The 54,253-nt window shown below is 28.7% G+C and carries 46 protein-coding genes; 39 read left to right on the top strand and 7 right to left on the bottom strand.

The features are described 5' to 3' along the window. Positions 1–414 precede the first annotated feature (414 nt). Both L1S46_RS22040 and L1S46_RS22035 read left to right on the top strand, forming a co-directional pair. On the top strand, positions 415–1,827 hold the full coding sequence (locus tag L1S46_RS22040) for a glycoside hydrolase family 1 protein (protein ID WP_238900965.1): 1,413 nt from the start codon (positions 415–417) through the stop codon (positions 1,825–1,827). Positions 1,828–2,164: 337 nt separating this feature from the next. Continuing rightward, positions 2,165–2,914, top strand: a complete 750-nt coding sequence (locus tag L1S46_RS22035; RefSeq protein ID WP_238900964.1) for a MurR/RpiR family transcriptional regulator — start codon at positions 2,165–2,167, stop codon at positions 2,912–2,914. A 56-nt stretch (positions 2,915–2,970) separates the two neighbouring features. Here L1S46_RS22035 and L1S46_RS22030 read toward each other — a convergent pair whose 3' ends face one another. Beyond that, positions 2,971–5,658 carry a sigma-54-dependent transcriptional regulator gene (locus L1S46_RS22030; protein ID WP_238900963.1) on the bottom strand — a complete coding sequence of 896 codons (2,688 nt, stop codon included), beginning with the start codon at positions 5,656–5,658 and terminating at the stop codon, positions 2,971–2,973. Between the two features lie 565 nt (positions 5,659–6,223). Between L1S46_RS22030 and L1S46_RS22025 the strand changes: the two genes are divergently transcribed. From L1S46_RS22025 to L1S46_RS21995, 7 genes are all read left to right on the top strand, one after another. Continuing rightward, positions 6,224–6,544: a PTS lactose/cellobiose transporter subunit IIA gene (locus L1S46_RS22025; RefSeq protein ID WP_238900962.1), complete on the top strand. Its 321-nt coding sequence runs from the start codon at positions 6,224–6,226 to the stop codon at positions 6,542–6,544. A 153-nt stretch (positions 6,545–6,697) separates the two neighbouring features. Further along, the gene (locus L1S46_RS22020; RefSeq protein ID WP_012060794.1) at positions 6,698–7,009 is read left to right on the top strand and encodes a PTS sugar transporter subunit IIB; all 312 of its coding nucleotides are present in this window, start codon (positions 6,698–6,700) and stop codon (positions 7,007–7,009) included. Between the two features lie 281 nt (positions 7,010–7,290). Then, positions 7,291–8,631 carry a PTS sugar transporter subunit IIC gene (locus tag L1S46_RS22015; RefSeq protein WP_238900961.1) on the top strand — a complete coding sequence of 447 codons (1,341 nt, stop codon included), beginning with the start codon at positions 7,291–7,293 and terminating at the stop codon, positions 8,629–8,631. 257 nt (positions 8,632–8,888) lie between these two features. Continuing rightward, positions 8,889–9,113, top strand: a complete 225-nt coding sequence (locus L1S46_RS22010) for a hypothetical protein (protein WP_012060792.1) — start codon at positions 8,889–8,891, stop codon at positions 9,111–9,113. Positions 9,114–9,588: 475 nt separating this feature from the next. Continuing rightward, positions 9,589–9,909, top strand: coding sequence for a PTS lactose/cellobiose transporter subunit IIA (locus L1S46_RS22005; RefSeq protein ID WP_017211270.1), 321 nt, complete (start codon positions 9,589–9,591; stop codon positions 9,907–9,909). 80 nt (positions 9,910–9,989) lie between these two features. After that, positions 9,990–10,298: a PTS sugar transporter subunit IIB gene (locus L1S46_RS22000; protein ID WP_012060790.1), complete on the top strand. Its 309-nt coding sequence runs from the start codon at positions 9,990–9,992 to the stop codon at positions 10,296–10,298. A gap of 87 nt (positions 10,299–10,385) precedes the next feature. Beyond that, positions 10,386–11,714, top strand: a complete 1,329-nt coding sequence (locus L1S46_RS21995; RefSeq protein ID WP_238900960.1) for a PTS sugar transporter subunit IIC — start codon at positions 10,386–10,388, stop codon at positions 11,712–11,714. Positions 11,715–11,831: 117 nt separating this feature from the next. Here the strand turns inward: L1S46_RS21995 and L1S46_RS21990 are convergent, their stop codons facing one another. Together L1S46_RS21990 and L1S46_RS21985 are read right to left on the bottom strand one after the other, a co-directional pair. Continuing rightward, entirely contained in the window at positions 11,832–13,694 is a 1,863-nt protein-coding gene (locus L1S46_RS21990; protein ID WP_238900959.1) for an MBL fold metallo-hydrolase, read from the bottom strand. Positions 13,695–14,009: 315 nt separating this feature from the next. Next, on the bottom strand, positions 14,010–14,978 hold the full coding sequence (locus tag L1S46_RS21985; RefSeq protein ID WP_238900958.1) for a glycosyltransferase: 969 nt from the start codon (positions 14,976–14,978) through the stop codon (positions 14,010–14,012). Positions 14,979–15,189: 211 nt separating this feature from the next. On the opposite strand from L1S46_RS21985, the gene L1S46_RS21980 reads away from it, so the two are divergent. From L1S46_RS21980 to L1S46_RS21965, 4 genes are all read left to right on the top strand, one after another. Beyond that, positions 15,190–16,038 carry a LicD family protein gene (locus L1S46_RS21980; protein WP_077309535.1) on the top strand — a complete coding sequence of 283 codons (849 nt, stop codon included), beginning with the start codon at positions 15,190–15,192 and terminating at the stop codon, positions 16,036–16,038. 450 nt (positions 16,039–16,488) lie between these two features. Further along, entirely contained in the window at positions 16,489–17,472 is a 984-nt protein-coding gene (locus tag L1S46_RS21975) for a glycosyltransferase (RefSeq protein WP_017211264.1), read from the top strand. A gap of 54 nt (positions 17,473–17,526) precedes the next feature. Next, positions 17,527–19,389, top strand: coding sequence for a nucleoside-diphosphate sugar epimerase/dehydratase (locus tag L1S46_RS21970; RefSeq protein ID WP_238900957.1), 1,863 nt, complete (start codon positions 17,527–17,529; stop codon positions 19,387–19,389). 2 nt (positions 19,390–19,391) lie between these two features. Continuing rightward, positions 19,392–20,897, top strand: a complete 1,506-nt coding sequence (locus L1S46_RS21965; protein WP_238900956.1) for an O-antigen ligase family protein — start codon at positions 19,392–19,394, stop codon at positions 20,895–20,897. A gap of 157 nt (positions 20,898–21,054) precedes the next feature. Here L1S46_RS21965 and wecB read toward each other — a convergent pair whose 3' ends face one another. Further along, a complete protein-coding gene (gene wecB / locus L1S46_RS21960; RefSeq protein WP_077855247.1) occupies positions 21,055–22,119 on the bottom strand; it encodes a UDP-N-acetylglucosamine 2-epimerase (non-hydrolyzing) in 1,065 nt (354 codons plus the stop codon). A gap of 538 nt (positions 22,120–22,657) precedes the next feature. Between wecB and L1S46_RS21955 the strand changes: the two genes are divergently transcribed. From L1S46_RS21955 to L1S46_RS21890, 14 genes are all read left to right on the top strand, one after another. Beyond that, on the top strand, positions 22,658–23,914 hold the full coding sequence (locus L1S46_RS21955) for a glycosyltransferase (protein ID WP_238900955.1): 1,257 nt from the start codon (positions 22,658–22,660) through the stop codon (positions 23,912–23,914). 370 nt (positions 23,915–24,284) lie between these two features. Then, positions 24,285–25,502, top strand: coding sequence for a glycosyltransferase family 4 protein (locus L1S46_RS21950; protein WP_238900954.1), 1,218 nt, complete (start codon positions 24,285–24,287; stop codon positions 25,500–25,502). A gap of 110 nt (positions 25,503–25,612) precedes the next feature. After that, a complete protein-coding gene (locus L1S46_RS21945) occupies positions 25,613–26,218 on the top strand; it encodes a sugar transferase (RefSeq protein ID WP_012060775.1) in 606 nt (201 codons plus the stop codon). A 241-nt stretch (positions 26,219–26,459) separates the two neighbouring features. Beyond that, positions 26,460–27,548 (top strand): Gfo/Idh/MocA family oxidoreductase, encoded by a 1,089-nt coding sequence (locus L1S46_RS21940; RefSeq protein WP_238900953.1) that lies wholly within the window; start codon positions 26,460–26,462, stop codon positions 27,546–27,548. A 183-nt stretch (positions 27,549–27,731) separates the two neighbouring features. Continuing rightward, positions 27,732–28,607 carry a UTP--glucose-1-phosphate uridylyltransferase GalU gene (galU, locus tag L1S46_RS21935; protein ID WP_012060773.1) on the top strand — a complete coding sequence of 292 codons (876 nt, stop codon included), beginning with the start codon at positions 27,732–27,734 and terminating at the stop codon, positions 28,605–28,607. A 632-nt stretch (positions 28,608–29,239) separates the two neighbouring features. After that, the gene (locus L1S46_RS21930; RefSeq protein WP_012060772.1) at positions 29,240–30,322 is read left to right on the top strand and encodes a diguanylate cyclase; all 1,083 of its coding nucleotides are present in this window, start codon (positions 29,240–29,242) and stop codon (positions 30,320–30,322) included. 206 nt (positions 30,323–30,528) lie between these two features. Continuing rightward, complete coding sequence (locus L1S46_RS21925; RefSeq protein WP_238900952.1) at positions 30,529–31,677, top strand: RNA-binding domain-containing protein; 1,149 nt, start codon at positions 30,529–30,531, stop codon at positions 31,675–31,677. A gap of 298 nt (positions 31,678–31,975) precedes the next feature. Beyond that, on the top strand, positions 31,976–33,196 hold the full coding sequence (gene tyrS, locus L1S46_RS21920; protein ID WP_012060770.1) for a tyrosine--tRNA ligase: 1,221 nt from the start codon (positions 31,976–31,978) through the stop codon (positions 33,194–33,196). Positions 33,197–33,517: 321 nt separating this feature from the next. Continuing rightward, positions 33,518–33,745: a small acid-soluble spore protein Tlp gene (tlp, locus tag L1S46_RS21915; RefSeq protein WP_023973947.1), complete on the top strand. Its 228-nt coding sequence runs from the start codon at positions 33,518–33,520 to the stop codon at positions 33,743–33,745. A 434-nt stretch (positions 33,746–34,179) separates the two neighbouring features. Further along, on the top strand, positions 34,180–35,250 hold the full coding sequence (buk, locus tag L1S46_RS21910; RefSeq protein WP_238900951.1) for a butyrate kinase: 1,071 nt from the start codon (positions 34,180–34,182) through the stop codon (positions 35,248–35,250). Positions 35,251–35,531: 281 nt separating this feature from the next. Further along, positions 35,532–37,415 (top strand): flagellar hook-length control protein FliK, encoded by a 1,884-nt coding sequence (locus L1S46_RS21905; RefSeq protein WP_238900950.1) that lies wholly within the window; start codon positions 35,532–35,534, stop codon positions 37,413–37,415. A gap of 141 nt (positions 37,416–37,556) precedes the next feature. Then, the gene (locus L1S46_RS21900; protein ID WP_238900949.1) at positions 37,557–37,817 is read left to right on the top strand and encodes an EscU/YscU/HrcU family type III secretion system export apparatus switch protein; all 261 of its coding nucleotides are present in this window, start codon (positions 37,557–37,559) and stop codon (positions 37,815–37,817) included. Positions 37,818–37,843: 26 nt separating this feature from the next. Beyond that, complete coding sequence (locus L1S46_RS21895) at positions 37,844–38,533, top strand: metallophosphoesterase (RefSeq protein ID WP_238900948.1); 690 nt, start codon at positions 37,844–37,846, stop codon at positions 38,531–38,533. 190 nt (positions 38,534–38,723) lie between these two features. Further along, complete coding sequence (locus L1S46_RS21890; protein WP_238900947.1) at positions 38,724–39,602, top strand: aldose 1-epimerase family protein; 879 nt, start codon at positions 38,724–38,726, stop codon at positions 39,600–39,602. A gap of 89 nt (positions 39,603–39,691) precedes the next feature. Here L1S46_RS21890 and L1S46_RS21885 read toward each other — a convergent pair whose 3' ends face one another. Together L1S46_RS21885 and L1S46_RS21880 are read right to left on the bottom strand one after the other, a co-directional pair. Further along, positions 39,692–40,645 (bottom strand): methyl-accepting chemotaxis protein, encoded by a 954-nt coding sequence (locus L1S46_RS21885; RefSeq protein WP_238900946.1) that lies wholly within the window; start codon positions 40,643–40,645, stop codon positions 39,692–39,694. 39 nt (positions 40,646–40,684) lie between these two features. Then, positions 40,685–41,365, bottom strand: coding sequence for a DUF2225 domain-containing protein (locus tag L1S46_RS21880; RefSeq protein ID WP_238900945.1), 681 nt, complete (start codon positions 41,363–41,365; stop codon positions 40,685–40,687). Between the two features lie 203 nt (positions 41,366–41,568). Here L1S46_RS21880 and L1S46_RS21875 point away from each other — a divergent pair, with 203 nt between their 5' ends. The 5 genes from L1S46_RS21875 (at position 41,569) to L1S46_RS21855 (ending at position 47,048) form a co-directional block, all read left to right on the top strand. Then, positions 41,569–42,360: a GTP pyrophosphokinase family protein gene (locus L1S46_RS21875; RefSeq protein WP_023973943.1), complete on the top strand. Its 792-nt coding sequence runs from the start codon at positions 41,569–41,571 to the stop codon at positions 42,358–42,360. A 570-nt stretch (positions 42,361–42,930) separates the two neighbouring features. Continuing rightward, positions 42,931–43,710 carry a hypothetical protein gene (locus tag L1S46_RS21870; protein WP_238900944.1) on the top strand — a complete coding sequence of 260 codons (780 nt, stop codon included), beginning with the start codon at positions 42,931–42,933 and terminating at the stop codon, positions 43,708–43,710. Positions 43,711–43,727: 17 nt separating this feature from the next. Then, positions 43,728–44,816 carry an ATP-binding protein gene (locus tag L1S46_RS21865; protein ID WP_238900943.1) on the top strand — a complete coding sequence of 363 codons (1,089 nt, stop codon included), beginning with the start codon at positions 43,728–43,730 and terminating at the stop codon, positions 44,814–44,816. Positions 44,817–44,962: 146 nt separating this feature from the next. Beyond that, complete coding sequence (locus L1S46_RS21860; RefSeq protein ID WP_238900942.1) at positions 44,963–46,297, top strand: VWA-like domain-containing protein; 1,335 nt, start codon at positions 44,963–44,965, stop codon at positions 46,295–46,297. A gap of 91 nt (positions 46,298–46,388) precedes the next feature. Then, positions 46,389–47,048, top strand: a complete 660-nt coding sequence (locus L1S46_RS21855; protein ID WP_238900941.1) for a hypothetical protein — start codon at positions 46,389–46,391, stop codon at positions 47,046–47,048. A gap of 127 nt (positions 47,049–47,175) precedes the next feature. Here the strand turns inward: L1S46_RS21855 and L1S46_RS21850 are convergent, their stop codons facing one another. Beyond that, entirely contained in the window at positions 47,176–47,505 is a 330-nt protein-coding gene (locus tag L1S46_RS21850) for a HesB-like protein (protein ID WP_238900940.1), read from the bottom strand. Between the two features lie 252 nt (positions 47,506–47,757). Between L1S46_RS21850 and L1S46_RS21845 the strand changes: the two genes are divergently transcribed. The 7 genes from L1S46_RS21845 to L1S46_RS21815 all read left to right on the top strand — a co-directional run bounded on the left by L1S46_RS21845 (position 47,758) and on the right by L1S46_RS21815 (position 54,017). Continuing rightward, the gene (locus tag L1S46_RS21845; RefSeq protein ID WP_238900939.1) at positions 47,758–48,501 is read left to right on the top strand and encodes a hypothetical protein; all 744 of its coding nucleotides are present in this window, start codon (positions 47,758–47,760) and stop codon (positions 48,499–48,501) included. Positions 48,502–48,616: 115 nt separating this feature from the next. Further along, the gene (gene dcd, locus L1S46_RS21840; RefSeq protein WP_012060750.1) at positions 48,617–49,138 is read left to right on the top strand and encodes a dCTP deaminase; all 522 of its coding nucleotides are present in this window, start codon (positions 48,617–48,619) and stop codon (positions 49,136–49,138) included. Between the two features lie 523 nt (positions 49,139–49,661). Further along, positions 49,662–50,606, top strand: coding sequence for a 2-hydroxyacid dehydrogenase (locus L1S46_RS21835; protein WP_238900938.1), 945 nt, complete (start codon positions 49,662–49,664; stop codon positions 50,604–50,606). A gap of 213 nt (positions 50,607–50,819) precedes the next feature. Next, on the top strand, positions 50,820–51,497 hold the full coding sequence (locus L1S46_RS21830) for a hypothetical protein (protein ID WP_238900937.1): 678 nt from the start codon (positions 50,820–50,822) through the stop codon (positions 51,495–51,497). Positions 51,498–51,524: 27 nt separating this feature from the next. Beyond that, positions 51,525–51,728, top strand: a complete 204-nt coding sequence (locus L1S46_RS21825; RefSeq protein ID WP_238900936.1) for a hypothetical protein — start codon at positions 51,525–51,527, stop codon at positions 51,726–51,728. A 210-nt stretch (positions 51,729–51,938) separates the two neighbouring features. After that, complete coding sequence (locus tag L1S46_RS21820) at positions 51,939–53,174, top strand: HAMP domain-containing sensor histidine kinase (protein ID WP_238900935.1); 1,236 nt, start codon at positions 51,939–51,941, stop codon at positions 53,172–53,174. A gap of 156 nt (positions 53,175–53,330) precedes the next feature. Further along, entirely contained in the window at positions 53,331–54,017 is a 687-nt protein-coding gene (locus tag L1S46_RS21815) for a response regulator transcription factor (RefSeq protein ID WP_238900934.1), read from the top strand. Positions 54,018–54,253 lie beyond the last annotated feature (236 nt).

The following is a 54,253-nucleotide window of genomic DNA, read 5'->3' as shown; positions in this document are numbered from 1 at the left end:
AAGCAGAAATCCTATTCGAGAAATTTGGATTCACTGTAGAAAATGTTGTTGAAAAGGCTATTAATGTAGCAAAGAAATAGAAGTTACAGTAATTAAATCTACGATACAGTGTAAGCTAAGCGTTCAAATAAGACTATAATGTAAAAAATATTATTAGAAATATATAAGAAAATTTAAGGATATTATTAATGAAGCTGCTACTGGTAAAAAAAGAATTTTTGCCTGTAGCAGTTTTTTTAAAACAACTTGTTTTCTAAAAAAACAAATACCTAAAAAGTAGCATGTGTTCCTAAATTATAAAAAATATATAAAGTGGTTACAGTATATGATATATTGAATTCATAGGAATCAACTTATTATGATTAAAAAATTTATGTTAATAATAAAAAGATAATGTGCAATGGAGGGTTTTATATGTTTCATAAGAAATTAAAAGATTTCCCAAAGAATTTTTTATGGGGAGCTTCAACATCAGCTTATCAAGTAGAAGGTGCTTATAATGAAGATGGAAAGGGATTATCCGTTCAAGATACAAAGGAACCATTCCCAGGAACACCAGATTTTAAGGTATCTAGTGACCACTATCACCATTACAAAGAAGATGTAGCATTATTTGCAGAAATGGGATTTAAGACTTATCGTTTTTCAATTGCATGGACTAGAATAATACCAAATGGAGTAGGAGATGTAAATCTTAAAGGAATTGAATTTTATAACAATTTAATAAATGAACTATTATCATACGGAATAGAACCGCTAGTTACTATGTATCATTTTGATTTACCAGATGCGCTTCAAAGAGAAGGTGGTTGGTCAAATAGAGAGACTGCTAATGCATTTGTAAATTATGCAAAAGTATTGTTTGAAAACTTCGGTGATAGGGTTAAATATTGGCTTACAATAAATGAACAGAATATGATGATACTTCATGGAGGGGCAATTGGAACTGTAAATGATGGAGTAGAAAATGTTGAAAAAGAATTATATAAACAAAATCATCATATGATGCTTGCACAAGCGCAAACAATGAAGTTATGTCATAGTATGTGTCCAAAAGCGAAAATAGGGCCTGCACCTAATATAAGCTCAATATATCCAGCAAGTTCAAGACCAGAAGATATATTAGCTGCTAGTAACCAATCATCTATAAGGAATTGGTTATACTTAGATATGGCTGTACACGGTAGGTATAATCCAATAGCTTGGAGCTATATGGTTGAAAAAGGAATCGAGCCAATTATTGAAGATGGAGATATGGAAATATTAAAAGGTGGAAATCCAGATTTCATAGCATTTAATTATTATTGCACAGGAACATCTGCGGAAAGTAAGATTGATGATAAAGAAGTTTCAACTCAAGGTGGAGATCAACAGATTGCTGTAGGAGATTTAGGTGTTTACAAAGGAGCTTCTAATCCGAACTTGGAGAAAACTCAATTTGGATGGGAGATTGATCCTATAGGATTTAGAAACACTTTAAGAGAAGTTTATGAAAGATATAATTTACCTATAATAATTACTGAAAATGGATTAGGTGCTTATGATAATGTTGAAGAAAATGATACTATAAATGATGATTATAGAATTGATTATTTAAGAAAACATATTGAACAGGCTAGACTTGCTATAACTGATGGAGTAGATTTGATTGGATATTGTCCATGGTCAGCTATAGATCTTATAAGTACTCACCAAGGTTTCAAGAAAAGATATGGCTTTATATATGTAAATAGAGATGAATTTGATCTCAAGGATTTAAGAAGAATAAGAAAGAAGAGTTTCTTCTGGTATAAAAAAGTCATCGAAACTAATGGCGAAGAAATTTAGTCAAAGATAATTAATATAATATTAGAATAATAGTATTTAAAAATAGATACTAATATAAATGAAATATACCAAGGTGTAAGAAATTTCGCTTTGGTATATTTTACTTTTATAATATAGCTAAAAAGAATTTTTACAAACATAGCCTTAAAAGTTTTTTTCAAATAATGTATACTTAAATTAAAAGAACTTTGGTAGATCGTATAATGAAGATAAATCATAGTATCTACAAAGTCGTAAAAGGCTAACTAGTATAGTGTTTTAAATTTTAAGACAACAATATATTCAAGTATGTGTGAATGTAAAAAAGCTAGTTATAAAGGAAGAGGTTGATTAAATTATGTTTAATTATGAAATTATCCAGAGTTTAAACGATTTAGAGTTGTCTCTATACAGATATATAATGAAGAATATTCAAAAAGTTGTTTATATGAGAATTAGAGAATTATCTGATGAAGCACACGTCTCAACAACTACTATATTAAGATTCTGTAAAAAGTTGAACTGTGAAGGATATTCGGAATTTAAAGTGAAATTAAAATTGTATCTTGAAGAAAATGAAAGTGATAAAGTAAATAATGATACATCGATAATAGTTGATTTTTTCAAAAAATTAGATAATAGTGAACTTGATAGAAAATTAAATGTACTTTGCGATTTAATAAAGAAAGCAGGTAATGTAGTATTTATAGGAACAGGAACATCTGGAATACTGTGTAAATATGCAGCTAGATATTTTTCATCAATTGGTAAGTTTTCCATGTATATAGATGATCCGTATTTTCCAAGAAATTATAAGCTATATGAAGATTCTATAATAATAGCAATGTCAGTTTCAGGTGAAACGCGCACTGTTATTGACTATATAAGTAATATAAAAAGAGAAAATACTACGCTTGTAAGCATAACAAATAGTGAAAACTGTACAATATCTAAAATATCAGATCTTAATATATCGTATTATGTCCAACAAGAAAGACTAGGAATTAGTGATATAACAACACAAATACCTGTATTATATATTATTGAAAGTATGGGAAAAAGGCTACATAATAAGTTTGCAGTAGATTCTTCTGATTATTCTAAGTAAAACTTTAACATCCCTATAAAAGAATGTGTTTATTCTTTTATAGGGATGTATTTGTATTAAAATTTACTTTGTAATTCAGGAGCTGAATTTGATAAAAGATTCATCAAATAGCATATTTCATCATCTGATATTTCTACTTTATATTTGCTAGTTATGAAGTTTAGATTTTCTTTTATCATATTATATAGATTGACATTTTCTTCTATATATTTCTCTTTTTCAGGATAAACAGCTGGATTATCTTCATTTCTTAATCGTCCTATTACAAATGACAAGTGGAGAATAACACCAACCATATTTTCATCAGATAATTTAATTAAGAGTTTCTCTTGTAATATATTTAAAAATAGGGTTACATCTTTATAAAGTTCAACACCATCTATATTATATATATTTTCCTTTATAATTTTAGGTAGATTAATCATAGTTAATTTTGAATCAATTATACTTTGTAATTCTTTTAATACATTCATATTAAATACTTCGTACATTGTATATTGTTTTATAGGTGAATCTACAGGAAAAGATGAAACAATAAAAAGTACCTCATTTTTTTCTTGAAGATTAATTATTTTTTGCTTGAAGTATTTTTTGTCTAAGCAGTTTAGACAAACGACTTCAAAATAATCTTTATCTAATCTAAGATTACTTAGTAAGAAGTTTTTAATTGCAATGGCAGCGCCCTCACCAGTTAAGCAGGCAGTTACTATTAAAACTTTATCTGAATCGCTAGAAGGATTACTTATATTTTTATGTATTTCTACATAAGAATTTACCATAAGAACGTCATTATATATTTCATCTAGTGATGATCCAATTAGTGCTTTTCGTGCTGCTTCTAAAACATGTAAAGTTGAAACAAGAGATATCACTTTAATATCTACTTGAAATTCCTTTTTTATAACATCTGCAAAAGTTGTTAAAGACCCCATATCTACTAATAAGAGATAGCCAGCAGAAGTTGGATTGTCCTGAATACCAATCTTAAGGCTTTCTAATACTTTTGATGGAGCAACATCTATTGGAGCGTTTATTGGAATTATATAGTTTTCTCCAAGTAGTCTGTTAGAAACATCAGCCATTGAAGTTGCAGTTGATTCTCCATGGGCAATTAGGATAACTTTTACTTTATCTTGAGATTTATCGTTAAAAGTATTATCTGGTATCAAGAATAATGTTAAGTATCCAGCTTCATCTATTGGAATTGATTTATTAATAGTGTTTTCTATGATTTCCTTAATCTCTAGTGCAACAGCAAATTCAGAAGGATAAAGATCTTTTATTCTATTTAAATTAGTGTTTATTATTATTTTGTCACTATTTATTCTATTAATTAATGTGTTGATATGCAGAGCAAAAGCCGTATATAAATTACTATCAAAAATTACAGGAAGCTTTCGAGTTATATGACTTACTATACTATCAATACATTTTAATGTATCTTCATCAATAATGGTTAATAAGTTTTGTTTACTTGTTTCTTCGGAAACTTCAGAGTTATTTTTATTGAAATGTTTGGCTATATCTTTCTCAAGAATGTTTTCAATATCAATATCTGAGATTTCTAGAGACTTAAGCTTTTCAAGTTTACTTTCTATAAAATCGTAAATAGTATTATCTCCATTATTAAATATAGTGTTTGTATCTTCATTAGAACCATTAAATCTAAAATATTCAATTTCTTCACTCATAAGTTTATTCCATAAAACTCTATGTTCTTTTTCTTTATAAAGACCTTCTTTAATATAAGGAGGCAATATTTTACTATGGATTCTTACGTCACGTCGTATATTAGTTAAGTATTCAGAGTATGCTTTTGCACAAAGTAGCTGAACGTCACTTTTCAACTGACCTATATTATTAGGACAATCATAAGAAAGTAATGCTCTAAGAGAGTTTAAAGATACATAAATCTCTTTATTTAAACGGATACTTTCATATTTGAAGAAACTTTTAATTAAAAATAATCTTTCATCTAAAGTTCTTTCTTTAAGAGAGGGAATATTAATAACAAGAGGAATTCTTCTTGTAAATGTGTTTAATAAAGCAGAATTTGGGTCCTCTGTTGTAGCTGAAATTATTAATACATCTGATTTTCTGGTTTCTGAATCCCCAATACGTCTAAAAGTACCTGTATCTAAAAATATGAATAGAGCTTCCTGCCCTTCAGGTGGCAATCTGTGAATCTCATCTAAAAATAAAATACCACCATCAGCCTGTTCTATTAATCCGACTTTGTCAGATTCAGCTCCAGTATACGCACCTTTTTTTACACCAAAAAGTTGAGAAGTTAATAGTTGTGGGTTATTAGTATAATCTGCACAGTTAAACACTATAAAAGGAGAATCTTCTGTTTTCACCTTCATTTCCAATGCATAATTGTGCATAAGAGATGCGAACATAGACTTTCCTACACCAGTAGCACCTAATATTAAACAATTCATACCTTTAGGTGGATATAGTATAGCCGCTTTAGCCTGTTCCACAGAATCTTTAAGAGAAATATTATTTTTAGCTAACAAATCTAACTGAGATTCATTGCTTTGAATCTTATTTTCAGCAAGAAAAAATAATACTGGTCTGCCAGAGGATTTATACAATTTACCTTCTTTACAAAGTTCATTTAGTTCATGGCTTAAGTTAGCTCTAGTCATATTAACTAGAGGGGCTAGTGTTTTTGTGTCTATCCCATCTGGAGAATTAAGCTGGAGAAGTTTTTGGTAAATCAAATCTTTTTTAGCCATTATATGTCCTCCTATATAAATAAAAATATTATAGCTACTATAAATAGATTAAGTATTCTCATACGCTATGCTGAAAATCCCACGGTAAATGGACTATTATAGTAAAACTATTTATTATTAAACATTGTTTATTTAGTGTTTATATACAGTTTTGAAATTAATTAAACACTATATATAATTATAAAACACTAAGTGTATTAAGTAAACACATATCATAAAATAAATAAAATATATAACTTTTATTATAAAAATGATATAACTTTTAAATGAAATTATATTATCTATTTTGCTTATAAGTATTGATATATAGGAGTGATCCGATAGTATGTAAAATTTAAACAGCAAAAAAATTAGAAAAAAATTTAAATATTTAATAGTGTTTGGCACAGGTATTGCTATATATATTGGCATGAAGCAATAAAGCATCAAGTAAAACTTTATTCAGTTGGAGTTTAATATATCTTCTGAATTTTAGTTTGACTTATCCAGGAGCATGTAGTCGTTATTTATATTATGGAAGGTATTACGGATGCCAGCTACCGGATGAATTGGAGGAGGAGTACAAATGGATCAATTAGAAATGGCAATAATGAATATTATAATCAATGCAGGAGATTGTAAAAATCATGCTTATATGGCTCTTAATTTGGTAAACGAAGGTAAGTATGAAGAAGCTGAAAATGAAATGCAACTAGCAAATGATGCGTTAGGAAAAGCGCATGATGCACAAACAGAAATGCTTCAAAAAGAAGCTTCTGGAGAAAAAATAGAACTATCAGTTTTGTTTGTTCATGCACAAGATCATTTAATGACATCTATATCAGAAAAGAATCTTATTGAACAAATTATAGAGTTAAGAAAAATTGTAAACACTTTAGTAAAATAACAAATTGAAACTTGGAAAAGCAAATAAGACAAGCATTATTTTGTAAATACTATGAAAATAAAATTCGTAAGTAACTTTAAAATTAACACAAAACCGTATAAAAAATATGAAACATATTAAAATTTATAAAAGTTAAATCAAGGAGGAAGAAATATGGTTACAATCAAATTATTCTGTGCATCAGGAATGTCAACAAGTGTTTTAGTTAATAAGATGAAGGAGGCAGCTAAAGCTAAAGGTGTTGATGCAGAAATTATAGCATTTCCAGAATCTCAAATGGATAGACATTTAGATAGTATGGATGTTGCATTACTTGGACCACAAGTAGGATATACTTTAGGAAAAGCAAAGAAACTTTGTGAACCACATGGCATTCCAGTAGAAGTAATACCAATGGTTGATTATGGAATGATGAATGGAGCTAAAGTTTTAGATCTAGCATTAAATCTTGCAAAAAATAAATAATTGAAAAATTAATTATTTTTATAAACTTAACCAATAAGAAATAATTTGCAAAAATAAATAGCATTTGTAGTTTTACATGATTAAGTAAAAATACAAATGCACATATAAAGATATATCTAATCGGTTAACTTATATTCATATTTTATATGAGAAAAGAAAACCTTTAACAACAATTATAAGAAAACAAAATAAATATGTAGGTTTATAAGTAATAATAGCAAATTTTTATTTGTAATTATTCATATTATAATCACAATTTAGTTATAAGGGGGAAATTTATTATGTCACTCAATCAAACACTGAACGAAAAAGTAGTGCCAGCGGTAATGAAATTCGTTAATCTTAAAGGTGTTCAAGCATTAAAAGATGGTATGTTATTTACTTTACCATTAAATATCGTTGGATCTATATTCTTATTAATTGCTTGCTTTCCAGTAAAAGCATTTACAGATGGTATGACTAGCGCTTTTGGACCAGGTTGGAATGATCCATTATTTAAATTACAGCATTCAACAATGGGTATTATGGCAGTGGTAGCTGTTATAGGGATGACTTATGTATACTGTAAAAATGAAGGTCTTGAACCTTTTTCACCAGCAGTAATTGCTTTAAGTGTATTCTTAACTGTAACAAATGATTTTGTTATGTTCAAAGCTACACCTGATGCAACTCCAATTCAAGTTGGTGGAGTTATTCCACAAGACTGGACTGGTGGATCAGGCATGATTACTGCAATTATTGTAAGTTTAGTTGTTTCATTTGTTTATTGTGCAATGGTAAAGAAAAACATTACAATCAAGATGCCAGAAGGTGTACCTCAAGGTGTTGTTAATGCATTCTCAGCATTAATTCCAGCTACAGTTATATTTATAGGTGCAACTGTTGTATATGCGGTATGTAAGTTTGGATTCAATACTTCTTTTGTAGAAATTATATATAAAGTTGTTCAAACACCATTACAAGCTGCATCAGATTCACTTCCAGGAGCTATACTTATTGCTTTTGCTGTTCCATTCTTATGGTTCTTCGGAATTCATGGAGGTATGACAGTATCAGGTATGGTAGGTGCTTTATTAACTGCTAATACTGCAGCTAATGCTAAATTACAAGAAGCAGGGACTTTAGATCTTGCTCACGGAGCTCATATAGTAACTCAACAATTCTATGATAACTTTATTAACTTGGCAGGTAGTGGTCAAACACTTGGATTTACTATATTATTATTAGTACTTGCAAAATCTGCTCAATATAAACAATTAGGTAGATTAGCACTTCCAGCTAACTTGTTTAATATTAATGAACCAGTATTATTTGGTACTCCAGTAGTAATGAACCCAATAATGGGTGTACCATTTATACTTACTCCAGTAGTAAATGCAATATTACTTTATTTAGCAATTGCAACAGGTATACTTGCACCAATGGGTGGAGCATTACCACCTTGGACAGTTCCAGCTGTATTCTCAGGATTAATAATTGGTGGTCCTAGTTATGCTATAGCTCAATTAGTATTCCTACTTATTGGAATGGCAATATACTTCCCATTCTTTAAGAAAGTTGATGCTATGTCATATGCTGATGAATTAGCAGCACAAAAACACGAAAATAGCGCTCAAGCGTAAATACGATTAATTAGCCCTATTATTAACAATTTAAAATAAATTTAAAAACTCTAACATTTCTAATTATTGAAATTATGATTTCTGCAATAGCAGAAGCTCAATGAGAAAATAATTGAAATGTTAGAGTTTACTCAGTATAATTCTGAAAAATAAATGATATAATATGTTAATAATCAAAGTATAATAAAGAATTATTAAAAATCAAATTAAGATAAAGTTGTTTTTTTCAAAAGATTAAATAGGAGTGAGGTAGAAAGATGATATTAATAAACTGTGCATTAAGACAAGACGATATAATAAATATAGTAGAAAATATTGAAGTTGAGAATGAGAAAGTATTTAAATTTGTTAGAAAAGAAGGAATTAAGATACTTTTTGAGTGTAGCCTTAGTGATCAACAAAATGCGGCTGCAATTGCAAAACAATCAATAAAAGATACTGAACTTGGAAAAGTATTATATTTTGGAGTTAGTGTACAATAAAAATTAGATATAATTTAATTATTTATATTGTGAATAAAAAGCATTTTCTTATAGTTAAGAAGATGCTTTTTATTATTCCTATGTAATTTGCTTTATTTCTAGTTGTAGAAATTATTTTTTAATGATTAAAATAAATTTAGTGATTAAACAGTTCTTGGAAGTGTTCAAACACTAATCACAATTATATACTTTCATCTAAACACTGGGCAATATTACCAAAACGCTAATAAGAATAATCAAACTCTTATATTAGATATTGATTATATTAAGTAAACATATAAAAGATTAATGACAATTTGGATACATAAAAATTTTGTAAACGTTTTATAAATCCGGGATTAGGATTAATATAGATAATATCAATATATTTAAAATAATGTCTACTAAAAAGCAGAATAGTGTTTGGCACAATTTATGCTATGCAATAGGATAAAAGGAAAAATATTCTAAAAGACGTTGAATGGGGGAGTGTAGAGTGGAAGAGTTAGAAATGGCAATCATGAACATTATAATAAACGCTGGAGATTGTAAAAATCATGCGTATATGGCACTTAACAATGTAAATGAAGGAAAATACGAAGAAGCTGATAAGGAAATGCAATTAGCAAATGATGCATTAGCAAAAGCACATGATGGGCAAACAATGTTCCTTCATAAAGAAGCAAATGGTGAAAAGATTGATATGTCAGTTTTGTTTGTGCATGCACAAGATCATCTAATGACAGCAATAACAGAGAAAAACTTAATTGAACAAATAATCGAACTAAGAAAAGTTGTAAATACGTTGGTTAAATAATTAACAAATAGATTAAAATTTTATGAGGATACTTATTAAAAGTTTATATAAATAAATTTATATTTCAGGAGGAATGAACCATGGTAATAATTAGATTATTTTGCGCAGCAGGAATGTCAACAAGTCTTTTAGTAAACAAAATGAAGGAGGCAGCTAAGAATAAGGGGATAGATGTAGATATTGAAGCTTTTCCAGAAAGCCAGATGGATAAAAATATAGAGGGAGTTGATGTTGCATTATTGGGTCCACAAGTTGGATATACATTGAACAAAGCAAAAAAGATATGTGAACCTAAAGGAATACCTGTGGATGTTATACCAATGGTTGACTATGGAATGATGAATGGGCAAAAAGTTTTAGACTTTGCCTTGAAGTTAGCAGGAAAATAGTTAAAAAGTTTTTACAATATCATTTTTTATAAATTATCTAATAAACCTTGTTAATTTATATTTACTAATTTTTAAGGAGGAATTATTATGTCATCATCTGGGACAACTTTAAACGAAAAAGTATTGCCAATAGTTATGAAGTTTGTTGGTTTAAAGGGAGTTGTTGCATTAAAAGACGGTATTTTATTCACTTTACCATTAACTTTGGTAGGATCGGTATTTTTATTGCTAGCTCAATTGCCATACCAACCGTTAAATGATTGGCTAAATGTTACATTAGGTGCAGGATGGACTGATCCACTGTTTAAAGCAAATGGAGCAACATTTAACATGATAGCACTTGTTGCAACAATAGGAATAGCATACACTTATGCTAAAAATGAAGGTCATGAACCTTTATCAGCAGGAATAATATCATTTGTAGTATTTATATTAACAACTAGCTCTTCAGTAACTACTAAGAGCGGAGAAACAGTAGGTGATGTCATACCAACAGCATGGTGTGGTGGAAAGGGAATGGTTACCGCAATTATAATAGGATTAATAGTTGGAGCAGTTTACTCATGGTTTATGGCAAATAAGATTACAATAAAGATGCCTGATGGCGTACCACAGGGAGTTGTGAATTCGTTTGCAGCATTAATACCAGCAGCAGTTATAGTGCTTGGAGCAACAATAGTTTATATGATATTTAAATGGGGATTACAAACAACATTTATTGAATGGATATATAAAGTACTTCAAACACCATTACAAGGTATGACAGACTCATTAGGTGGAGTTTTAGTCATGGGATTTTTAATTCCATTCTTATGGTGGTTTGGTGTTCATGGAGCAACAATAGTAAGCGGTGTAATGTCAGGAATATTACAATCAAATACTTTAGACAATGCAGCTATAGTTACAAGCGGAAAAGAATTATCAATAGCAAATGGAGCTCATATAGTAACACAGCAATTTCTTGATCAATTTATGACAGTAACAGGATCTGGTATGACAATAGGTTTAGTAATATGTATGTTATTTTTTGCAAAATCGGCACAATGCAAACAATTAGGAAAACTCGCAATAGTACCAGGGATATTTAATATAAATGAGCCAATTACATTTGGAACACCAATAGTAATGAATCCATTTATGGCAATTCCATTTATAATTACTCCAATGCTATCAGGAACAATACTTTATTTTGCAATAGCAACAGGAATAGTTCCACCATTTGGAGGGGTAATGGTTCCATGGACAACTCCGGCACCAATATCAGGACTTTTGACAGGTGGAGTTAGAACAGCAATATTACAGTTATTAGTATTAGCGATGTCATTCTTCGTTTACCTTCCATTCTTTAAGAGACAAGATAGTATAAACTTAAAAAATGAATTGGCAGCTCAACATGGTGATAATATTCAGGCATAAGAATTACTAAATAATATTATTATGACAAGGAAAGATTAAAACTTTAGGTAATTAAATTTAAGCTTATCATTTGTAAAAAAGTACAAATGATAAGCTTTTTTAAAATTTGAGTTAATATTAAGATTTACTATTTGCTGGTTCCACATTCCAATTATCTTTAGTGGAGTATACTGAAATTCCATCAGGATCACTGCTTGTCTCAAATATGTTAACACCACATGTAGTTAGAACATTGTAAGATTCATTAGTAGTGCTAATAGATTCTTTAGCTCTAGAAATTATTCCCACAATTGGGTTAACATATCCGATAAATGGATACGATGAAGATGTTGGATTTCCATGATGAGGAATCTTTAATACATCAACTTCTTTCCCATCTAAGGCTTTTCTACTAACAAAGTCGTTTTCTGCGCCCCATTCAATATCTGCAGCAAATAATTCTTGAAGATCATGATAATTCAAATAAACAAGTGCAGAGTTATTGTTTAGCAATGTGTATTCTTGGTAAGGGTTAGATGCTTCAAAGCTTGGATAATCCTTATCAGCATGAACAAATTGTAAAATATTTTCGCTATCAATATATGATTTTGGTTCAGCTGTAACTAAAGGTACTCCGCTTTTCTTTATAGCATTCATTGTTGCTGTATATACTTCGTAATCATGTTTCATAATTTCTTTTTCACTGGCACTAGAAGTAGTATCATTCATACTTGCAAAATCTTTCATTTCAAAGTATTTTGGAACTAATATTTTTCCGACATCAAAGTTTTTAAGCAAATCAATCACTCCACCAATGTGATCTGAGTGAGGATGTGTAAGCACTACGTAATCTACAACTCCTTTTCCATTAGAAGTCTTGCTAGTGTTAGATTCAACAGCTTGTACACTACTACTAGTAGTAGATTGGAAGAAATCTTTCTTTAAGTTCTGGCTATTTAAGAAATCTATTAATGTACTACTAGTTGTTGTATCACCAGTATCTATTAAAACGGTCTCTCCACTAGGTAATCTTATAAATGCACAGTCAGCATTACCTACATTTAAATGACGTACAAATAGATAATCTTTATCGTTTTTATCTGAACCTTGGTAGTAACCATTTGAATTAAAATCTTCCATAGTTCCGTTTAAATAAAGCTTTCCAGTCGCAACAGAACCATCGGATTTTATGTAATATTTGTGATTTCTAGAATCAACCCAAGTATTTACAACCATTATTCCTTTGTCATCAGAATAATATTCTTTATTTTTATAATAGTAAAGGCCTTTTTGAAGTTGCCCATCATCGCTAAAGAAATACCAATTATCATCTATTAATGTTTTATGAGTAGCCATGTGACCGTATTGATCAAAATAATAAGTATCCCCATTGATTTTTTGCCATCCAGTTTCCATAGCACCGTTCTTGTCTGTATAGTAGATATTATTATCATAAACCCATCCAGTTTGCAGTATTCCATCTTTATTGAAGTAATACCAGGTTCCTTCTATTTCTTTCCAGCCAATTACTACTGAAAAATCACTATCTAGATAATATTTATCATCATAGCCTTTATCTTTAGAAGTTATATCAGGATTAACATCTTTCTCCATGAACCATCCAGTTTTTTCGAGGACTTTATCACTAACTATATAGTATTTTTTAGAATCAATAGTTTTCCATCCATATGGAATAGATACTTCTTCTTGCTTATTCGGTACAGCAGTTGCGTTGTTATTATTATTATTATTATTATTATTATTATCTGTGTCTTTTTTTGAATCTTTTTCTGATTCGTTACTTGAAACGCTTGTACTGATATCTTTGTTAGTATTTTTTGAAGAATCTTCGTTTGTTGAATTATGTAAAGTCGATTCATTTGTTTTTTGTGAAATTTCATTTGTTTGCTGTTCAGCATATACTATTGTTTCTGTAAAAAGATGAAAAGATAAACAGATTAGAAAGAATAGTATAAAACTTTTAAAATATTTTGTCATCATTATCTTTTAACACTCCTTAAATTCAATACAAAATATTATAGCACATAATCAAGCAAATTTTAAGCCAAGTCTCGGGATTTATTCCGCATTATGTAAAATTAAGAAAAAATTTTTAGAGGTAATAGAAAAATAACAAGTCAATATGTTAGTGGATTTTGCATTATGTTTAGTACGGAAACTAAGCTAATAGTTCTCTATGAGATAGATATCTTTCCGTGTATGACGCAAAATACACAAGGCATTTTAGACTTGTTATTTTCTCTAATAATCATTGAACAAAAAAAAATATGAATAACATAATTATCTTGTTATCTTCTAACTTCTCAATAGCTTTTTATATAATTTAGGATTCATTTTAAATATAGAAAATAAAATTATCCAGTGAAGCTGTTTTTTATTGCTTTGAATATAAGATTTATATGTTTCTGATACCTTATGGTTAATCAAGGTTAAATATTCAGTATTATTTTCAATATTATTAGAACATTCAAAATAACAATTTATAAGCTTAAATAAATACCATTTTAATGTTTTTGAATAGATTTCTTCATTATTTATATTTTTAATGAACTTAACTTTTTCATCGTAAACATATATTATATCTAACCTTTTTTTATTAAACTTACTTGTAGTTATACTGTTAGGAGTGATCCTATAGTAGTATAAAGGCCTATTAGTATAAGTGATCTTATTAGCTTTATAATATAATTTATATGTAGTACCTTCATCTTCATGAATTTTGCCTACAGGATAAAAAATATCTTTAAAGAGTTCTCGTTTGTAGAGCTTATTCCAAGCTACTACTGTTTGAGTATATAAGCCATTATAGAAGTTATTTAGGCTTTCCATATTATTGTAAGAATTAATAATCTCATCATCTATATGAGGTATTGAGTCATCGCTATTAGCTGTTTTAAAAAAATCGCAACATGAAATATCAGAATTATTTTCTTTCAATAATTTTAACAAAATTTCATACATACTTTTATCTAACCAGTCATCGCTATCTACGAAACCAATATAATTTCCTCTAGCTATCTCAAGACCAGCATTTCTAGCAGAACTTAGACCATTATTTTTCTTATGTATAACAACTATTCTATCATCCTTTTTAGAGAATTCATCACATATCTTTCCGGAATTATCCAATGAACCATCATCAACTAAAATAATTTCAAGATTCTTTTCAGTTTGATTTAAAATGCTATCTATACATTGAGGTAAATATTTCTCAACATTATAAACAGGCACAATAACACTAATTAAATCTTTAGTATTTTCCATAATATATTCTCCAATCTTTTACTAAGGTTAAAATTTGCTCTATAGATGGTTAAGCTGTAATAAATTATAACATATTAAGGCATAATTTAGAATTAATAATCTGTAGCAGGTATTGTAATAGAAAATTAAAAGTCAATATTTAATATGTATTATTGAGTTTTATGACTACATTGATATAATAAAAGGTAGATATGTATTAAAGGAGAAAAAGATGAACAATAATACTAATTATTCAAATTATGAAGACTTAGGGCTAAGAGATGCGCAGTTAATAATGGCAAGCATTTTAAAAGATGTAAAAAAAATTTGTGACAAGCATAATATTAGATATTTTTTAGATGCTGGAACGCTTATAGGAGCGGTTAGACATAAAGGATTTATACCATGGGATGACGATATTGATATTGGAATGCTTAGAGAAGATTATAATAAATTTTTAAGTGTAGTTAAGAATGAATTACCTGATCATTTATTTTTGCAGACTCATGAAAATGATCCTAATTATGATATCTATCAAGTTCCATGCAAAATAAGATATAATAATACACTTTTTATTGAAGATAAGATTGCAGAAAATGAAAAGATGCATAATGGTTTATTTATAGATATTATACCTTATGATAGTCTTCCTAAAAAAAGATGGGTATACAATATTCAAAGAAAAATAAGTAATTTTGTATTAAGAAGTTTCATAAGAATTAGAGAAAAACCTGAAAAGCTTACATTAAAAAATAAAATTACATATTTTGTTTATAATATTGTATCAAGTATTTTTACAACAAAAAGAAGACAAAAGTTATTTGATTTTTTAGTTAAATGGAATGATAAAGATTCAGAATGCATGGGATATGGATTGGATACAGTATGGAGTCAGTACATATATAAAAAAGAGGACTTTTTTGATTTGATAAAAGTTGAATTCGAAGGAGATTATTTTAATGCGCCTAGGAATTATGATGCTGTTTTAACACAATTGTATGGCGATTATATGACACTTCCGAAAGAAGAAGACAGAGTATGGCATGCCAGAATAATCAAAAAGTTAAAAAATGCCCAATAGGCATGTTCGTTTTAATTATAAAAGAATGTAGATTTATTTATAGTAGTAAAACTATTTCTCTAAATAAGAGTATTTTTACTTAGCTATAATGAATGAAAATGAAAATTTACTTAAGAAAATGGCTTAATATTGCATATGGGCATCAATACTAGTATAATTCAAGTAGTGTTGAAAAGTTTAAAGTTATTTGACGGTACAGTATTTAAATATAAAAGTATATCACTCATTTCTGGTTGGAATATATTTCATGGGCTAAGTATAGTTTGTTATTGGGATATCCACAATTGATGTGAAAAATGATAATTTTAACATATATATTCTTTAAAACAAAAGAATATATATGTTCATAATGTCTATTAGTCCAATATTATAGTAAGTTATGGCATTAAATAGGCCGGTATGCTGACTTATTGTTTTCTGAATATAATTAAATAAAAGGAGCGAATAGTTTTGGTAAAAGTATCTATCATTACTCCTGTTTATAATGTAGAAGAATGTATTGAAAGAAGTATTAAATCTGTTATGAATCAAACTTGCAAAGATTTTGAACTTTTACTTATAGATGATGGATCGAAGGATAAAAGTATCGATATAGCAAGAGGATTACTTGAAAATTCAAGTATAAATTATAAAATCATAACTCAAAAAAATTCGGGTGTTAGTGCGGCAAGAAACAGAGGAATAAAAGAAGCTAGTGGAGAGTATATAACTTTTTTAGATTCAGATGATTATATTGATCATAAATTTGTTGAGCGTATGTATGAAAAAGCCGAAGAAAGTAAATGTGAGATAGTTTTTTGTGATTATAGTGAGGTTGACGCTAAAGGAAATGTACTAGTCCAAAATAGAACTAACTATTTAAATGAGTTTATTAGCGGAAAAGAAGCTGCTCTTATGCAGTTAAAAGATGATATAACAATAGGAATGAGAAGTGCTATATATAAATCTTCCATTATACAAGATAATAATCTTTTATTTGATACTAAAAGAAAATATGGAGAAGATATGGTCTTTGTTGTAAAGGCATTGTTATATGCAAAAAAAGTTATAAGCGTAAATGAAGTATTGGCTTTTTATGTTATATGGGGAAATTCTGTGACTCAAAATGTATCATTGAAGCATTTGGATTGCTATTATTCATATATTGACCTATTAAATGATATAAAAGGTGATGAAAGCTTAAAGAAGATAAAAAGTTTTTTAGTTGAATTTAAGATACCTTATTCAATATCACATGTTTTTTCGGTATTAGGTAAGGATTCAAATTTCCATGAGGAACTTTTTAAGTTTTTAAATAAAGAGGATGTAAGAAAATATTTAAAGAATTATAAAATGCAAAAGTTGGATAAGAATAATATTAGATATTCTATTCAATGTAAGGGAATGCTGTCTTGTCCTAAATTATTAATAAAAGTTTTAGATAAAGTAAGATAATAGTTTAAATTAGGACATTTTAGTGAGAATCTCTGAAGTAGGAGGGGAAGTATAGTGAAGAATTGGAAGACTTTTATAGTTATGATAATCGATATGTTTATGGTTAATATGGCATATCTTTTCTCAATAAATATAACCAATAGTGGAGATTTTACATTAATTGCGAAAATATACACTCATGATTGTATAGCGTTAAGTTTAATTTATTTAGTATGTTTTTACTTGTTTAAAATGTATGAAAGTCTATGGCATTTAACAGGTACTGACGAGTTTTTGTTAGGTGTTGGTGGAAATATTTTAGCAGGAATAATATCAATAGGGTATACTAGAATTCTAGGTAATACAATTCCGTTAAATGTTTCGGTTGTCGGAATACTTTTAAGTATTTTCTTTGTATTAGGATATAGAATATTGTATAGGGTATATAGAAGAACTCTTTTGTACATACCATTTAAATACTCATCAGACCAAAGAAGAGTAATGATAGTCGGGGCTGGCTCGGCTGGAACTATGCTTATTAATGAAATGATGGCAAGAAGAGAACTAAAGTATAATCCGATAGTTCTTATAGATGATGATAAAAGTAAACTTGGAAAAAGAATATCAGGTGTAAAAATAGAAGGAAACAGATACGATATACCTTATATAGTTGGAGAACAGGAAATAGATCTAATATTAATTGCAATTCCATCTCTTGATGCTAAAAATAAAGCAGAAATAATTGAAATTTGTAAGAATACAAATTGTAAACTTCAAATAATACCTGGAATGTATGAAATACTAAGTGGAGATGCTACGGTTAGTAGAATAAAAGATGTTGATTTAGAAGATTTACTTGGAAGAGATCCTATTCAGCTTGATAATAAAGGAATCTCAGATTATATAGAAGGAAAGACTATATTAGTGACCGGAGGGGGAGGATCAATAGGTTCGGAACTTTGCAGACAAATTTCTGTATATAATCCTAAAAGACTTATAATATTTGATATTTATGAAAACAATGTATATGATATACAAAATGAACTGAGAGAAGAGTTTCCAGACATGAATCTTACTGTATTAATAGGTTCAGTTAGGGACAGAAAGAGACTTCATGAAATATTTACAAAATATAGAGTAAATGTGGTATTCCATGCAGCAGCACATAAGCATGTGCCTTTAATGGAAGATAGTCCTAAAGAGGCTATAAAAAACAATGTTTTTGGAACTTTGAATTTAGCATTAGAAGCAAGTGAGGCTAACGTAGAAAGATTCGTTATGATTTCAACAGATAAAGCTGTTAACCCAACTAATATTATGGGAGCAACAAAAAGATTATGTGAAATGATCATTCAAGCCATGGATAAGCAGTCTAGGACAGAGTTTGTTGCGGTTAGATTTGGAAATGTGCTTGGAAGTAATGGATCAGTAATACCATTATTCAAAAGACAAATTGCTAATGGTGGCCCTGTAACTGTAACTCATAAAAAGATTATTAGATACTTTATGCTAATTCCAGAAGCTGCGCAGTTAGTGCTTCAAGCCGGTGCTTTTGCAAGAGGCGGAGAGGTTTTTGTATTAGATATGGGAAAACCAGTTAAAATTTATGACTTGGCATGTGATTTAATAAGGCTTTCAGGGCTTGAACCCAATAGAGATATAAAAATTGTAGTTACAGGTCTTAGACCAGGAGAAAAGCTATACGAAGAACTTTTAATGAGTGAAGAAGGATTAGAAAATACGGTTCACAATAAAATATATGTAGGTAAACCAACATTTGAAGATATGAATAGCTTAACAACTAAGCTGGAGCAATTACAAAATTTATTGGAGCTTAACGATATATCAGAGATTAAGCATCAAATGCAAAAGATAGTTCCAACATATCATTATAAAAACGAAGATGAAGTGGCTGCAGAAAATGCAGATAAGGAGTAATAATGACGAGAGAAGATGTAATTAGAAATATATTTTTAGCTATTATATTTGCTATTAGTGGATTTTTAGGAATAGCAAATGGAAGTTATATAGTATCTATAATGTACATATTGACAGTAGTAATATTAGTAGTTTTTATTCTTAAAGATAAAGATTTATATAATATGTTTTATACACTACTTTTAATTTCTGCATTTTATGATTATACATTGTATGTGCCAAGAGTACAAAGTGTATACTTATTTCATATAGTTTTGGGCATATTTACACTTATGTCATTGTTTAGAATATTTAAAGACAGACAGATTTTAATGGACTTGGATAGAAAAGTATTAGCAATATATGTACTTTGGTTTATATATATGTGTGTTAGTATAATATGGTCGTTAAACAAAAGCTTATCAATAAAATATATAGCTATCTACTTGATGATGTTTGCGTTTATTGTAAATATGATGGTATATAACATTAATAGGGAAAGAATTAAAAAAACAATTGCTATATTATTGTCGCTACTTTTACTTATCGTATTAATTGGTTTTATAGAAGTTATTCTTGGAAGACAATTGCCAGTTAAACATTACGCTGACGCATTTATTGAGTTCTTGCCAAAAGATCAACAAAATCTAATAAATGCAAGACCAATAGTATTTTCATTTAATCCAAATAATTTATCTGCTACACTTGCAATGTTGTTACCAATTGGGTTTTATGCAATATACAAAGTTGAGAATATGTTTTTCAAGATAGTTTGTATAATTGCTTCAATTATTGCTTTTTCGCTAATTTCAATAATAACATCAAGAACAGGTTTTGCAGCAGCTATATTTGGAGTTGTAGTTTATTTGATTTACTCAATTATAAATATAAAAAGGATAGGATTGAAGGGGATATTATGCCCATTGATTTTGGCTATTTCTCTTTTTGGAGCATTTAAATATAGTTATATGATAATGAATATTGCACAAACAGAATCTGGTCAAGAGCAAAAGAAAAATGGTCTCGCGGATAAGGTTAATGCTTTAGAAGATTCCGAAATTCAAGAAGGTGGAGAAGGGTCTCTTAATGTTAGAGCGACAATAATTACGGACGTATTAAGAGGCACAATAAAGGAAAAGCATTATCTAGGTTATGGTGTAGGAAATGTTGAACAATATATTAAGGATCAAGGAAATACGGGAAATATATATAGTCCACATTGCTATCCAATAGAGATACTTGGTGATTTTGGATTACCAGGGTTAGCGCTTTATGGTATATACTATTTATATTTATTGGTTCAAAATATAATTATTGGGATAAAGAAAAAAAGTGCCATGTGCTTTGCAGCTGCAACTGGGCTTATAGCGTTTGCACCAGCAAGTTTTGGGCCTAGTTCCATAACGTATGTATTTTCATATTGGATGCTTATGGGGTTTGCAGTAGCGTGTATACAAGTTTACAAAAAGGAAAGTGATGAGTATAGACCAACATCATCATCTTCAATGAAGGAATATAGAATAGGATAATAGAGAACACGAGTATTTATAAGTTAAAATATAGCATAATTCAGATATTAATATATTATCAAATAAAAAATGGAAGGAATGCCTTCCATTTTTTATTTGATTATTTTGAGTTGTTAAAGTTTTATATTTCAAATGTTTAGAATATGTTGATTTACACTTATCCTAAATATTTCTCAATAATTTCTGTAATTATTGAAGAACTGTCTCCATTTCCAAATGCAGAAGCAGGAGTACCTGTTGGATTGAAGTTTTCTATAGCATCCATTATCTTATCAGAATTGCTTCCAACTATAACGTTCCAACCGTTAGTTACGGTTTCAACCCATTCAGTTTCATCTCTCATAGTTATACATGGTTTCTTTAGGAAGTATGCTTCTTTTTGAACTCCGCCACTATCTGTAACTATCTTTTGAGAATTTTCCTGAAGAGAAATCATATCTAAATATCCTACAGGATCAATAATTCTTATATTTTCTCCAACATGCAAATCATACGTTTCAATAAATTTCTTCGTTCTAGGATGTAGTGGAAGTATGATTCTCTTACCAGAGTTATTTAAAGCGGTAATGATTGAAGATAATCTTTCAATACTGTTAGTGTTTTCAGCACGATGTATTGTTGAAAGTATATAACTATTTGGTGCTAAATCAAGTTTGTTAAGTATTGTTGATATATCTTTAGCTCTTTCTTTAAAGAGATTTATTGCATCATACATTACATCACCGACATTATGAACACCTTTTGTAATATTTTCATCCTTTAAGTTATTTAAAGCAGTTAAAGTAGGTGTGAAAAGTAAATCGGATATATGGTCTGTTAATATTCTATTTTGCTCTTCAGGCATAGCCTTATTGAAACTTCTAAGACCAGCTTCAACGTGCGCTACAGGAATTAATAATTTGCTTGCACATAGGCTACCTGCAAGAGTTGAATTTGTATCTCCATAAACTAAAACCATATCTGGCTTTTCTTTTAAGTATATTTCTTCAAGAGATATTAACATGCTGCCAGTTTGATGTCCATGATTAGATGAACCAATGTTTAAATTATAATCTGGCTTTGGAATTCCAAGCTCTTCAAAGAATATGTCAGACATATTATTATCATAATGCTGTCCTGTGTGTACTAAAATTTCACTGTTTCCATTTCTTCTAATTTTATTAGATACTGTCGCGGCTTTAATGAACTGTGGTCTTGCACCTATAACAGTTAATACTTTCATATAATAGGCCTCCTTAAATTTTAGGTATTTATTTGTAAATTATTTATATTTACGTATAAATAAATATAAAGTGAAGTTTATTTGAGATTAGAATTATCTCAATCTGAATATTAGTTAAACTTATAAAAAATAATCATCACAATGTCTAGGTGTATGCGAATGATATTACACTTACGCAGAATTAAAAATTGATTTAGTGTAACTCGTCTAAGCGAACCACTCAAAAGCGAATTCCTAAAGTTTACATTTTAGAAACATAAGATTTCGATTTAGAGTTTTTATGTTCTGTCCTTCGCCATCTCCCTGTGAGTACTTGGCTTATTGCTATATAATCACTCAGCTGACTTTTGAAAGAAGGCTCTCTCATAAAGAGTAAGTGCTATAGAGGCTAGACATCAGATAACGTTATTTTATCATATAAAATTCATAAATGAAATAATATGGGTGATATTATAAAGTAAAAGCTTATATTCATATTGTTGAAATGAAGTATTTCATATGTTATCCTTATACTGATTATAACTCTGGAGGGAAAAAGATGAAAAACTGTTTAGTACTTTTAACTAAAGTTTTTCCTTTTGATAAAGGAGAAGAATTTATAGAAGGCGAAATAAAAATGCTTTCTGAAGCTTTTGAAAAAGTAATAGTGATAGCAACTAGTGTAGCTGATGATGCGGTACAAACAAGAAGTATTCCTAGTAACTTTGAAGTACATAAAATTAAGGCTTCAAAAATAAAGCATAGTTTACCTATTAGTGCTGTGAAGCTATTTCCATTTTATAATTATAATGGATGTGTAGATAAAGAAGAACGCAATGCTATTAGTGGTTCCATAAAAAAGAAAGCTTATTTAACATATTTTACAGCAAAAGCAAACAGTGTTTTAAAAGAAGTTTTGGAAATCATTAAAAAATATAATATGGATGAGTATAGCGGGATAACTTTATATAGTTATTGGTTATATGATATTGCTTTTGTGGCAATAAAACTTAAAGAACTTTATGGTAAAAAGATTACAAGAGTAGTAAGTAGAACACATAGATATGATCTTTATGCTAATGAAAACTCGATGAATTATATACCACTTAGATATTATTTCCTAAGAAATTTAGACGCGGTATATCCATGTTCTGACGATGGAAGTAATTATCTAAAGAAGCTTTATCCAGATTACTCAGATAAAATTAAAACTGCATATCTTGGGACAAAAGATTATGGAACTTCGCAAGGATCAAAAGACTTAACATATAGAATTGTGAGTTGCTGCCATGTTTCACCAGTAAAGCGTATAGATTTATTGGCAAAGTCACTGGCAACATTGAAAGATTCGGGATTAAATCTAAAATGGACACATTTTGGAGCAGGAGATGGTTTGGATCAAATTAAGGAGTATGCAAGAGAAAATCTTGATTTTATGGAGACAAATTTTCCTGGGAGTGTTAAAAATTCCGAGTTAATGGAATATTATAAAAATGAATCAGTCGATTTGTTCATAAACACAAGTAGTTCAGAAGGATTACCGGTTAGTATCATGGAAGCATGTTCTTTTTCAATTCCAACAATTGCGACTAATGTAGGCGGTACGGCTGAGATTGTTAAAGAGGGCGAAACTGGATTGTTATTGGATAAAGATTTCTATCCTGAGGAGCTTGGAAATAAAATTAAATATATGGCGGAAATGTCAGAGGAAGAAAAACAAAAATTCCGTGATAGATGCCGTTCACTTTGGACTGAAAATTTTTGTGCAGATAGTAATTTTAGAAAATTTGCACATGGAATTAGAGCAGTCCAATAAAATCAATTAAAAAGTTCTGATTTATTTTTATCAGAACTTTTTGGTATATATTAATTATAGATTATCTAAGAAGAATGTGGCAGAAAGTTTTATCTAAGATGATTGCGGATAGGTTAGATTTTAGCATTCACTTTCCAGACTCACCTTCGTTCGTGGATAAGTTTGACTAGCAAAATCATAAAATAGATAATTGTGGTAGAGAGTATGGAAAGAGTATTTTGGGCAATTCTTAAGATATTTTTCAGAGGAAACTCGACTCACATACGCTCGCTGAGTAAGTTCACATAGCAAAATCATAGATTTTGAGCTTCACTTATGTTATAATCTATAGCGTTAATTAACATTATAATGCAAAAAAGGAGCAATTAAGATGAATATCTTACTTATAAATCATTACGCAGGGTCTGATTATCATGGAATGGAATTTAGACCTTATTATATGGGGCGAGAATGGGTTGATATGGGACATAAAGTAATCATACTTGGTGCTGATTTTTCACATTTACGAAAGAAAAACCCACAAATAAAAGAGGATTTCGAAGAAGAAATTATAGATGGAATTACATATGTATGGGTTAAAACTCCAGAATATCAGGGAAATGGAGTTGGAAGAATTAAAAATATATCAACATTCATGTTCAAATTGAGAATGAATTATAAGAAACTTGCCGATAAATATAGACCAGATGCAGTAATAGCATCTTCGACTTATCCTTTAGATATATATCCAGCTCATAGGATCGCAAAGAGGAGTAATGCTAAACTGTTTTTTGAGATACATGACTTATGGCCTTTAACGCCAATGGAAATAGGAGGGTATTCTAAGAATAATCCAGCTATAGTTATGCTTCAAAGAGCAGAGGATTTTGCTTTTAAAAATTGTGATAAAATTATTTCAATTTTACCTAATGCAGATAGTCATATGAAAGATAGGGGATTTAGTGCGGATAATTATGTTCATGTTCCAAATGGAATAATTGTTGGAGAGAAAAAAAATGCTCCTATGGAAAAAACTATTGAAAGATTACAAGAACTAAAAGATGAAGGTTATTTCTTAGTTGGATATACAGGAAATCACTCGCCAGCTAATGTATTAGATACGATGATTAATGCTGCAAAGAAAACTACAGATGAAAAAATAAAGTATGTATTAGTTGGAAATGGAAACGTGAAAAATGAATTAATACAATATGCTAAAACTAGTAATGTAACGAATGTTGAATTTCTAGATCCTGTACTTAAAGATAATATGGATAATGTACTAAGATTATTAGACATATGTTATATAGGACTAAAAAAGCAAAATTTATTTAATTATGGCGTAAGTCCAAATAAATTATTTGACTATATGATGGCAGCAAGACCAGTAATATATGCAGTTGAGGCTTCGAATGATCCAGTGAAGGATTCGAATTGTGGTATTACGGTACCAGCAGAAGATCCAGATGCTGTTGTGAAAGCAGTTATGGATATTAGAAACTTAAGCGAAGATGAAAAAAATAACTTGGGCCAAAATGGTAAGGATTATGTGTTGGAAAATCATACTTATCGCGGGCTTGCAGAGAAATTTTTAGATGCACTAAAATAACTTAAAAATTTATGAAGAAATTCAATAATATGAGCTGAATTGACTAAAAAGTTGTAAAATAGTTAATATAATATTATATGTTCTGAAATAAATGAATTAGGAGTAAATAGATGAATACATTCAATAAAGTAGTTAAAAGAATATTTGATTTGATATGTTCTACTTTAGGACTTATAGTTTTAAGTCCGATTTTGATAGTTATTGCCATTAGGATAAAAACAGATTCTGATGGACCTGTATTTTTTAAACAAATAAGAATTGGTGAAAAAAATAAAGAATTTGAGATTTTAAAGTTTAGAACTATGGTTGTGGATGCGGAAAAGTTAGGAAGACAAATTACTGTAGGGAATGATAGCAGAATTACTAAAATAGGTGCTTTCTTAAGAAAATATAAACTTGATGAACTTCCACAATTAATAAATGTATTTAAAGGGGACATGAGCCTAGTAGGGCCGAGACCAGAAGTTCCTAGATATGTAAAGATGTATAATGAGGAACAGAGAAGGGTTTTAGAAGTTAAACCAGGGATAACAGATTTGGCATCAATTAGATATAGAGATGAAAATGATTTACTTGGAGAAGCAGAAAATCCTGATGATTTTTACATAAACACAATTATGCCAGATAAACTTGCATTAAATCTAGAATATATAAATAAAAATAATATATTTTTAGATATTTATATAATACTTAAAACAATAGTAAAATGCATTTAATCAAAGAAAAATATAGATTTGTAATTATCTCAGACAGAATTCGAAATTAAAAAATCAAAGAAAATCGTTTAGATAGCTAATGAAGTTAAAATACTATTATTTAAAATTAGTGTCTTAACTTCTGATTTTAGCGTATGTATTTAAAATATTGTTCTAAATGCATTGGTAAAACTAACTTTAAAGGAAATTATGAACTATTGAATTTGACTAAAAGTATTTAATTTGAGAGAGGTAGATTAATATGAAAAAATTAAAATTTGCTATTATTGGTTGCGGAAGAATCTCATATAAGCATGTTGAAGCATTAGCTAAAAATGTAGAAGAAGCGGAACTTGTAGCGACTTGTGATGTGGTTTTAGAAAAAGCGGAAGCAAAGAAATCTGAATACATAGAAAAAACTGGATCAGCTGAAGATTCTGTGCATGTCTATACAGATTATAAAGAAATGTTAGAAAAAGAAGATATAGATGTGGTTACAATAGCAACAGAAAGTGGTTATCATGCTGAAATTGCTATTCATAGCATGAAAAAGGGGGCTAGTGCATTAGTAGAAAAGCCAATGGCTATGTCCATTGAAGATGCTAATGAAATGATTAAGGTGGCTAAAGAAAACGATGTTAAGCTTGGAGTTTGTCATCAAAATAGGTTTAATAAGCCTATACAGAAATTAAGAGAAGCTATAGAAGACAAAAAGTTTGGAAAATTAGTTAATGGTACAGCTAGAATACTTTGGAATAGGAATATGGGATATTATGAACAAGCACCTTGGAGAGGAACTTGGGCATTAGATGGTGGTACACTTATGAATCAGTGTATACATAATATAGATTTACTTCAATGGATGATGGGTGGAGAAATCGAAAGAGTTTATGCTGAATGTGATACTTATCTAAGAGATATTGAAGCTGAAGATTTTGGGGCTGTAATAATAAGATTCAAAAATGGTGCTATTGGAATAGTTGAGGGATCAGCTTGTGTTTATCCTAAAAATCTAGAAGAAACATTAAGTATATTTGGCGAAACAGGAGCAGTATCAATTGGTGGTCTTGCAGTTAATGAGCTTGAAACATGGAGATTTGAAGGCGAAGATGAAGAAGCGGTTAAGAAGTCTGTAAATGTTAAAATAGACAACGTATATGGGGAAGGTCATACACCGTTATTTAAGGATGTAATAGATGCTATAAATGAAAATAGAGATCCACTAGTATCAGGAGAAGAAGGTAAGAAGGCAATGTCTATAATACTTGCAGCATATAAATCAAGAAAAACAGGAATGCCAGTAAAATTTCCATTAACAGATTTTAAAACATTAGATATGAAAGAGAATTAGCAAAGATTTTAGTTTAAATGTATTAAGTTGTTGAATACATTTAAACTATTATTTCATAAATATGTAAAAAGTATATATAAAATAGGAATACTTAAAAAATGTGTTGGGCAAAATTAATTAGAATTGTTTATTATGGCTTAATATATTTAAATTACCAATAATAAGATGAGAGGATGATATATCGTGAAAGTAAAAAAAGCTATTATACCAGCCGCAGGTCTTGGAACAAGATTTTTACCTGCAACTAAGGCACAACCAAAGGAGATGCTTCCAGTAGTTGATAAACCAACAATTCAATACATAGTTGAAGAAGCAATCGCTTCTGGAATTGAAGAAATCTTAATCATTACAGGTAGAAACAAAAAATCTATAGAAGATCATTTTGATAAATCAGTAGAATTAGAATTAGAATTAGAGAAGTCTGGAAAATCAGAATTACTTGAATTAGTAAGAGATATATCTGATATGGTTGATATACATTATATAAGACAAAAAGAACCAAGAGGATTAGGTCATGCAATTCATTGTGCAAAAACTTTTGTTGGAAATGAACCATTTGCTGTTTTACTAGGTGATGATATTGTTGATAGCGAAAAACCATGCTTAAAACAATTAATAGACTGTTATAGCGAATATAAAACTACTATCCTAGGAGTTCAAACAGTAGCTAAAGAAAATGTTTCCAAGTACGGTATAGTAGATGGAATACATGTTGAAGATAGAGTTTATAAGGTAAAAGATTTAGTTGAAAAGCCTAATACCGAAGAAGCGCCAAGTAATGTTGCTATACTTGGAAGATATATTATAACACCAGAAATATTTAATATATTAGAAAATACTAAGCCAGGAAAAGGTGGAGAGATTCAATTAACAGACGCATTGAAAACTTTAATTGGAACTGAGGCTATGTATGCATATAACTTTGAAGGTAAAAGATATGACGTGGGAGATAAACTTGGATTCTTGCAAGCAACAATAGAATTTGCCTTAAAGAAAGATGAATTAAGAGATGAATTTATAGATTATTTAAGTTCTAAGCCATGGGAAAATAACTATTAGAAAATAAATTAAGAGTAATTAAATTAATAAATCCTAAAGTATATTTTAGGATTTATTAATTTATAAAATATACATAACGATAGTAGTTTTGATATGTATATAAAAATCTAATGTTAGAAGTTGAACTTTTAAAAACTAATAACGATTGGTATACTTTTGAATTAAAAATCTTATACCAAATATAATTAGTGAAATAAGTAATACAATATTTAATACCGAATTACCAAATTGTATAAATAGTGTACATATCAATAAAAATATAAATACACCTAAAAGCCATTGTATAAATCTCATTATTTTGTCTCCTCGTAAAATTAATTTTGTAATATTAGTTTATCCTAAATTGAAAGATGCAATTCATGAAAATTTTCCTAGTAATTGAAGAGAGATGAAGAATATAGTAAAAATCGTTATAAAAAGAACTAATTATAATTAACCTTATTATAATTTTTTGTGGCGTGTACATGCTGGCATATGCAATTTAAAGATATAGTAAAATTTACAAACAGCTTGAAGTAATTGTATTCAATTATTTTATTACTTGTAGTATAATTGTATTAAGTATAAAATAATGGTAAATTTAAGTTGTTATATAATCATGGAGTTCGTATGATTAGAGGATGGTGGGACAAATGCAGGATTATGAGAAGCTGTATAAATCGCTAAAGATAGAATATGAAACATATCAGAAGTTTTCAGAACAACATATACAAGAACTAAATGAGAAAAACGTAAGACTAGAAAAGAGCATAGATTCTTTATCTAATATAATAGAAGTAAGTAAATATATAAATACATTTTTTAGCAGTGATAATTTAATATCTCTAATTAATGACATGATTCTTGGAATACTAGGAGTTACATATTCAACCATATTTATGATAGAAAATGGTGAGTTAATAGTTAAGGCAAGCAATATTGAGAATATGAATATAAATCTAACTTCTAAGGAGTTTGTGCATATAAACAAGGGCGAGGAATTCTTAGTTAATTCCAGAAAGCCTTTGAAGCAGACTGGAGAACATAAAATAGACATACATTCAATTATGGGATCGCCAATAAAGCTGAGAGAAAAATTTATTGGATATATAGTAGTAGAACATAATCTCTATAAATTTATGAACATAGAGCTTAAACTTTTCCTTAGATCAATTGCAAACCAGATTGCAATTGCAATAGAAAATTCTTTGCTATATAAAGAATTAGAAAAAATAAATCAAAGAGACCCTCTACTTGGAATATATAATAGGAAATACTTTTTTGAATTCTTAGAAAAGAAGGAGAATAGAAAATTAAACGATAAATTTGCCATAGTAATGATAGATATAGATGATTTTAAGAAGGTAAATGATACATATGGTCATCAATTTGGTGATAAGATTTTGGTTAACACAGCTAATATTATTAAGTGTGGAATAGACAAAAATGATATCTTCGCCAGATATGGAGGGGAAGAATTTATCCTATATATTTCGGATTTTACTAGTGAGGATAATGTATATAGCAAAATTGAAGCTATACGACGTACAATTGAAGGTAGTAAAATAAATTTTAACGGTAGAGATGAGTCTATAACAGCAAGTTTTGGAATTTCATTTTTCCCTTTAAATGGTACAGACTTAAATGAACTTATAAGTAAGGCTGATGATTTATTATATAAAGCTAAAAAAAGTGGTAAGAATAGAGTTCTGAGTGGAAATATATTTAAAATCTAATAATAATATTATAAAGCAAACTTATTTATATTAATAAGAATGCTTTTTTATTATTTAGGCTAATAATATTTTATAGTGGATAAGTAAAAAAATTATTATTAAATTAAAAAGTAGTTATTGGATAAATTTATATTATCTTTAAAGCATCCGGTAAAATATTTTGTAACTTGTGGTATTTATTAATAAATATATAAGGAGGGTATATTATGGATAGTAAAAAGTTACTATCTTTGATAAAAAGAGAAGAAGGAACAAAGTTAGATTTTAAATTGAAACTAGAGCTTTTCTGTGAGACAGGTAAGAAAGAATTAACTAAAGATATATGTGCCATAGCTAATTCGAGTGGGGGAAGAGGATATATAATTGTTGGAGTTGAAGATAAAACAAAGAATATTATAGGCATACAAGAAAATGACATGTTTAAAGAAGAGCAGATACAGCAAATAATAACGACAAGATGTGAGCCTCCAATACCAATAGAAGTTGATTTTGTAGAGATTAAAAATAAGAAAATAGGCGTAATATCAATTTATGATGGGGGACAAAAGCCATATCAAGTTAGGGATAATGGAGCTTTTTATATAAGGAGAGGTTCTACTACAGATGTAATGAGAAAGCAAGAATTAATTGTATTATTTGAGGAAAATCTAAGCTTAACTATTGAAACATGCCCTCTTATAAAAAGTAGCATTGATATTCTAAATATGGAATTGGTTAATAAATATTTCAGCAAAAAGGGTATAGAAATTAATGAAGAAAATAAGAGATTTTTACTGTTAAGTGCAGGAATAGCCTTTGAACATAAAGAAGGCGCACCTCTTAAATGCACATATGGAGGATTGCTTGTATTTTCTGATAAGAATTATATATATATTCCTAACAATATGATAAAAATCATTAATAAGTTAGAAAAAACCAATGGAGAATTGCACATAATTCAAGGAAATCTTTTATCTATGATAGATAGTGCAGAAGAAAAAATAAAAGAGATATTACCAAAGAATTATCCAATGCAAGCAATAATTGAAGCAATAAAGAATGCAGTTCTATATAGGGAGTACTTTGATTTGAATAAAATAATCGAAATAATTATAGATAGGAATAAAATTATTATTTCAAGCCCTGGTGAGTTCATAGATGAAAATGTAAAAGGGCAAAGAACCAATTATAATAAAAGAAATATTTGGTTATATGAAAAACTAATTTCTTTAGATGAGAAAAGAAGATTTTTAAATAGCGGAAGAGGATTTACAATTATTAAAAATTCTTTTAAAGGGAAAGGCAGAGTTAAATTTATTAATTCACGAGCAGAACATAGTTTCAAGGTGATATTGCCGGGCATTGAAATTAAATGACATGGAGTTTAAATCTAAATAAGTGTATATAAAATATGAATTATTGCCAAAATTTAAGGTTGAGGATATACTATAATAAGTAATTCTAATATGAAATTTAGAATAATCTTACTTTATTAACCTGAAATGCAGTATAAGTTAAAAACTTAGGTAACAAAAAGTTATGATGAAAAGTTTAATAAATTTATGAAGCTAAAATATATTTTTGAGAAATACGTATAGTTTCTATAATCTGGACTTGTAATCTGCAATTAGTTTATATTAACTTAAATAAGAAAATTTTAGGAGGTACTATATAATGGCAAATGTATTAGATGAGCTATTAGAGAGAGGATACATAAAACAATTTACACATGAAGAAGAAACAAGAAAATTATTGGAGAATGAAAAAATAACCTTCTATATAGGGTTTGATCCTACAGCAGATAGCTTACATGTAGGACACTTTATAGCAATGATGTTTATGGCTCATATGCAAAGAGCGGGACATAGACCGATAGCTTTAATTGGTGGTGGAACTGCTATGGTTGGAGATCCAAGTGGTAAAACTGACATGAGAAAAATGCTTACTAAAGAAGATATTCAGCATAACGTAGATTCTATTAAGAAACAAATGGAGAGATTTATAGATTTTTCTGATGGTAAGGCAATATTAGCAAACAATGCTGATTGGCTTTTAAATCTTAATTATGTTGATTTCTTAAGAGAAGTAGGGGTTCACTTCTCTGTAAACAGAATGTTAACAGCAGAATGCTTTAAACAAAGATTAGAAAAAGGATTATCATTCTTAGAATTTAACTATATGTTAATGCAAGGATATGATTTTTATGAATTAAACCAAAAATATAACTGTAAAATGCAGCTTGGCGGAGATGATCAATGGTCTAATATGATAGCTGGAGTTGAACTTGTAAGAAGAAAAGCTCAAGGGGAAGCTATGGCTATGACTTGTACTTTACTTACAAATAGTCAAGGACAAAAAATGGGTAAGACTGTTGGAGGCGCGTTATGGTTAGATCCAGCAAAAACTTCACCATATGATTTTTATCAATATTGGAGAAATGTAGATGATGCAGATGTTGAAAAATGCTTGGCATTATTAACATTCTTGCCAATGGATGAAGTGAGGAGATTAGGTGCGCTTGAAGGAGCTGAGATAAATGGAGCTAAGAAAGTTCTTGCGTATGAGATAACTAAACTTGTTCATGGAGAAGAAGAAGCTAAGAAGGCAGAAGAAGCAGCAACAGCATTATTTGCTGGTGGAGCTGATATGTCAAATGTTCCAACTGTTACTATAGCCAAAGAAGAAATTGGTTTACCTATATTAGATGTAATGGCAAGTACTAAAATTATTCCATCTAAAAAAGAAGGTAGAAGATTAATTGAGCAAGGCGGCTTGTCTATCAATGGAGTCAAAGTTGAGGGAGTTAATAGAATCTTAACTGAAGAAGACTTCCAAGATGGTGCTGTATTAATTAAAAGAGGAAAGAAAAACTATAATAAGATAGAAATTAAATAATTTTATTATATAAAATATGTTGTTAATTGAAGGTGTAAAGACTTTTAGTTAACAACTTTTTGTTTTTTTGAATACTAATAAAAGCTTTCAAATATTGTTGCCAAATAAGTATAAATCATATATATGGCAGTCTCATCTATAATACATACAAACATATTAATAATATTTTATGATGATGTATCGGCAAGTCAGATTAGTATTTATATTTTTTACGGGTATCATATGTTTGTACATAATAAATTATTATCTTGTAAATAATAAAAAATGAAAATTACTTGAATATAAGTAATTCTAATATTGAAACAAAGGAGAGATACAATTATGAAAAATAAACTAGATAACAGAAAAGATAATGTAGATAGAATTCAATATAACATTGATAGAACCATCTTGAATTGCGAACTTGCAGATGAAATGATAGAAAAAACTGATGATCCTAAAATGCAAGAAACATTAAAAGAGAAGAATGATAGAAGAGAAGAAGCGCTTCGAGGCATGAGAGAAGAAATTAGAGATGAAGCATTGGATAAAGAAAGAGGATATAAGTAGAAGAAATAAGCATAAATTTAATAGCATTTAACAAAAAAATAAAGTATAAAGTATATTATTAATATATAGTATACCTTATTCAAATATATTAAGTTACTAGGTGTAAAATAAAAATCACTTGTGAATTATTTATAAGTCACAAGTGGTTTTTATTTAAAAGCTTAATGAATATCCTAATTATATGAAAAAAAGTATTTGTTAATTTACATAGTTTCAGGTTATAATAGTAAGGTGATGAAAAGGTTTAAATTATATAGTAATTATTTCTTGTAACAATTCAATATACAGTATATAATATTATCGCCAACATATTTGTATTTTCTACAAAATTTTCATTAATGGCAGTAGCAATTAATATTTTTGAATTACTATAAAATTTAATTTTACAGGTCATATTGGAATATTGAAAATAAAATCTTAAGGGAGGAAAAAGTGTGAGCTATAAATTATTAATAATAAACCCAGGTTCTACGTCAACAAAAATATCTGTATTTGAGGATGAAAAGGAAGTATTTGGAGAAACTATAAGACATTCTTCAGAAGAAATAGGAAAATTTAAGCATATCTCTGATCAACAAAACTTTAGAACAGAAGTTATATTGAAGATATTGAAAGATAATAAAATAGATATAAAGGAATTAGATGCAGTAGTAGGCAGGGGGGGGCTTTTAAAACCAATCCTAAGTGGCACATATAATGTAAATGATAATATGTTAAATGATTTAAAAGAAAGTATTAAAGGAGAGCATGCATCTAATCTAGGTGCTATAATAGCAAATCAAATTTCGAAATCTATTGGTAAATCTGCATTCATAGTGGATCCAGTAGTAGTAGATGAAATGGAAGAAATAGCTAGATTGTCAGGTGTTCCAGAGCTTCCAAGGAAGAGTATTTTTCATGCGCTAAATCAAAAGGCAGTAGCTAAAAGATACGCTAGAGAAAACTCTAAAAATTATGAAGATGTAAATGTTATCGTAGCACACATGGGTGGTGGCGTTTCTGTAGGAGCACATAAAAAAGGAAAAATAGTGGATGTTAATAATGCACTTGATGGAGAAGGGGCTTTTTCACCAGAAAGAAGTGGTGGAGTTCCATCAGGCGATTTGGCCAGAATGTGTTTTAGCGGAAAATATACACTGGAAGAAATCTTAAAGAAAATAACAGGAAAAGGTGGCTTTGTAGCTTATCTTGACACAAACGATGCTAGGGTTGTAGAAAGTGCTGCACTAGATGGAGATCCAAAGGCTAAGATGGTACACGATGCTATGGGATATCAAGTTTCAAAGGAGATAGGTGCGGCAGCAACAGTGCTTAACGGTAATGTTGACGCTATAATTTTAACTGGGGGAATGGCATATGGTAAGCCTATGGTCAATCTAATAAGAGAACGAGTAGGGTTTATAGCACCTATAGTGATCTATCCTGGTGAAGATGAAATGCTTGCTTTAGCACAAGGCGTAATTAGAGTACTTAACGGAGAAGAAGAAGTTAAAGAATATAAATAGATTATTAATTGAATTTAATAAGATAATGATAGAGGTGAGGGTTCTTTAAAAAGGAAGCTTCACCTTATTTTTTATAACCTTAAAATTTGCAAGTATAAATGATATAATGTTATATCGAATATGTGTGTACTCGGATAATATTATAATAGATTAATCATGCTGAATATATAGATTGTAATTAATAACATTTTATTTTTTAGTTAACTTATGCTATGTTCATACGATAAGTATAATAGAGTGATCGGGAAAGTACGAATGAAATTAGTAGGGGAGAAGATAATATGCCAGGAATTTGGAATATAAATAATGGATATAATATAAATACAAAAAAAATTTCTAGCAAGTTAACTTTTGAAGTAGGGGAACGCTTTACAGGAAGAGTAGTTGCAAAGGGAGATGGAAAAGATATTACAGTCAAGTTATCAGATGGATGGCAATTTATTGCTGAGCTTGAGGGAAATATCAATTTGGATGATCTTAAGTTAGTTAAGTTCCAAGTAAACGGATTTGAAAATGGGAAGTTAAAATTAAAACTAGTAGAAGATTCTGTAGATGAAAAATCAAGTGGCGATGAAAGCTTTCAGGAAATAATCGATAAAGAAGGCCTTTCAAAGGATGATATTGATATTTTAAAACAGATGGTTAAGCGTAATCTTCCTCTAACTAGAGATAATATTAATTTAATTAAAGGATTAATTCAATTTAATGGAAAGGTAAGTTCCAATCCAAAAGAAATAGATGCATTTATTCAAACATATCTTCAAAGTAAAAACATATCTGGTAATAGTGAGGAAGGTCAAGCTGTTAAAGAGATGCTTACCAAGTTCCTGAATGAATTTAAGAATATGTCACAAGACGATATACTTACATTTATAGAAAATAACTTGGATTTTTCGGAAGAAAGTATAGATAGTTTTAACAAGTTATTTAAAGGAAATTCATCAATAGAGCAAATATTAAAAAAGATGAATGAGTCATTAAATTTTATAGAATCACCAAATAATAACTTTGAGACTGTAGTTAAAAATAAAACAATAGATAGAGAAATTGACCTTATGAAGAATGCTACAGATACAACTAAAGCAATAGCATCGAAGTTATATAATGAGAATGATCCTTCAAATAGGAAAATAAATGTTCTAGATGTATTAAAAACATTAGCAGGAAGTGAAGATAGTGAATTAAATATAGCTCAAAAGTTTGCTGATAATGAAAAGAATAATTTAAATACTCAAAAAGTAAATCTTCCACCTTCGTTAGTTGAGAAATTAAATAATAAAGAAATAGTTGAGCTAATAAAGGAAACAATGGGTAATAGCATGACAACTGATAGTGTACCCAAGACACAAGCACAAAGTCTTATAGAATCATCAAATAAAAATAAATTAGAAATATTATTAAGTAATATTGAAGGCAGGGAAGTTAAACTTACTGATAGTGAATATAAAGAATTCAATAAATTATTGAATAATAGAATTGAAGGAAAAGATCACTATGAAGAAACAGTATTTAATGATAAAGACGGAAATATACAGCCTAAGGAATTGTCAACATCATTTAAGGAAAACTTTGCTGATCTAAAAAATGAGGATTTACTATTAAGAAGTAATTTAGATAGCGAAGAAGCTATAAAAGCTGATATGAAATTTAAAATAGATGGAGTAAGGGATATAGTTAAGAATTTAATAGCGCATGTGGATTTAAAGGATGCTGGATATGAAAAAATAATGGATCTAATAAAAAATAATATAAATGATATTAAGGTATTCAATTCCATAAGCAATGAGTATTATTATTTAAATATTCCTATAAATGCAAATAGCCAAGAATATCCATGTAAACTAATAATAAAGGATAATAGAAAAGATGGTAAAAAAATAGATAAGACTAATGCTAAAATGGTTGTTAGTGTTAAAACAGCTAATTTAGGAGAGGTCGATGGATATTTGACATTAAGAGATAACAGAATTGATGTAAATTTAAAATGTGAAAGTTATTTTGCATCTATTTTAAACAATAATAAATCTAAGTTAGCAGATGGGTTATCAACACTTGGGTTGTTTGTTAATATAAGTGTATCCATGAAGGAAAAGCCTGTGGACTTAGTAAGTTGTAGAAATTTCTTTAACGATTTAACTATTTCTGCTATCGATATTAAGGTATAATAATTAGTGTATTCATTTAAAATACGCAGTTAATGTGCAATAAAGGAGTCTTAATTATAATGCTTTTAGATCGTAAGGAATTTTAGCTTTAATTGTACATTTTAGCACTATTGAAAATATTGGTTAGGAGTGTACAGGAATATGAATCAGAGGAAGAAAGCCGCAGCATTAAAGTATGAATTTAATAGCGATGCACCAGTAGTTACAGCAGCCGGAATGGGGCATATTGCAGATAAAATAATAGAAAAAGCAACGCAAAACGAAGTAACAATAGTATACAATAAAGAGCTAACTGATTTATTGTGTAATGTAGATGTTGGAGATGAAATTCCTACGGAATTATATGAAGCAGTAGCTCATGTAATTGCTTTTCTTACTGATTTGGATAAGAAGAGATTATAGACAGAAGAAACACGGAAGGTGAGAAAATGGCACTTTATACTATTTCAGATTTACACTTAGGTTTTAATGTTGAAAAGCCAATGGACATTTTTGGAGATAAGTGGAAAGCGCATTCTGATAAAATAAAAGAAAATTGGCTTAGAAAAATAACTGAAAAAGATATGGTGCTTATAGCTGGAGATATATCTTGGTCTTTAAAAGAGAATGATAGTAAATATGATTTGGACTGGATAAATGAATTACCAGGTAAAAAGATTATAAGCAAAGGAAACCATGATTATTGGTGGGGGAGCATATCAAAATTAAATAAGATGTATGAAAATACTAAGTTTCTCCAGAATAATTTTTATACTTATGAAGATTATGCTATATGTGGGACTAGAGGATGGATGTGCCCAGGCGGGGATAAATATACTAGCAAAGATGAAAAAATATATACTAGAGAACAAATAAGGTTGAAACTTTCGTTAGATGCTGCGAAAAATAATGGATTTGAAAAGATAATTGTTATGCTTCATTATCCTCCTACAAATGATAAATTTGAGGAATCTGAATTTACACGAATGATTAAAGAATACAAAGTAGAAAAAGTTATATATGGACATTTGCATGGTCCAATACTACTTGGGAAAGTATTGAATGGATATTTAGATGGAGTAGAATATATATTAACATCAGCAGATTATTTGAATTTTGATCCTAAAAAGATATTATGACGCAGATAAATATAGAATGAAATTTAATTCAACAAATATAAATAGAAAATTTGTTGGAGTCTAAAATTAATCTGAATAATATTAATAATAAGCAATTGGGTAATTGTATTTATATATTATTATAAATATAACTGGAATAAGTAGGTTATATTTCTTTACATAATTATAATAAGATTTGGAGTGACGTTTTATGATTTATTCCTTAGAAAATGAAAAAATTAAAATTACTGCTAGTGAACATGGAGGCGAACTACACTCTATAACAGGTAAGAAGGAAGGTACTGAATATCTTTGGAATGGGAATCCGGAATATTGGAAATACCACGCACCACATTTATTTCCTATAATAGGCAAGCTAAAGGATTCTAAGTATAGAGTTGATGGAAAGGAATATGAATTACCATCTCATGGATTAGCAAGAATTTCTCAATTTACATTGCTAAGTCAAAGCAATGAATCTATTACTTTTGAGTTAAAGTTCTCAGATAAAAGTCTTGAAGTATATCCATATAAGTTTTCTTTCCAGGTTACTTATACTATTAAAGAAAATAGTGTAAAGGTAAGTTATAAAGTTATCAACTTGGATGATAAAAAAATCTATTTTTCAATTGGAGCTCATCCGGCATTTATGTGTCCAATTGAAAAAACAGAGATATTAGAGGATTATTATCTTAAGTTTAATGAGAGAGAGAATAGCTCAATTATGTGTTTTGATAAGAATACATATTTTACCCATGAAAAAAAAGATTATTTAACTAATAGTGATATTATTGAACTTAAAAAAGATATATTTAAAGATGATGCATTAGTATTTGATGATTTAAAATCAAATAAAATTACAATAAAATCAAAGAATCATAATAAGTCTTTAAGTGTGGAGTTTGATGGATTTCCTTACATGGGAATATGGGCTCCAGTTGATGGCGCTCCATTTGTATGTATAGAACCTTGGTTTGGTCATGCTGACTATGGCGATTTTAATGGAGACTTTAAGGATAAAGAAGGAATAATGTTCTTAGAAGAAGGAAAAGAATTTAACTGTAGCTATATAATTTCTATTGAAGAGTAAAAATTATAGTATAATTGAAATAATAAAAGCTATCTAATTGAAAATATTAGATAGCTTTCTATTGTTTATTAATAAATAAATTTTAAAATCTATGATAAATGTTCTATTGAATTGCTCATCTTTTTAATAGCATCTTCTTGGCTATTAAGATCTGTAATAATTTCTTTTGATAAAGATTCATGTTCTTTGAAAAGAACGCTTATGTTATCAATTGAATTAATAACAGTATCTTTTGCCTCAGAAGCAGTAGTCAAATTTTCTATGCAAGTGCTAATTTCTTCAGTGGCATCTTCTATAGAAGTTTTAATATCGGAAAAACTAGTTTTAGCTTCTTGTAGTGAGTTATGTTGAGTTGTTAATGCAGAATTACCAGAATTCATTGCATTAGAAGCTTTTAATATGTCTATTTTAATTTCTTCAAGTATACTAGTTATACTTTGAACAGCAAGTTTTGAGTTTTCCGCAAGTTTTCTAACTTCACCTGCGACAACAGAAAAGCCTTTACCAGCTTCACCAGCTCTTGCAGCCTCTATAGCTGCATTTAATGATAGAAGATTCGTTTGGCTTGCGATTTGGCTTATAGAATCAGTTATACTGTTTACAGATTCAAGTTTTGATACCAAAGCATTTACTGTTGAAGTTGATATTGTGAAAGCGTCTTCAAGCTCATTTAGAGATGTATCTAAATTTCCTATTGTATTTAATCCTGTATCAGCCAATTTATCAGTATCCAACACTTTAATGTGAACATTAGTAATGTTAATTGCTAAGTCTTCCATATTAGCACGAAAACCTGATAAGATATTCTTAACATTACTTATTTCTCTGCTTTGAGCTTCAGCAGAAGATACTAATTCTGATGCAGTGGACGAAGCGTTTTTTATAGAACTATCAATTAAAACAGCTTTTTCTCTTAAATCATTGATGTTAGTTAAATTTCTTTGACTAGCGTTAGTATTGTTTTCCCCACTGTTAGAAACATTTGATACAATAGTTTCTGTCATAGTAGTATTTTTATTATTGTTTTTATTAAAAAATCCCATGTTATATTCCCCCTTGAAATGATAAATAAAAATATATTTTTATGTGTTGGCAGTTTTAATTAAATCTTTTCCAACGCGAGCCATCTCTTTAATTTTATAAGAAGAATTTGTATTAACAATAGTTTTAGAGTACCATTGTAATGCATCTTGATTATTTCCCAATCTTCGGTTTAATTCTCCCAAAAGATACATTAAAGAATCTCTTTGTAAGCCATATATAGGAAAAATCTCAGTCATATAAGCGGTGTTGAATCCTTCGAGAGCTTGCTTTAAAAACAAAGTTTCTTGAATATTATTATCCAGTAACCTATACATCCAAGCAATTTTTAGAGAAATCATACCTTTTGTACTATTTGGCAAATCAATAAGCATAGCATTTAATAAAGCCAATTTATAGCGCTCAATTGCCAATTTTTCATCTAAGATATATGGATATTCTCTTGGTTTCCATTTTGGTGTTACGTTACTTAAAACAAGTTCTTTTTTATGTGATTTTAGTTTTTCAAAATCTGATTTCATTGCAGCGTAGCCGCATGAATTACATATTAATACATCATAAAAATACGGATTTACTACAGAGTATCTTATAAAGAAATCTGAATCCTTAGAAATAACTCGTGGTGACTTAGATTTAACTGTTTTAGCTTTAAAATGTGAATTACAAACAGGACAGACTATCTGTTTGTCAAAAAGATGATTTAATATACTCGTATCACTCATTTTCAGTCACCCCATTAAAAATGCAATATAGAATAAAATTCTATATTATACATTGATTATAACATATTAAAAGCATTCATAAATAGTCTATGAATATTTTTTAAATAGTTTATTTATTATTAATTACACTTAATTTAAAGTTTTTGATATAATAGATAAGGATGAAATTGAGAAATGATAGTAATGTATTAAAGGGTGATATAATGGCAATGAATGATTGGAAGGTTTTCTTAATGCCTTATGAGCAAGCAGTAGATGAACTGAAAGTTAAGTTAAAATCAATTAGAAAAGAATATAGAAAAAAAAATGAATATTCACCTATAGAGTTTGTAACAGGAAGAGTAAAAGAAGTATCAAGTATGTTAGAAAAAGCTAACAAATTTGAAATACCAATAGATAGGATTAGATATGAACTTGAGGATATTGCAGGCATAAGAATAATGTGTCAGTTTGTTGATGATATAGACACAGTAGTGCAGATATTAAGAGAACGTAAAGATATGCAGATTCTTTATGAGAAGGATTATGTAAGGAATGTTAAAGAGAGTGGTTATAGAAGTTATCATATGATAATAAAATATCCTGTAAATATGGCAGAAGGACTAGTTGAAATTTTGGCTGAATTTCAAATAAGAACATTAGCAATGAATTTCTGGGCAACTATTGAACATTCTCTTAATTACAAATATAAGCAACATATACCAGAACAATTAAAGGAAAAACTTAAAAGATCTGCAGATGCAGCATTTAGATTAGATGAAGAAATGTTAGAAATCAAAGATGAAATTAAGGATGCTCAAAAATTGTTTGAGGTTAAATCACATTTAATTTCAAATATAATGAATTTACTATTAACTTTAATTTCACTAGGTAAGGAAACAGAGGCAGCCAGATTCCAAAAAACTTTGAATAAGTTAATAGAAGATGGCGAAGTTTGGGAGCTAAATAGTTTATTGTTTTCTGTTAAAAGAGAAATTGAAAAATATACAGATTAAGAGTTTTTGTATATTTAGTTCATAAGGAAAATTATGCTTTGTTGTTCAAATAGTTTAAAATATAGCTGTAGATTTTCAATATTTAAAAGAAATATCTGCAGCTATGTTTTTTATTCTTTAGGAATTTATATTCTAGTAAAATATGTGTGTAACTTAAAAAAGGTTGATTGAATAGTTTTGGTATTTTAAAAAGAATAAAAAGAAATCTTATTCGCCTTCATAAAATGTTCTTATATGCAGAATAGTTCAGTATTGTAGCATAGCTACTCTTTTTATAGGTGCATAGCTGCCATTTCTAATGTGCAGATTTTTCTCACATTCGTTCGAAAAGACAGATGCGTAAAAAAAATCTACACATATGAAAAGAGTGCGAAGCACAATACGGAACTTATATGAAAAGAGTGCGAAGCACAATACGGAACTTAACCACAGTCGCCTGCGATTTTTTTATTTTCTAGGGGATATTGTATTTATTAATCAAGCATAGTGAATATGTCAGTAATATCAAGTATAATGTTTTATATAGAAATAATATAGTACGAAATTAATATATGTAATAAGGAGATAAAAATGGATAGAGATCAACTATTATTGAGATTGAGAAACAATCCTGAATATATTCAGGAAATAGACAAAGTTGATGAGGAATTAGAGTTATTTATTGTTAAGAATAATGGTAACAATATTAAATATATTAAAAACCCGAGCAAGGAAGTGCAAAAACAAGCTATTGCAAATACCCCGCTGTCAGTAAAATATATTAAAGACGTTAATGAAGAAGTTGCTATAATGTGTGTTAAAAGCTTGTGGAACTCTTTAGAGTTAATAAATAATCCTACTAAAAAGGTGATAGAGGAAGCTATTAAGACTAAAGGATGGGCTATACAATTTATAGAGAATCCTAGCGAGGAACTTCAATTATTAGCTGTTAGTAGGGACTATGATGCAATTAAATATATAGAGAATCCTTCTGAAGAAATTCAGCTTAAGGCTATAGAAAACTACTATGTAGCAATTAGATTTATAAAGAATCCAAGCCTTAAGGCGAAAATAAAGGCAATAGAGCTAAATGGAGAAGCTATAAATTATATTTCCAACTATGATTTAGATGAGATAAAGAAATTTATATATGAAAATATAAATGTAGTCAAGTATATTTATGAAAGCATAGATGTAGAACTTGTAATTGATGTGCTTCAAGAAAAAATCAAAGAAAAAGATATTAGTAAGAAGTATATTGAAGATTTCTTAGAGTTAGAGGTTTTGGAAATGGATAAAATTAATTTTGTAAGAGAATATGGAAGCAAAAATGCCAAAAAGTTGCTAGTAGATTATAAATTATCTATATAAGAATGGAGGCGAAAAGATTGAATTATTTAGAGTGTTTAAATACAGTAGATTTAGTAGTCGTATCAAATGATGTGCCTTTAATTATAGGAGAAAGTGGAGTTGGAAAGACTTCATTAGTTAAGCGTATAGCAAGAGAAAATGGATATTATCTTGTTACAATAGATGCAAACTTGCTAAAGGAAGGGGAAATAGGAGGACTACCTGTAGTTGAAAATAGGACGACTATATATGCGACACATAGTAAGCTAATTGAAATCAAAAAAGCATTAGATGAAGATATAAATAGAGATGTCATTTTATTTATAGATGAATTGAATAGATGCGATCATGCCGTAGCACAAGAACTTATGAATCTTATCTTAAATAGAGAGATTAATGGATATATTTTGGATGAGAGAGTTAAAGTAATAGCTGCAATGAATCCTTCTAATAAAAATGATGGCTTTAATAATAGTCAATATGATGTTGTTGATATGGACCCAGCTCAAGAAGATAGATTTGTCTGGGTGAGGTTAGACTCCGATATTAAAGAATGGATTAAGTGGGGAATGAGTAATGATGGAAATATAGATGAACATATCATAGAATTTTTGTCTACATTTCCTGAATATCTTCATACTCCTGATTCAGAAGAAACAATAAAGGCTACTCCAAGAAGCTGGGAGAGAGTATCAAAAGCATATAAGGTATTTGTAAAAAATAAGGGGAAATACTCTTTAGATACTCTACTAAATGTTGTAAAAGGAAATGTTGGGATTAGTATTGCAAATGATTTTGGAAACTTTTTGATAAACCTAAAAACACCTTTAGTAAAGGTTGAAGATATATTCAGCAGTGATATTTTAAATTTTGATCTAAAGGAAAAAATAGAAAAAGAAAATCATTCTAGATTATACATATTGTCTAAAAATTCGTTAAGGTATTTGGAAAATATGCCGATAGAAAGGAATTTAAGGCTATTTTCAGAACTTCTAAATTTATATCCAAGAGATTTGAGACTTGGTATTATGAAGGAAATAAAAAGAGATTATAAGGAAAGTGGACTATATGAAAAGTTACTAGGTACTGAAGAGTTCTTAGAAGCATTTTTTAATATATTTAAGTGAGAATCCAAATCTATGATTTGGCTTATCGAACTTACTCAGCGAACGAACGTGAGTCGAGTTTCCTTTAAAAAGTAAAGTTACATCTAAAAATTGCTATTACAAATTAATTTTATTGCAAGTAATCAATAAAAGAGGGGGAGGAGAGTATGGATTTTGAAGAAAAAAGACAGCAACTTTTAAAAGAAGCCTATCAATTGAGTGAAGATGATAAATTTAGTGATAATTATAAAAGAAATTTCTTTGAGCTAGTAGAGGATATTATATTATATTTGCTGCAAACTCAAGATGTTTTTTTTGGGCAATTCATGCTTAGAGTTCAACGGAAAATAAATACTACATTAACAGCGCCAATAGCAACTATTCCAAAGCGTGATAGATTTGAGATGTATTTTAATCCATTTTTATTTTTGGATTGTAATAGAAAAGAAATGGCAGCATTATTTAAACATGAAATATATCATATAATGAATTCTCATTTTGAAAGAGAAAGAAAATTGAAGGCTAGATTTAGTAAAGAAGCGGTAAATGTTGCTTTAGATATTTCAATTAATCAGTATATAAAAGATTTACCACCCTTTAGCAAAAGACTTTATGCAGTTAACATGGAATATAATTTATCACTTGAGGAAAATAGAAGTGTCGAGGAATATGCAGAAGAAATTCATAAATCAATTAAGTCTAGAATAAAGCAAGATAAAGTTGATAAAGATGATGATTCGAAATATGAAGTGGATATGTCAAAAGTCCATGATTTGTGGGAAAGTGCTCAAATAAGTGATGAAGATATTAGCAATTTGACTAAGAAAACAGCCCTAAGTGCTTATAATGAAAACACTCCAAAAGGATTAGAAAACATAATTTTAGCATATAAAGAAAAGGCAGAAATACCTTGGCAACTCGTTCTTAAGAATATACTCCCAAGTGTGAAATCAGGATATAAGAGGACAATAACAAGAAGAGATAGAAGACAGCCGGAAAGATTAGATTTAAGAGGAAGGCTACCTAAAAGTCAAACTGAATTAGTTGTAGCAATAGATATAAGTGCTAGCATGAAGGACAGTGATATGCATAAGATACTAGTGGAGATACTGTCTATAACTTCAAATATTAAAAATAAAATCACAATTATCGAATGTGATAGTGAAATTAGAAAAGTATATGACTTAAGAAATGAGAATGACATAAGAAAGAGAAGCAAAGATAATGGATCTACGAAATTTACACCTGTATTTAAGTATATAAATGAAAATAATTTAAGAAGTGCTGTATTAATATATTTTACAGATGGTGTTGGAGAAAGAGAGCTTGAAGTAAAGCCAATCAACAAAAAAACTATATGGGTTGTATCTGGAAATGAAGAATTATCATTAAAAAATCCTTATGGAGAGATTAAAAGAATAAATACTGAAAAGAAAGAAATCTCAGGTGGAAATATTGGATTGAAAATGGTAAATGAAGCTATACACGACTGGGCTAGATAGGGAAATTATTAACCAATTTTAAATAGGCAAATATAAGGTAATATGTTAAAATAAATTACAGTATAGAGGAGTGATATTCTTGACCCAAGGAATGAAAATTACAGATTATACAAGGTTTTTATCTATACTTCTTGTAGTAAGTATAATACTTAATATATATGTAGTATTTAAATTAAATAATTACAAATATAAAATAGGTCAGGAATCCTATACTAAGATAGAGGATTTTAAGCAAAGAAATGAAAGCAATATGGACATATTGTCTAAAGGAATTGAAGAGAATAGTTTAAAAAATGAAGATTTAGTAAAACTTTATAAGAATTATGATGAAATGTCTAATGACATAATAGAATTATGGCAACAGTATAGAGCATATACTCAAAATGCGATACCGTTTTTTTCCAAGGTAATTAAAACTGATAAGATAATGGAAAATAATATAAATGAAAAGATAAAGGAGTATATGCTGTCTACTTTAAGTAAAGAGATGAAAAATGAATCAAGTAAAATAAGGCTAGAAAGTGAAGATTTACAATCTTTTAAATATATGTATGAGATTTCTTCAAAAACATATGAATACTTTAATGAATTTAATGAAGAAAATTTAAAGGGAGCTACAGGTGAAGATAAGGAAAGTAAGGTTATAAAAAATCATTATTGGATAGATCTTTTGGAAGGTATATATAAAATAAGTGATGACTATGGAAATGTGCAGTGGAAAATAGAGTCGGCGGATAGTACAAATAAGTAAAGTGATTAACTGTAGGGTAAGAATCAAGCTTTTTGTAAGGGAAATGTTAGATGGTACAAGAACTCATAACAACAAAAAAAATGTAGAATAAATATTCTTCATTTATTCTACATTTTTTATTATGATTTTAGTGGCATCCTGAGCAAGAACCACCACATCCGCCTTCAGGCGCTATAACAGGCTTTAAGCTTAAGCCATTACCTTCATTTTCATCAGAAGAAAGTACTATAAATCCACCAAATTGTTCTATTAGGGATTTTTCGTATATAAATGAAATATCATTCATTTTTTCAACTTCGTCAGCATCAGTAGCTTCTGAGACAGATATGTTAAAAACTGGACCGCTACATGCATAACCAGCAAAATTTATTCTAATATTGAAATCAGTTATTTTATTTTCGTCTAAAAAAGCTTTAAATTCATTATAAGCTTCTTCACTTATATTAACATTTTTCATATATAAACACCTACTTTATGAAATATTAATGATATTAAATCATTAAAGTAAGTATAGCATATATATATTAAAATAAAAAGTTAATATTAATAGTTATATTATGGCTAAGAATGTGCTATTATATTATGGTTTATTGAATATATAATGTTAATAAATAAATTATACAATATTATACATAAATTGGAAAATGTGCTATAATAAATAGGACTACTAAAGATTTTGCATTAAATATTGTAAGAAGGGGAATTAACTATGAAACCATATAATAAAAGTTTTGTGTTCCAAGAGATAAAGCGATATAGTGACTTAATTAATCAAGGAACTTGTGGCGACTATAAAATAGTTAAAGATACCATATTAAAGCAAGAATTACAAGGTTATATGTATGAAAATGAAGAAGAATATGATATAGATATAGTTCAATTATATAAAAATGGTAATGATTTAATGAAGCTAACACCAGAGCTAGTTGAAAGTTCATATGGGGCAATTTCTTTTGCCCACGGAAAAGTTGGCGTAATTGGACTTGGTATTGGATATGTAGTTCAAGAAATTGCAAGAAAAGATAGCGTAGAAGAAGTAATAGTATATGAAATTAGTGAAGAAATAATAAAATTATATAATAATAATTTTCCTAAAAATGAAAAGATACGAATAATAAAAGGTGATGCCTTTAAAGCCAAAAAAAATAAATTTGATTTCTTCTATGTAGATATATATAAATGTGAGTTAAGTTCTAAAATAGTCGAGGATTATAAAATTCTAAATGAACTTCACGAAATTGAAGAATATGCATTTAGAGGATTGGAACATTTTTTGTTAAGTTGTAAATATGAGGATATAGTGTGGATTTATATACCTGAAAATTGGATTTCAATGAGTAAGAAAGCATATGAAGCTCTAGATGCTTCAGGATATTTAAATAGCTATAAGCCTTTAGATGAAGAGAATGTTAAAAAAGTATTGTTTGAGTTTAAAGAAATCTTAAATGCATAAATTTTCTTATATATTGTGATATTATTGGTTAGGCATTTAGAATTTATTAGCTTTAATACATTAAAACAATACATTATGAACTATTTATTAAAGTATATAGTTTGGAGGAGAACTAATGATATTATCAGGAAAAGAAATATTAAAAAATATTGGTAGTAATATAATAATTGAACCTTTTGATGAGAAAAAAATAAATCCTAATAGTTACAATTTGTCTTTACATAATGAATTATTAGTTTATGAAAATGATATTTTAGATATGAAAACTCCAAATCCAACAAAAGTTATAAAAATTCCAGAGGATGGATTATTATTAGAACCAGGTAAATTATATTTAGGAAGAACAAATGAATTTACTAGTACTAGTAAATATGTCCCTATGCTTGAAGGGCGCTCTTCAACAGGTAGATTAGGGTTATTTATTCATGTTACAGCTGGATTCGGAGATATTGGATTTTCAGGCTACTGGACGTTAGAAATTTTTTGTGTTCAGCCAATAAAAGTTTATCCTAACGTAGAAATATGTCAAATATATTATCATGATATCCATGGAGAATATGATTTATATAGCAGTGGAAAATATCAGAATAATAAAGGAATACAGCCAAGTTTAATGTATAAAGATTTTGAAAAATAGTTGTATTTATGAGCAATACGTTCTAAAAATTTTAAGCATCAAAATCTGCATTAAGTCATCAGGCAATGCAAGGGAAGCACTCTTATAACGAATGAATCATATTGCTCAAAATCTATACATTATTATTTTAAAACTAAGTTCGTAAATATGCTCAACTTACTAAGTCTTATTTATAATAATAAAATTAAGAGTTAGTAACTTGGAGCAACAAATAAGACATGTAAATACTATTTGAAAATTCATGTAATTCATCATATACTGATATTTCAATTTTATTTCCGAAATTGCATTCAGAAATATCACTTATATGTTGGTTAATATGAAAAAAGGTTCGGATGTTTTCTTAGATACTCTAGAAGAAAATATCCGAATCTTTTTTTATCTGAGGATAATTAAAATAAAAAATTTCGCATATATCTATTCAAAAGATTCTGATGGGGATGTATCATATAAATATATATATAAAGCACTTTTGACAAATCATTTTTAAATATAAATTAATATATAAAGGAGAATGAAGAAAATGAAATTAGTGATATTAGAGCCATTAGGTGTAAATAAGGATAAGTTGTTGGGAATGGCAAAGGATAGTTTAGGAAATGAAGTAGACATAATATATTATGATACAAGAGTAGAAGATACCGAAACATTAATAGAAAGAAGCAAAGATGCTGATGCTGTAGTACTATCCAATCTTCCATATAAAAAAGAGGTAATAGAAAACTGTCCAAATTTGAAAATGATTTGTGTTGCGTTTACAGGAGTAGATCATGTTGCAATGGATTACTGTAAGGAAAGAGACATTTTAGTATGCAATTGCGCTGGATACTCAACTGCTGCAGTTGCAGACTTAGTATTTGGTATGGTTATTTCTATATATAGAAATATTATACCATGTGATAAGGTGACTAGAGAAGGTGGAACAAAGAATGGGCTTGTGGGATTTGAACTCGCAGGAAAGAAGTTTGGAGTAGTAGGGGCAGGAGCTATAGGTATGAGAACTGCCGCAATTGCTAAAGCATTTGGATGTAATGTATACGCTTATAGCAGGACTAAAAAAGATGTTGAAGGAATCGAATTTGTAGATTTAGATACATTAATGGCTACTTGTGATATAGTATCGCTTCATGTTCCACTAAATGAAAGCACTAAAGGATTAATAAATAATGAAAAATTATCATTAATGAAAGAAAGTGCAATTTTAATAAATACAGCACGAGGTCCTGTTTTAGATAGTTCAGCACTTGCGGAAGCTTTAAATAATGGCAAAATTGCTGGTGCGGGAGTAGATGTATTTGAAATTGAGCCACCAATTCCTACAGATCATGTATTGTTTGGAGCAAAGAATTTAATAGTTACTCCTCATGTTGCATTTGCAACAGCGGAAGCTTTCGAAAAGAGAGCGGTTATTGTTTTTGATAATATAAAAAAATGGTTAAAAGGTACTCCGCAAAATGTAATTAAATAAGTCAATTTATATATGTTAATTTAGAATTAGCAACCTGGTAAGAGAAGCCTCGATGCTTTTCTTAGATAGTATAAATAGAAATCCCTTTTGAGGGATTTCTATTTTTTTATAAAATTTTTATAATTGCTTTAAAAGATTTTTAAAATTAGATTTTATAATGAATTCATAACAAGCAAGGAAATAAATCTTTGAAAATATTGGGAGGCGTTATAAATGAATAAAATTAAAGTATTATATGATGTATTTAAAACTATGAAGGAAAAAGAAGTGTTTAAAGGAAGTGTAAAATTGGAAGCAACTAAAGGAGATGTAAAAGTATTATCATTTTCCAATGAATTTGAAACTAATACTAAAAGTGGGGAAACAAAAGCTAACATAAGTGTTGATTTAGATGCTGAAGGCAAAAAAGTAAAACATGATAGTAATTCTGAATTTAATATAAAGGAGTGCCAGCATCATGGATTTCATAGAGGAATGCATAATCATGGAATGAATATGCACGGAATGCATGGTCACGGTGGAATAAAAGGAGGACTTTCAAAAGTTACTTTTATATTAAATTTATTAAATAATGTGCAAGTAGAGGAAAAAGATGAAAAGGCTATTATTTCTTTAGAATTGAAAGAGGTATTTAAAGAAATCAAGGACATGCTTAAAGAATTCCATAAAGGAATGGATGAAGAAAAGATAATGGAGCATATAAGACAAATGAAGGAAAGTGATGATAGAGGTTTTCATAAGCATCATAAATTTATAAAAGAACTATTATGTTCTGAAAACAGCGATGCTATATTAAAAATATACGCAAATAAAAATAATGAAGTTGAGAAAGTAGAAATTTCTTCTAAAGGCGAAAATGCTGTAAATGGATCACTAGATTTAGTTTGGTAAATTAATTGAGTTAGGAGATAGTAGTAAATGCCCAAATATCTTATTTGTACTAACACTAGAAAGTATAATGAATTAGTTGAAGTTCTAAATAATAGAGGAATTCAATTTGAGACAACGCATTGTGATAATAAATGCTTTAAATGTCGCACTAGAGTGATGATTAAAGAAGATAATAAATATATATATGCAACTGATGTGAAAAATCTATTAAGAAAAATGAGTATTTCTTAATGTAAAGAGGGGTTGAAATTCAGAAATCTCTAAATTATTGATGTAAAATTCAATTATTTAGAGATTTTCATTTATAAATAAATAAGTAAATAAGGAACTTTGTTCCAAGTAAAAAATTAAGTATCTCATAGAATGATTTTATTAGAATTATTAATAGGGGGTTTTAATTTAATTTATTAAAAGTTAATTTGTAATGTTATAATCATTACAATGGTAGAAATTTATTTTAAGGTGGTGGAAAGCATTAGAAGGTTTAGAGGAAGAGTTCATTCTCATTTTCATAATAGAATTGATGAAGAACATCGAGAATTTTTTGAAAAACTTAAAGAGTTAAATGAAATGCGTTATGAGTTAGTTTATGAGCATCAAAAAATACATCATAAGTCTCATCATAAACAATTTAATGAATTTAATAGGATACATAGATATCTAAGATGGATGCGTCCAACGGGAATTTTAATAAGCATATTACTTGTTTTTTCTATATTTAAATTTGTAGATGTAAAAGCAATTACTATATTTTTTGCAATAATTTTTATTATTCATCAAAGCTCTCATATATATATCACTATGAGAATGGAAAAAAGAATTATGAAACCTATAGAGAAGTTAAAAGATGGTGTTGAACAGATAGCTAGGGGTAATTATGACGTGAAAATTGATAACGACGTATATAATGAAATAGGAATTTTAATATATGATTTTAATAAGATGGCTGAAACCTTAAAAAAATCTGAAGAGATGAAACTTGAATATGAAGAAAATAGAAAAGCATTGATAGCTAATATTTCCCATGATCTAAAAACGCCAATTACTTCAATTAATGGATATATTGAAGCCTTAGTAGATGGCGTTGTTACTTCACCAGATAAAGTGAACAATTATCTAAATATAATTCATAATAATACTACTTATATAAATAACCTTATTGATGATTTGTTTTTATTTTCAAAATTAGATATGCAAAAATTAGATTTTAATTTTGAGATAGTCAAATTTAAGGCATTTATGAGTGACCTTATGGAAGAGTTTAATTTTGTTCTTAAAGAAAAGGATATTGAATTTAAATTTGAAGATAGGTTGTCGGAAGAATTAGAAATTAACATAGATGGAAAAAGAATATATCAAGTTATTAGGAATGTTATAGGGAATGCTATAAAATATGGAAGGCAAAAAGATTCAATAATTAAAGTAGAATTAAGTAATAATAATGAATGGATTAAGATAGAAATTAAAGATAATGGTGCTGGGATTCCAGAAGATAAACTTTCAAATATATTTAATAGATTTTACCGTATAGATACAGAACGTACAAAAGACTTTATGAGTACAGGTTTAGGACTTGCAATTGCAAAGGAAATGGTAGAAGCTCATGGAGGAAAAATTTATGCATCAAGTATAATGGGGAAAGGAAGTACGTTTACTATAGAGCTACCAATAAAGTGAAGCTTTTCAGATGGAGAGAACTATAGCTGAATTTATACCAAGAAGGGGCACAATGCTAAGGAGTGTGCAGATGTTATTCGTGATTAAATAGTGATACGAATCATAGATATCTGACATGTGTCATTTAAGTCATAAATAATAAAGAGGAGGAAGCATATGAAACAAATATTAATTATAGAAGATGATATAAATATCGCTGAACTAGAAAAAGAGTATCTTCAATTAAATGGTTATAAAGTAGAAATAATTCAGGATGGTATTCAAGGATTAAAAAAAGCTCTTATTGGTACATATGATCTTATAATAGTTGATTTAATGCTACCAGGCAAAGATGGGTATGAAATAGTAAGAGAAGTTAGAGAAAAATATGAAATACCTATAATAATAGTATCAGCAAGAAGTGAAGATATTGATAAAATAAAGGGGTTAGGATTTGGTGCAGATGATTATTTAACAAAACCTTTTAGTCCTGCAGAATTAGTAGCCAGAATAAAGTCTCATATGCTTAGATATGAGAGATTATCAGGAAATAGACCCCAACTTAATATTATTAGCCATAAAGCATTGGAGATAAGAACAGATTCACATAAAGTTTTCGTAAATGGAAAAGAGGTTATTCTTACTACAAAGGAGTATGAGCTTATGATATTTTTAGCTTCTAATCCAAATATAGTTTTCACTAAAGATCAATTATTCGATAGAATATGGGGAGATGATTATTACGGAGATACAGCAACTGTGGCAGTCCATATACAAAAGTTAAGAAAGAAGATAGAAAAAGATCCAGGAAATCCAGAGTATATTGAAACCCTTTGGGGAACAGGATATAGATTTAATTCATAAGTTTCAATATTGAAATAATATTATCAAATAAAAGTAAGAGTTTAACTAAAGTAATAGTATATATAGATGCCTAAATTATTAATTAGAATTAGTATGTGAATATATTTTCATAGCTTTTCGGAACAAAATATTTATGATTCTGGTAAGTTGACACATAAATATAGGAGTCTGTCAAGACTTTCGTGTAAACTTCAAAAAGTAATATGTTTATTTTATAAGGTTGGAGGTAGAATAAA

It is taken from the genome of Clostridium sp. YIM B02500, from assembly GCF_022324665.1.
Taxonomy (GTDB): Bacteria; Bacillota; Clostridia; order Clostridiales; family Clostridiaceae; genus Clostridium; species Clostridium beijerinckii.
Note: the sequence above shows the minus strand (reverse complement) of the source record. Positions and strands in the feature narration are given on the sequence as shown.

What these genes read in the sequence shown, in the direction of transcription:
- L1S46_RS21870 (WP_238900944.1), top strand. Translation starts at nt 42,931, where the DNA reads ATGGATAGAGATCAACTATTATTGAGATTGAGAAACAATCCTGAATAT.
- L1S46_RS21925 (WP_238900952.1), top strand. Translation starts at nt 30,529, where the DNA reads ATGGATAGTAAAAAGTTACTATCTTTGATAAAAAGAGAAGAAGGAACA.
- L1S46_RS22015 (WP_238900961.1), top strand. Translation starts at nt 7,291, where the DNA reads ATGTCACTCAATCAAACACTGAACGAAAAAGTAGTGCCAGCGGTAATG.
- L1S46_RS21885 (WP_238900946.1), bottom strand. Translation starts at nt 40,645, where the DNA reads ATGGGATTTTTTAATAAAAACAATAATAAAAATACTACTATGACAGAA.
- L1S46_RS21845 (WP_238900939.1), top strand. Translation starts at nt 47,758, where the DNA reads ATGAAACCATATAATAAAAGTTTTGTGTTCCAAGAGATAAAGCGATAT.
- L1S46_RS21940 (WP_238900953.1), top strand. Translation starts at nt 26,460, where the DNA reads ATGAAAAAATTAAAATTTGCTATTATTGGTTGCGGAAGAATCTCATAT.
- L1S46_RS21850 (WP_238900940.1), bottom strand. Translation starts at nt 47,505, where the DNA reads ATGAAAAATGTTAATATAAGTGAAGAAGCTTATAATGAATTTAAAGCT.
- L1S46_RS22000 (WP_012060790.1), top strand. Translation starts at nt 9,990, where the DNA reads ATGGTAATAATTAGATTATTTTGCGCAGCAGGAATGTCAACAAGTCTT.
- L1S46_RS21820 (WP_238900935.1), top strand. Translation starts at nt 51,939, where the DNA reads ATGGTAGAAATTTATTTTAAGGTGGTGGAAAGCATTAGAAGGTTTAGA.
- L1S46_RS21895 (WP_238900948.1), top strand. Translation starts at nt 37,844, where the DNA reads ATGGCACTTTATACTATTTCAGATTTACACTTAGGTTTTAATGTTGAA.
- tyrS (WP_012060770.1), top strand. Translation starts at nt 31,976, where the DNA reads ATGGCAAATGTATTAGATGAGCTATTAGAGAGAGGATACATAAAACAA.
- wecB (WP_077855247.1), bottom strand. Translation starts at nt 22,119, where the DNA reads ATGAAAGTATTAACTGTTATAGGTGCAAGACCACAGTTCATTAAAGCC.
- L1S46_RS21825 (WP_238900936.1), top strand. Translation starts at nt 51,525, where the DNA reads ATGCCCAAATATCTTATTTGTACTAACACTAGAAAGTATAATGAATTA.
- L1S46_RS22035 (WP_238900964.1), top strand. Translation starts at nt 2,165, where the DNA reads ATGTTTAATTATGAAATTATCCAGAGTTTAAACGATTTAGAGTTGTCT.
- L1S46_RS21835 (WP_238900938.1), top strand. Translation starts at nt 49,662, where the DNA reads ATGAAATTAGTGATATTAGAGCCATTAGGTGTAAATAAGGATAAGTTG.
- L1S46_RS22020 (WP_012060794.1), top strand. Translation starts at nt 6,698, where the DNA reads ATGGTTACAATCAAATTATTCTGTGCATCAGGAATGTCAACAAGTGTT.
- dcd (WP_012060750.1), top strand. Translation starts at nt 48,617, where the DNA reads ATGATATTATCAGGAAAAGAAATATTAAAAAATATTGGTAGTAATATA.
- tlp (WP_023973947.1), top strand. Translation starts at nt 33,518, where the DNA reads ATGAAAAATAAACTAGATAACAGAAAAGATAATGTAGATAGAATTCAA.
- L1S46_RS21900 (WP_238900949.1), top strand. Translation starts at nt 37,557, where the DNA reads ATGAATCAGAGGAAGAAAGCCGCAGCATTAAAGTATGAATTTAATAGC.
- L1S46_RS21855 (WP_238900941.1), top strand. Translation starts at nt 46,389, where the DNA reads ATGAAAATTACAGATTATACAAGGTTTTTATCTATACTTCTTGTAGTA.
- L1S46_RS21875 (WP_023973943.1), top strand. Translation starts at nt 41,569, where the DNA reads ATGGCAATGAATGATTGGAAGGTTTTCTTAATGCCTTATGAGCAAGCA.
- L1S46_RS21880 (WP_238900945.1), bottom strand. Translation starts at nt 41,365, where the DNA reads ATGAGTGATACGAGTATATTAAATCATCTTTTTGACAAACAGATAGTC.
- L1S46_RS21815 (WP_238900934.1), top strand. Translation starts at nt 53,331, where the DNA reads ATGAAACAAATATTAATTATAGAAGATGATATAAATATCGCTGAACTA.
- L1S46_RS21945 (WP_012060775.1), top strand. Translation starts at nt 25,613, where the DNA reads ATGAATACATTCAATAAAGTAGTTAAAAGAATATTTGATTTGATATGT.
- L1S46_RS21965 (WP_238900956.1), top strand. Translation starts at nt 19,392, where the DNA reads ATGACGAGAGAAGATGTAATTAGAAATATATTTTTAGCTATTATATTT.
- L1S46_RS22030 (WP_238900963.1), bottom strand. Translation starts at nt 5,658, where the DNA reads ATGGCTAAAAAAGATTTGATTTACCAAAAACTTCTCCAGCTTAATTCT.
- L1S46_RS21990 (WP_238900959.1), bottom strand. Translation starts at nt 13,694, where the DNA reads ATGATGACAAAATATTTTAAAAGTTTTATACTATTCTTTCTAATCTGT.
- L1S46_RS21930 (WP_012060772.1), top strand. Translation starts at nt 29,240, where the DNA reads ATGCAGGATTATGAGAAGCTGTATAAATCGCTAAAGATAGAATATGAA.
- L1S46_RS21955 (WP_238900955.1), top strand. Translation starts at nt 22,658, where the DNA reads ATGAAAAACTGTTTAGTACTTTTAACTAAAGTTTTTCCTTTTGATAAA.
- L1S46_RS21860 (WP_238900942.1), top strand. Translation starts at nt 44,963, where the DNA reads ATGGATTTTGAAGAAAAAAGACAGCAACTTTTAAAAGAAGCCTATCAA.
- L1S46_RS22040 (WP_238900965.1), top strand. Translation starts at nt 415, where the DNA reads ATGTTTCATAAGAAATTAAAAGATTTCCCAAAGAATTTTTTATGGGGA.
- L1S46_RS21905 (WP_238900950.1), top strand. Translation starts at nt 35,532, where the DNA reads ATGCCAGGAATTTGGAATATAAATAATGGATATAATATAAATACAAAA.
- L1S46_RS21985 (WP_238900958.1), bottom strand. Translation starts at nt 14,978, where the DNA reads ATGGAAAATACTAAAGATTTAATTAGTGTTATTGTGCCTGTTTATAAT.
- L1S46_RS21830 (WP_238900937.1), top strand. Translation starts at nt 50,820, where the DNA reads ATGAATAAAATTAAAGTATTATATGATGTATTTAAAACTATGAAGGAA.
- L1S46_RS21950 (WP_238900954.1), top strand. Translation starts at nt 24,285, where the DNA reads ATGAATATCTTACTTATAAATCATTACGCAGGGTCTGATTATCATGGA.
- L1S46_RS22010 (WP_012060792.1), top strand. Translation starts at nt 8,889, where the DNA reads ATGATATTAATAAACTGTGCATTAAGACAAGACGATATAATAAATATA.
- L1S46_RS22025 (WP_238900962.1), top strand. Translation starts at nt 6,224, where the DNA reads ATGGATCAATTAGAAATGGCAATAATGAATATTATAATCAATGCAGGA.
- L1S46_RS21995 (WP_238900960.1), top strand. Translation starts at nt 10,386, where the DNA reads ATGTCATCATCTGGGACAACTTTAAACGAAAAAGTATTGCCAATAGTT.
- L1S46_RS21980 (WP_077309535.1), top strand. Translation starts at nt 15,190, where the DNA reads ATGAACAATAATACTAATTATTCAAATTATGAAGACTTAGGGCTAAGA.
- L1S46_RS21890 (WP_238900947.1), top strand. Translation starts at nt 38,724, where the DNA reads ATGATTTATTCCTTAGAAAATGAAAAAATTAAAATTACTGCTAGTGAA.